Genomic DNA, 57,671 nt, shown 5'->3' with positions numbered 1-57,671 from the left:
CACGTGGGGCCCGGAGGTCCGCTCGCCGTCGCGCCCGCCGTCGTCGTCGGCCACGGTCGGGCCCGGCCTCTCGGCCGCCGCCCGCCCCGGCTCCAGCGGCGTCACCTCGACGGGCGGTGCCTCGACCGGCAACGTGGTCCAGCCGGGCAGGGCCGGCAACTCCGGAAGCTCCGGCACCCCGGGCAGCGACGGCAGCCCGCTCACCGGCGGGAGCTGGGAGGTCACCCCACCGAGTCCCTCGGTGACGGACTCCACCAGCTCCCCCACCGGCACCACGACCTGCTCGGTGACCGGCCGCACCACGTCCTCCACGACCGGCCGTACGACCTGCTCGGTGACGGGTCGTACGACGTGCTCCACGACCGGCTCACCGACCGGCCGCACGGCTTGCTCGACCACCGGACGCGCGACCTGCTCCGCGGCCGGACCGGTGGCTTCGGTGACGGCCGCGGTGACCGTGGACGACAGCGGTGACGGGGCCGAGGTGCTCTCCGTCGCGCTCGCACGCCCCCCGCAGAGGACGCCCAGCGCGAACAGCCCGCCGACCAACAGCGCGACCCGCACCGCGCGGCGCCGGGCGGCCTCGCGCACCACGCGCTGGAGGGCACCGGCACCGGGAAGCGCGGCTGCTGACGTCAGGACGGGCAAGACGGGGAGGACCCTCCCGTGCGGCGGAACGGCGAAATACGGGGCGAGAATGCGGAAGATGCGCGAGATACGAACACCCGTGTGAAGGGTGTGAGGCGTTGCCGATCCTCGCACGGGACTCCCGCTCTCGCGCAAGCCCGTGGTCACCGCCGCGCTGTCATGTCCTCTTTTCAACCTCCCCTGTCCGGTAACCGACTGCCGTCACACCCGGTCGGGTATCGGCAACGGCCGCTTCTCGATCGCCGCGGCCATCACCTCCGGGAACAGGTCGGGCGTGCAGGCGAACGCCGGTGCGCCGAGCGCCGCGAGGGCCGCCGCGTGCTCGCGGTCGTACGCCGGCGCCCCTTCGTCGGAGAGCGCCAGCAGGGTCACGAACTGCGTCCCCGAGGCCTTCATCGCCGCCACCCGCTTCAGCATCTCGTCCCGTATCCCGCCCTCGTAGAGGTCGCTGATCAGCACGACCACCGTGTCCGCGGGCCGGGTGATGCGCGACTGGCAGTACGCGAGCGCCCGGTTGATGTCGGTGCCGCCGCCGAGCTGGGTGCCGAAGAGGACGTCGACCGGGTCGTCGAGCTGATCGGTGAGGTCGACGACGGCCGTGTCGAAGACGACGAGCCGGGTGCTGATGGACCGCATGGACGCCAGCACCGCCCCGAACACGGACGCGTAGACGACGGACGCCGCCATCGACCCCGACTGGTCGACACAGAGGACGACCTCCTTCTTCACCGACTGCGAGGCCCGCCCGTATCCGATGAGCCGCTCGGGTACGACCGTCCGGTACTCCGGCAGATAGTTCTTGAGGTTGGCCGCGATCGTGCGGTTCCAGTCGATGTCGTGGTGGCGCGGCCTGCTGACGCGGGCGCTGCGGTCGAGGGCGCCGGTGAGGGTGGCCCGGGTACGGGTCGCGAGCCGCTTCTCCAGATCCTCGACGACCTTGCGCACGACGGCCCGCGCGGTCTCCTTCGTCGTCTCCGGCATGGCCTTGTTGAGGGAGAGGAGCGTGCCGACGAGATGGACGTCGGCCTCCACCGCCTCCAGCATCTCCGGTTCGAGGAGCAGCGCGGACAGTCCCAGCCGGTCGATGGCGTCCCGCTGCATGACCTGGACGACGGAGGACGGGAAGTACGTCCGGATGTCACCCAGCCACCGGGCCACCGACGGTGCCGACGCCCCCAGCCCCGCCGAACGGCCCTGCCCCGCCCGCGGCTTGTCCCCCTTCCCCTTGCCGTCCCCGTACAGCGCGCCCAGCGCCTGGTCCATCGCCGCGTCCCGCCCGCCCAGCGCGCACCCCGTGCCGTCGGCCGCGTCCCCGCCCAGCACGAGCCGCCAGCGCCGCAACCGCTCGTCGGCCGCGTCCTTGCCCGCGCCCGCGTCCGCGTCCGCGTCCGCTCCCGTCGTCATCCGCGCACCCCCGCGCGAGGCCGGGCCCAGAGGGGCATCACCGTCACGGTCGTGGGGCGGTCGCCCGGCCGCGCCACGCGGCCACGCACCGGCCCGTCCCCGGTGTCGATCGTCTCGGTGGTCCGCCTCGGCTCACGCGCGCGCAGTCCGTCGGTCGTCATCCCGCCACCCCCACAAGGTCGTTGTCGTCGGCCACGAGGCCGCTCGCGTCGGCGGTCGCCCGCCCCTCGTCGTCCAGGCCCAGCAGCAGCCGCACCACCGGCAGCACCGCGTCCGCGCGGTCGCCGTCGAGGTCGTCGGCGTAGCCCGGTATGCCGCCGGATCCGGTGGCCGCCGCCCCGCTCCGCCGCGCCGGCCCGCGCCGCACCAGCTCGCCGAGCGTCCGCCGCACCCCCGGCTCGTACGCCGCGAACGTCCGCCGCAGCAACGGCAGTACGTCCGTGAACGCGTCCCCGGGCACCCCGGTCAGCCAGGCGTCCACCAGGCCGAGGAGGCGCTCGTCGTGCACGAGCAGCATGCCGCCGCCGGAGCCGCCGCCGACGAACCCCTCGATCCACGCCGCCGCGTCCGCCGGTGCCGTGCCCGGCGACAGCACGAGCCCCATGAGCCGCGCCGCCTCGTCCTGCGCCAACTCCCCGTCGTCCAGCAGGAGTCGTACGGCCCGGCCCCGGATCACCCCGGGCACCGTGTCCCGCCCGGAGAGGATGTGGAGCACCGAGTGCCAGCGGCCCCGTGTCCCGCTCCTGGCGCCCGTCCCTGCCGCCGCGCCGGCCCCGCTTCCGCCGGACGGTGCCGTGGGGGCCTCCGGGGCGGTCTCGCCGAGCAGGCCCACCGCCCCGTGCACGGCGTCCACATGGCGGCGCATCTCCTGGGCCGCCTCGGTGTCGAGCGCGGCGCACGCGGGCGGCAGGCCGACGAAGACACGCTCGGCGAGCCCGGCGGCGACCTCGGCGAGCGCCCGGGTGTCGGTGGCGCGGACGTCGCCGTAGCGGAGGGAGCGGACCAGGGCCGGGAGCGCCTGGGCGAGGTGGCCCACGTCGGCGTCGAGGGCGGCGCGGTCGGCGAGCACGCGCATCACCACGGGCAGGGCGTTGGGGAGTCCGGCCAGGAGGCAGTGTTCGGCGAGGCCGGTGATGTCGGCGAGCGACCGGGCCGTGACGGCGTCCGCCTCGGCCTTGGCGGTCGTCGCGGAGAGCACCGTGGTCCCCCAGATCCCGGCCTCGGCGATCCGCACCGACAGCTCCGGCTCCCAGCGCAGCCGCCAGGTCTCCCGGAACGTGCCCGTGCTGCCGCGCGAGGCCGTCGGCTCGCCCCAGCCGACGCCGAGCAGCCGGAGCCGGTGCAGCAGCCGGCTGCGCTCCGCGTCGTTCTCCTTCCGCAGGTCCAGCTCCACCTCCCGCTCCAGCGCCTCCGGCTTGAGCCGCAGCCGCCGCTGGAGCCGGGTGAGGTCCCGCTGCAGCGGCACCGCCGGCGCCGACTCGGGCACCTCCCCCAGAACGTCGCCGACGATCAGCCGGTCCCGCACCAGCGACAGCGGTACGTCCGAGCCGTCGCACATCACCGCCCGTACGGCGTCGGTGGTCTCGGTCAGGCCCGGCAGCGGGCGCCCGCGCATCGCGGCGAGTGTCCCGGCCAGCCGCACCGCCTCGATGACATGGGCGGAGGAGACGATCCGGTCCTCCTCGCGCAGCAGCCCCGCGACCTTGGTCAGCCAGCGCTCCACGGGACGGTCGGGCGCGCCGAACAGGTGTCCGTACCAGCCGGGTGAGTCGATGCCCGCGCCGTAGCCACCGGCCCGGGCGAGCCTCCGGTTGGTCCAGGGCACCCAGGTCATGTCGGTCCTGACCTTGGGCAGCCCCTTCAGCAGCGCCCGGTCGGCGGCCACGGTCCGCTTCTCGCGCAGGGCGGGCACATGCCAGGCCCCGCACACCACGGCCACGCCGTCGTCCCCGAACTCCTTCTGCGCGGCGCGCAGTTGCAACCGCATGTACGCCTCGCGCGCCGGATCCCGGTCGCGGCCCCCGGTCCCGTACACCTCACGGAGCGCGCCCATGGCCTCCTCCAGCACGGTGAACGGCGCGAAGGCGTCCCCGCCCGTCCCCCGGTGCTCGACCACGTCCTCCCACCACCGCTCGGCATCGTCATATCCGGCGGCCTCGGCGAGCGCGCCGAGCGGATCACCCCGGACCACCTCGCTCTCCGCTTCCCCGCTCTCCGGCTCCCCGCTCTCCGGCTCCTCGGTCTCCGGCTCCTCGGTCTCCGCCCGGGCCAGTGTGTGGGTCGCCGGAAGGTCGATGAAGCGGGCCGGAACGCCCTGGGCGAGGGCCCACTTGAGCGCCACCCACTCCGGGGAGAACTCCGCGAACGGCCAGAAGGAGCACCGGCCCGGTTCGTCGACCGCGTGGGCGAGCAGCGCGACCGGCGGCCGCATCTCCTCGTCGGCGGCCAGCGCGATCAGCCCGTCCGCCTCCGGCGGCCCCTCGATGAGCACGACCCGGGGCCGGGCCGCCTCCAGCGCGGCCCGCACGGCCCGCGCGGACCCGGGCCCGTGATGCCGCACACCCAGCAGCAACGGCCCGCCGGCGGCGCGAGCCCCTGTCCCGCCGAGCGCCCCCGCGCCTTCGGGGCTCTCTGCCCCGGCGCGCGTCGTCACCCCGGACTCCGCCATCCCCTCGGCGCGCGCGTCCACCCCGTTCCCTCCGCCCGGCCCTGCCGCCTGCCCCGGTCCGTCGGCCGGGGCGCCCTCCCGCCGCCCCGTCACGCGCTCGCCTCTCGGCAGGCGCGGTAGAAGTCGGTCCAGCCGTCGCGCTCGCGCACCACCGCTTCCAGGTACTCCTGCCAGACGACACGGTCGGCGGCCGGGTCGCGGACGACGGCGCCGAGGATGCCGGCGGCGACGTCGGAGGCGCGCAGGACGCCGTCGCCGAAGTGGGCGGCGAGGGCGAGTCCGCCCGTGACGACGGAGATCGCCTCGGCGGTGGACAGCGTGCCGCTGGGGGACTTCAGCTTCGTACGGCCGTCCGTCGTGACGCCGTCGCGCAGTTCGCGGAAGACCGTGACGACGCGGCGGATCTCGTCGACGCCGTCGGGTACGGCCGGCAGGTCGAGGGAGCGGCCGATCTGGTCGACGCGGCGCGAGACGATGTCGACCTCGGCGTCGGCGCTCTCCGGCAGCGGCAGCACCACCGTGTTGAAGCGGCGGCGCAGCGCGCTCGACAGGTCGTTCACCCCGCGGTCGCGGTCGTTGGCCGTGGCGATGAGGTTGAAGCCGCGGACCGCCTGGGTCTCCTGCCCCAACTCCGGTATCGGCAGCGTCTTCTCGGACAGGATCGTGATCAGTGTGTCCTGGACGTCGGCCGGGATGCGGGTCAGCTCCTCGACGCGGGCCGTCATGCCCTCCGCCATGGCCCGCATGACGGGGCTGGGCACGAGCGCGTCACGGCTGGGACCGTGGGCGAGCAGCCGCGCGTAGTTCCACCCGTAGCGGATCGCCTCCTCCGGGGTGCCCGCCGTGCCCTGCACGAGCAGCGTGGAGTCGCCGCTGACGGCCGCCGCGAGGTGCTCGGACACCCAGGTCTTGGCGGTGCCCGGCACACCGAGCAGCAGCAGGGCACGGTCGGTGGCGAGGGTGGTGACGGCGACCTCGACGATGCGGCGCGGCCCGACGTACTTCGGGGTGATCACCGTGCCGTCGGGGAGCGTCCCGCCGAGCAGATAGGTGGCGACGGCCCACGGCGAGAGCTTCCAGCGGGCCGGCCGGGGCCGGTCGTCCTGGGCGGCGAGCGCGGACAGTTCCTCGGCGAAGGCGTGCTCGGCGTGCGCCCGCAGCACTTCACCGCCCGTGCGCGCGCTCTCACTGCCCGCATACCCGTTCGCGGGCGCGGACTGGTTGTGGCTCGGGTCGACAGTGGTCGTTCCAGCAGACGCAGGCATGGCTGAGTCCCCCTCCAGCTCGGCCGGTTCGGATCTGGTGACCACCCTGCACCACGCCACTGACAATCCAGTCTGACCTGGGGAAATTGGATCGCGCAAGCCAATTGTCAGTGGTGGGATCTACCTTCAGAACATGACTCAGCAGGGGGTGCGCTGGACGGCTGAGCAGGTGCTGGCATTGGCACCTGACGCAGCGTCGCGCAAAGCCGGAAGCAAACTCGCCGTGGCAAGGCCGTGGTCGAGTGCTGGCAGTTCGGACGAGGGGACGGTGTGGGGACTGTGCAAAGGAAGTGGCAGCAAGCCGTATCAGACGATCATCGACGTGGCGGACTCCTCCAGGCCCGCCTACAACTGCAGTTGTCCGAGCAGGAAGTTCCCGTGCAAGCATGCGCTGGGGCTGCTCCTGCTCTGGTCGGGCGACGACACCGCGGTGCCTTCAGGACCGGTGCCGGACTGGGCGGAGCAGTGGCTGTCAGGCCGCCGCACGCGCGCAGCGGCGAGGACGACGAGGACGGACGCGGCATCTGGGGCCACGTCCGCTGATCCCGAGGCGGCGCGCCGGCGAGCGGAGCGGCGCGCCGACCGGATCACCGCGGGCGCGGCGGAGCTCGAACAGCGTCTGACCGACCTGTTCCGCGGCGGCCTGGCCGCCGCGGAACAGGCGGGGTACGGGCTGTGGGAGGAGACGGCGGCCCGGATGGTCGACGCCCAGGCCCCCGGACTGGCGGCGCGGGTGCGGGAGTTGGGCGCGATACCCGGCTCCGGCCCGGGCTGGCCGGTCCGTCTCCTGGAGGAGTGCGCGCTGCTCCATCTCCTAGACCAGGGCTGGCTGCGCCGCGATCTGCTCCCGGACGGCCTCGCGGCCACGGTCCGTTCCCGGATCGGTCTGTCCGGCTCCCCGGACGGCCCGCCGGTCCGCGACCGCTGGCTCACGCTGGCCCAGTACGACACGTCCGACTCCCACCTCACCACCCGCCGCGTCTGGCTGTACGGCACCGGATCGGGCCGTACGGCGCTGCTCCTCTCCTATGGAGCCGCCGGCCGCGCCCCCGAGCTGTCGCTGCCGGTCGGGCTGGCGTTCGAGGCCGAGGTGTCGGCCTACCCGGGCGCGGGACAGCCGCGCGCGGCCCTCGGCGAGCGCTTCACCGCGCCCGAGCCCACCGCCGCGAGACCGCCGGGGATCACTCCGGCCGAGGCCGCCGCCCGCTACGGCACGGCCCTGCGGGACGACCCCTGGCTGGACTCCTTCCCGGTCACCCTCACCCGCGTCGTCCCCACCCCGGACGGCGACTCCTGGCAACTGGCCGACGCCGACGGCGACCTGGCCCTCCCCCTCACCCCCTCCGCCCGCTCCCGCCCCGGCCTGTGGCGCCTCCTGGCCCTCTCCGGCGGCACACCGGTCACGGTCTTCGGCGAGTGCGGCCACCGCGGCTTCACACCGCTGACGGCGTGGGCGGAGGCGCCGGCGGGGGCCGGCGGACAGGCGGTGACGCTGTGCTGAGGGGGAGCCGGAGCGGCGGAAGCGGAGGCGACGGTCGCGAAAGCAGAGGCAGAGGCAAAGGCAGCGGCAGCGGCAGCGCCGAGAGCAATCGTTCGCGGCATACGGAGGGAACCTCATGACCGGCACCTCAGAAGCTTCGGCGGGGCTCTCCTGGGAGGAACTGGTCACGACCGCGCTGCTCGGGACGGACCGGCGTACGCCGCCGGGGGCCGGTTCGGGCCGGGAGGCGCCCGTGGCCTTGCTGGACGCGGCGGCCGTGGAGACCGTGCGGCGCCGGGCGGGGATACGGCCGGTGCGGGCGGCGGCACGGCCGGAACCGGTGGCACCGGACCGCCGTCCCCCGCTGCCGCCCGCCGCGGCACGACGGCTGACGACGTTGCTCACCGACCGGCCCGGCACGGGCGGCGGACGGCGGGGCACGGCGCCCGATCTGATGGAACTCCTGCCCCAGTGGCTGGCATTGGCCAACGCACACGGTTACGCGGCGCCCCCGGAAGCTCTCCCCGCGTTGCTGGACGCGGCGCGCGGCCGTACGGATCTGCGTCCCGCCGTCCTGGCCTTCGCAGGCGCGCGGGCGCTGTGGCTGGCCCGGCTGAACCAGGACTGGCGCTTCGCGCTGCGGGCCGCCCCCGGCGGGGGCGCGGCGCTGCCGGGTCCGGACGAACCCGAGCGGGTACGGCGGCTGTGGCAGGAGGGCCTGTTCGCCGAGCGCGTCGCCCTGCTCACGGCGGTACGGGCCCGGGACGCCGCCTCGGCACGTGAGGTGCTGTCGGCCACCTGGCCGACGGAGCGGGCCGAGGACCGGCTGATGTTCCTCGACACCCTGCGTACGGGACTGGAGGCGGCGGACGAACCCTTCCTGGAGGCCGCGTTGGGCGACCGCAGCCGGAATGTGCGGGCCACGGCGGCGGAGTTGCTCTCCGCGCTGCCCGAATCGGCGCTCGCGCGGCGGATGGCGCGGCGGGCGGCGGCGTGTGTCGCCGTCGATCACGCGGGCGCCACCCCGTCGGTCGCCGGGACCCCCACACTCGTCGTCGAGGCCCCGCACGAGTGCGACCCGGGCATGGAACGCGACGGCGTGCTGCCCAAGGCCCCGGCCGGACGGGGCGAACGCTCCTGGTGGCTGGGCCAGTTGCTGGAGGCGGCACCGCTCGGGACCTGGCCGGGGCGGTTCGGCGGGCGTACACCGGAGGAGATCGTGGCGCTGCCGGTCGCGGACGACTGGCGGAGCGAGCTGCACGGGGCGTGGTGCCGGGCGGCGGTGCGGCAGCGCGATCCCGGGTGGTCACGGGCGCTGCTGGGGGCGCCCGCCACTCCGGAGGCCGGCGGGCCGGGGGCGGTGTCCCTGGCCGAACGGGCGAAGCTGCTGGCGACCTTGGACGGCGGCGAACGGGCCGAGTGGGTGGCGGGGTTCATCGCCACCCACGGCTTGTCCGAGGCGTTTCAGCTGCTCGGGGTGTGCGCGGTGCCGTGGGCTCCACCGCTGGGGCGGGCCGTGGTGGACGCGCTCAACATCGCCCGGGACGCCGGCAGTTATCCCTGGAGCTTCAGCGGGGTGATGGGCCTGGCGGAGCGCTGCCTGGACCCCGCGGAGGCGGAGCGGCTCCAGTCGCTGACGGCCACGCCCGAGGACGCGGAGGATGCGGCACCGGGGGCGGGCGGCTACTGGGCCGAGGCGTTCCAGCGGCTCGCGACGACGCTGCGGCTGCGGGCGACGATACGGGCCGAGTTGGAACCGGGGAGCGTGCCGTAGCCGGGGGCGCCTAGTAGCTCGGGGGGTGGGGTTCGTCGGCGGGTGCGGGTCCGGTGGGGCTTCTCGCGCAGTTCCCCGCGCCCCTGAAAAGCAGGGGCTGCGCCCCATGCTTTTCGGCCCGAAAGGCCCGCAGCCCGTGAGGGCCTGCGGGCCTTTCAGGGGCGCGGGGAACTGCGCGAGCAACCACGACGCACCCGCACCCGCCGACGAACCCCACCCCCCGAGCTACTAGGCGCCCCCCGAAGACGGCCGCGCATGCCCCCGCACCCACTCCACGATCGACGCCATCGTCGCCCCGGGCGTGAAGATCTCGGCGACCCCCTTCTCCTTGAGCGGAGCGACGTCCGCCTCGGGGATGATGCCGCCGCCGAAGACGAGGATGTCCTCGGCGTCGCGCTCCCGGAGGAGTCCGATGACGGCGGCGAAGAGCGTGTTGTGGGCGCCGGAGAGGATGGAGAGGCCGATCGCGTCGGCGTCCTCCTGGATCGCGGTGTCGACGATCTGCTCGGGAGTCTGGTGGAGACCGGTGTAGATGACCTCCATACCGGCGTCGCGCAGCGCCCGCGCGATCACCTTGGCCCCGCGATCGTGGCCGTCGAGTCCCGGTTTGGCGACCACCACACGGATCGGACCGGCTGCCGCACCCATCACTGCCTCCACGAAACGACTACATCAAGCCATAGCGAACACTGGCGCACACACCGCCCGAATCACGCACACCACGCACACCACGCACATCCCACGCAACCCGCGCACCCCGCACATCCCGGCTCCGGGGCCATGGAACACCCCTCCACACCGCACCCGGCGCAAGTAAACGAACGTTCTCTCCAGCATCGTGCAAGCGGCCGTTTCGCGGCGCCGGGCGAGGGGGAAATCACACGGTGGGACACGTTCGCCGCGCACTGCTCCCGGTTTCCGCGGCTCACGCGTCGCGGGGACCGAGGTGATCACGGAGGTGATCGCGGCATCCGGACCGTTTCCGGGCCGCCGGCCAGAGGCTCCCGTGGCGTGCGCGCCACGGGGAAGCGTGCGCACAAGGAGAGCCGTCGGAAGGATGCCGCACCGACCCACCGCCCGAGGGAGGCCAGGGCGAGGGAGCGGATCGGCACCGGCAGACGGCGGAGGGCAGGGCAGCGGGGATTCAGGAGCACCGAACCCCCGCCGCGTGATCGACGCCTGACACGTCGCGCACGCACCGCACGTCACGCACGCCACACGCGCCGCGTCACGTCGCATCGCCCCACCGTCCGCCGCCCGCACCGCGGCTCTTCACTAGGGCACACGGGGGACAGAGGCGTCCGCCCGTCTGCCGACGGGAGGTCGGGCATGCAGGTCACCAGGGCGGTCGCGCCCCTTCTCCCGCTCTGCGAGCGATTTCTGCCCACCCGGCTGCCGGGCCTTTCCATGGCCCTTCTCAAGGCGACCGCACTGGAGTTGGCGATCCTCGCGGGGCATCTGCTGCTGTACCCCTCGGGAATGACACAGGAGCGCCGCGTCACGCCCACGCTCCCGCCGGCCGACGCGCCCCGGCTGCCGACCGAGGAGAAGCCCCCGGTCGTCCTGCTGCACGGCTTCATCGACAACCGCTCGGTCTTCGTCCTGCTGCGCCGCTCCCTCGCGCAGGCCGGCGGCCGGCACCTGGAGTCGCTCAACTACTCGCCCCTGACCTGCGACATCCGCGCCGCGGCCGAGCTGCTCGGCCGGCACATCGAGGACATCTGCGAGCGCACGGGCCAGGAGCGGGTGGATGTCGTCGGGCACAGCCTCGGCGGCCTGATAGCCCGGTACTACGTGCAGCGGCTCGGCGGCGACCACCGTGTCCGCACTCTCGTCACCCTCGGCACCCCGCACGGCGGCACCCGTGCCGTGCCGCTGGCGGACGCGCACCCGATCGTCCGCCAGATGCGGCCGGGTTCGCAGGTGCTGGAGGAGTTGAAGGAGCCGGCGCCGGGCTGCCGTACGCATTTCGTGGCGTTCTGGAGCGACCTCGACCATGTGATGGCTCCGCTGGAGACGGCCTGCGTCGACCACCCGGACCTGATGGCACAGAACATCCAGGTCACCGGTATCGGCCATCTCGCCCTGCCCGTGCACCCCGCCGTCGCCGCAGGCATCCGGGAAGCCCTCGACACCCCGCGGACGCACGCCCGCGCCACCGCCCGCCCCGGCGGCCTGACCGTGGCCTGAGCATCCGGCGGCCCGAGCACCCGGCCACCCCGACAGCACGGCGGCGGCCCCACCAGCTCGGTGACGTACGACACAGGGCGGCGAAACAGGGACGTACGGCGTCAAACATGACGCACGCCCACACGCCCCCGTCACGCACCCGACGCGCGACACCCCACCCGACGACATCAACGCGCCCCCGTCCGACGCACCACCACCCGGCGAAACGTCTCGCCCCCGGCGGCACGGGCGTCTCACACCCCTCACACAGCAAGCCAGTTTCGAACAACCTTCGAACGCAAGGCCAAAGTCGTGCCCACAGACCGCCGAAAGACGCTCGAATGCCCGTTTCCTGCGCGCGTGAAACCCGTTGAAGATTGTCGCGCCCGCATACCGCCGGGTACAGTCACCGCACTGCTCTGCCAGCCCCTGTCGTCGAGGCGAAAGAGAAGTTGGTGAACGATCGTCACCCGTCGGGGACCGCAACACCCCCGGCTCCGGCTTCCGAAGCCGACCCGGCGCACTACGCGTCGTACGGCCACCAGGAAGCCACGTACGGCGACTTCACCACGTACGGCGACTACCCCGCCACCGGTTTCGACTCCGGCAACGGCGCCCAGGCGACCGTCACCGGGACCTTCGCGACCGACCCGCTCTTCGGTGACCTGCCGGGCAATGACACCGGCACCGGCACCGGCACCTACGACGCCTCCCAGTGGGCGACGGGCAGCCACCAGACGCTGAACTACGACCCGTACGCCGCGCAGCACCAGGCCGCGTACGACACGGGCAGCTACGACACGACGTCCTGGTCCGCCGGTTACGAGCACCTCTCCCAGGTCCCGACGCAGTCCACCGGACCCGACGCGAGCGGGCAGTGGGACGCGAGCGGCTGGCTGCAGGCCGAACAGTCCGACGAGTCCGGCCAGTTGGGGCAGTCGGACCAGACCCAGCAGTGGATCGGCACCCAGCACTTTGACACGGGCGCGTTCGACGCCACACAGTGGAACAGCGACGGCACCCCGGCGGGTGACGAGCACGGCGGTTCCGCGTCCGAGTCGTACGAACACGCGGGCAGCGGCGCCGAGTCGTACGACGCGCACGAGCACCCGCAGACCGTCATGGTGGATCTGTCGGGCGTGGACCTCTCGGCCGAGGCCGCCGACTTCCACCAGCAGGCGACCGCCACCTTCGAGCAGATCGCCCCGTACGACCAGGACGAACACCACCTCGCGGACGGCGAGTTCGAGACCGACGACGCGGACCGCGGCGCCGTTCTCCTCGACGGCGAGGAGGAGGTCGTCCCGGCCGCAGCCGCAGGCGCGAGCCCCGGCCGGGCGGCCGGCCGCGCGGCCTCCCGGTCCCGCCGGAAGCCTCCGGCCAAACGTTCCGCCCTGCTGACCGTGGCCGTTCCGTCGGCCTGTGTCATGGGGGTCGCGGGCATCGCGGCGGCCTCGGTCGGCGCCACGTCGGACGACACGGAGACGACGGCGTCGGTCAAGTCGGACGACGCCACGGCCGTGAAGCCGTCCACCGCCAACAACCAGCTCGACACCCAGCTGGAGAGCCTCTCCGCCGAGGCCGACGACTTCGCCGACCGGGCCAGCCGGACGCAGGAGCGCATCGACCTCAAGGCCCAGCAGGAGCTGGAGCAGAAGAAGGCGGCGGCCGAGGCGGCCCGCAAGGAGCGACTGCGGCCGAAGTTCGCGCTGCCGGTCGCCCGCCACGGGCTCAGCGCGTACTACGGACAGTCCGGCGTCAACTGGATGTCCCTGCACACCGGCATAGACTTCCCCGTCACGTACGGCACCCCCGTGATGGCCGCGACCGACGGCACCGTGCGCACCCAGTGGAACAGCGCCTACGGCAACATGGTCATCGTGACCGCCAAGGACGGCACCGAGACCTGGTACTGCCACCTCTCCACGTACAAGGTCGCCTCCGGTACGACGGTCAAGGCCGGCGACACCATCGCCTACTCCGGCAACTCTGGCAATTCGACCGGCCCGCACCTGCACTTCGAGGTGCACCCGGCGGGCGGCTCCGCGATCGACCCGCTGCCGTGGCTGCGCAGCCACGGACTGGACCCGACGTAACCGCGACCGGCACGCGGGACAGCAACGAGGAACAAGGAACATGACTCGGGCCCCTGCTGAGCAGGGGCCCGAGTCATGTCACCTGGCCGAAGGCCTCACCGAAGGACCGCCGGCTACAGCTTCTCCACCGGCGCGTAGCGCAGCAGCAGCCGCTTGGGCTTTGCGTCGCCGAAGTCGATCGTCGCCTCCGCGTTGGCGCCCGCGCCCCCGACACCGACGACCGTGCCGAGGCCGAACTGGTCATGGGTGACGCGGTCGCCCACCGCGAGCGAGACCACCGGCTTCTCGTCGCCCCGGCGGGTCGCGAAGCCGGACGCGCCGGAGGCCGAGGAACGGGAGCGGGAGGACGACAGCGAGGACACGATCCCGGAGGCCGGTCCCGAGGACACCGGCGCGGTCGCCCCGGTGCGCTTCCACTCCAGGTGCGTGGCCGGGATCTCCTCCAGGAAGCGGGACGGCGGGTTGTACGAGGGCTGGCCCCAGGCGCTGCGGAGCGCGGACCGGGTGAGGTAGAGCCGCTCCCGGGCGCGGGTGATGCCGACGTACGCGAGCCGGCGCTCCTCCTCCAGCTCCTTGGTCTGGCCGAGGGCGCGCATGTGCGGGAAGACGCCGTCCTCCATGCCGGTCAGGAAGACGACCGGGAACTCCAGGCCCTTGGCGGTGTGGAGGGTCATGAGCGTGATGACGCCGGAGCCGTCCTCCTCGTCGTCCGGGATCTGGTCGGAGTCGGCGACCAGCGCCACCCGCTCCAGGAAGGCGGGAAGTCCGGCGGGCGTGACGGCCGCCGCCTCGCCCTCGGTCTCGCCCTCCGCCGCACCGGACTCCTGCTCGAACTCCAGGGCGACGGCGGCGAGTTCCTGGAGGTTCTCGATACGGGTCTCGTCCTGCGGGTCGGTGGAGGCCTGCAACTCGGCGAGATAGCCGGTGCGTTCGAGCACCGCCTCCAGGATGGTCGCCGGTCCGGCGCCGGACTCGACGACGGTCCGCAGGTCCTCCATCAGCGTGTTGAACCGCTTGACCGCGTTCGTCGACCGGGCCGCCATGCCGTACGCCTCGTCGACCCGCTTCAGGGCCTGCGGGAAGCTGATCTTCTCGCGCTGGGAGAGGGCGTCGATCATCGCCTCGGCGCGGTCGCCGATACCGCGCTTGGGCACGTTGAGGATGCGGCGCAGCGGGACGGAGTCCTCCGGGTTGGCGAGGACCCGCAGATACGCGAGGACGTCCCGGACCTCCTTGCGCTCGTAGAAGCGGACGCCGCCGACGACCTTGTACGGCAGGCCGACGCGGATGAACACCTCTTCGAAGACACGGGACTGGGCGTTCGTCCGGTAGAAGACGGCGACGTCACCGGCCTTCGCGTCGCCCGCGTCCGTCAGTCGGTCTATCTCGTCGGCGACGAACTGGGCCTCGTCGTGCTCGGTGTCGGCGACATAGCCGGTGATCCGGGCGCCCGCGCCCGCGTTGGTCCACAGGTTCTTGGGGCGGCGGGACTCGTTGCGCTCGATCACCGCGTTGGCGGCGGAGAGGATCGTCTGGGTGGAGCGGTAGTTCTGCTCCAGCAGGATCGTCGTCGCGTCCGGGTAGTCCTCCTCGAACTGGAGGATGTTGCGGATGGTCGCGCCGCGGAAGGCGTAGATCGACTGGTCGGCGTCACCGACGACGCACAGCTCGGCCGGGGGGACGTCCCACTCGTTGGGCGGGACGTCCACCGGGTGCTCGGAGGTACCGACCAGCTCTCTGACCAGGGCGTACTGGGCGTGGTTGGTGTCCTGGTACTCATCGACGAGGACATGCCGGAAGCGGCGGCGGTAGTGCTCGGCGACGTCCGGGAAGGCGCGCAGCAGATTGACCGTCGTCATGATCAGGTCGTCGAAGTCCAGCGCGTTCGCCTCGCGGAGGCGGGACTGGTACATCGCGTAGGCCTGGGCGAGGGTCTTCTCGAAGCCTCCCCCACTCTCGGCTCCGCTCGACCGGGAGGTGCCCCCAGCGGCCTGGGCGGCGAAGTCCTCCTCGTCGATCAGCTCGTTCTTCAGATTGCTGATCTTGGCGCTGAAGGACTTGGGCGGGAAGCGCTTCGGATCGAGGTCCAGATCACGGCAGACGAGCGCCATCAGCCGCTTGCTGTCGGCGGCGTCGTAGATCGAGAAGGAGGAGGTGAAGCCGAGCTTCTTGCTCTCGCGGCGCAGGATGCGTACGCACGCGCTGTGGAAGGTCATGACCCACATCGCGTGGGCGCGCGGGCCGACGAGCTGCTCGACGCGCTCCTTCATCTCGCCGGCGGCCTTGTTGGTGAAGGTGATCGCGAGGATCTGGCCGGGATGGACCCGCCGCTCGCCGAGCAGATGGGCGATGCGGTGGGTGAGCACCCGGGTCTTGCCGGAGCCGGCGCCCGCGACGATGAGCAGGGGTGATCCGGCATGCACCACGGCCGCACGCTGGTTCTCGTTCAGCCCGTCCAGGAGGGCCGCCGCGTCGATCGCGGGGCGGGGAGCGCCGTCGCGGTAGTACGCGTCACGGTCCGGTGGCGCGTCGAACTTCCCGCCGAACAGATCGTCCGGAAGCGGCTCCGGTACGTGATCGTCCTCGGGCGGCGGCGGGGGTTCCTCCGCGTGGCCGCGGGGGGCCTGGAGGTCCGCCAGGAAGCTGTCGTCAAAGAGGCTGCTCATCGCTCTCCGAGTCTAGGCGCCCCCACTGACAGCGAGAGGCCGCCCCGGGAAGTCCGCACTCGTCCACATCCGCCACACACCGCGACCGCCGTACGACGGTGAGCGAGCGAGCCTACCGCCTCTCGCGTCGAAGAGGCTAAGGTCACGAAAACGTATCGGGCATATCGAACATCAACCTTCACACGGGCCACACGAGTTGGCTAGCTTTTTCCCCAGGACCGTACGACCCAACCGGCGAACGTCGCCGGGCCGCACGGCCTCCGCCGAGTCCGGTACGCCTTACGTGGGCGCCGGAGCCGGGGACCCACCGATCCTCCGGGGTGAATCGGCCCGACCGCCGCACGCGGCAAGGGCCGTAGGGCAAACCTTCCGAAGCTTGCGCCCGAACCCGACAGCTAACTCGGTAGGCGGACAACGGAAGGAGACGCCGAACCATGGCGCCGCACCGCAAGCCGCGTCCGGCCGGCCGGACGCGCGCGGGCATCCGCACCCCCGCCCTCGCCACCGCCGCCCTCACCTCCGTGGCCCTGCTCTCGCAGACCGCCACGGCCGCGCCCTCGACCGACGACAAGCCGAGCCTGGAGGAAGTCGAGAAGAAGGTCGACGACCTCTACCGCGGGGCCGGGGCGGCGACCGAGGGCTACAACGCGGCCAAGGAGAGGACGACCAAGCAGAAGAAGCAGGTCGAGACCCTCCTCGAAGCCGTGGCCAAGCGCCAGGAGAAGCTCAACGACGCGCGGGAGGAGCTGGGTTCGTTCGCAGCGGCCCAGTATCGCGACGGCGCGGCGGCCCCGGACCAGGCCTCGCTGCTGCTCGCGGACAACCCGCAGGACTACTTCGACCAGAACCAGCTGATGGACCGTTTGACGGACCGCCGGCAGGACGCCGTCGACGCGTACGTCACCGAGCAGGCCGAGGCGACGGAGCAGCGCCAGGAGGCGAGCGACGGCCTCGAACAGCTCACCGAGACGCAGAAGACCCTCAAGGCCCGCAAGGCCACGGTCCAGGCGAAGCTGGCCGAGGCCCGCGAACTGCTCTCCACCCTCACCGTCGAGGAGAAGACCCGGCTCGCCGCGATCGAACAGCGCGAGCAGGAGGAGGCCGACCGCAAGGCCGAGGAACTCGCGCGGCAGCAGGCGGCGGCACAGCCGGCCCAGGAGACCCGGGACGACCAGGGAACTCAGGGGAGCCAGGGAACTCAGGGGACGGTCCAGGAGGAGACCTCCACCGGTACGGAGACCTCCACCGGCACCACCACCGAGACCGCCGCCCCGGCCGAGGACTCCACCTACGCCTCGAAGGCCGCCAAGGCCCTCGCCTTCGCCCGCGCGCAGATCGGCAAGCCGTACGTCTGGGGCGCCACCGGCCCCGGCTCCTACGACTGCTCAGGCCTCACCCAGGCCGCCTGGAAGGCCGCCGGCGTCGACCTCCCCCGCACCACCTACGACCAGGCCGGCACCGGGACCACCGTCTCCCTGGCGAACGCCAGGCCCGGCGACCTGATCTTCTTCTACGACAACATCGGCCACGTCGGCCTCTACATCGGCAACGGCATGATGATCCACGCCCCGAAGCCCGGCACGTACGTCCGCGAGGAGTCGGTCTTCTACGACGGCGAGTCGTCGATCCACAGCGTGGTGCGGCCGGCGTAGACCGTCAGGTCCAGAGCACCGCGATGAAGACGTTCACGACGGTCAGGGCGCCCACGAGTCCGAACAGCGGCTTCTCCACCGTCTCGTCGTCCCGCTTCACATAGACCAGTCCGAGGATCACGATCAGCAGGGCGAGCTTCACGCCGATCTTGATGTTGTCGACGGGCTGGTCGTCGGCCTGGTTGAGGCCGACGAGGAGGGCGCCGGTGACCAGCATGGTGAGGGCGCCGTGGAGCATGGCCGGGACGAAGCGGGCGGCGCCCTGCCCCATGGCCTTCAGCTGGGTGAGGAAACCGCCCAGGAGCGAGGCGATGCCGATGATGTGGAGGGCGACGAGGATGTGGATGAGGACGTCCATGCGCGGAGCCTAGTGAGAGGCCCGCGCCCCGTCGGGCACGGGGGCGGGCGAGACGCTTCACCGATCGTGCATATATGCGCCGCATAGCACCGTCCCACCTCCGATAGGTCCGAAATCGCCGCATCGGTCATCGCGCAGCGTGAAGTCGGCGGCGCCCCGGCGGGATCACGGTCACATACGGTCACCTCACGGTCGGTGCGCGCCACTTCCGTACAACGCGTTACCGGCCCCTCACAGCCAGGTTTAGCGTCCTCCCTCAGGTGACCGGCTCCCCACCGCCGCCCGGGCCAGGGGCGGCAGTCGGCCACCCCCGCCGAGAAGGTCCGGCGGCGTCCCGCTCCCCCTGTGCGGGCCGCCGCCGGACGTGTCACCGCTCCCCCCAGGCGGTCCGTACGGACAGACCCTGTCCGTACCGCGGACGGCGGTCGTACGGAGAGGACACGCACCCCACGTGGCAGCGCACCGCAAGCCCAGACAGCGCTCACTCGGCGGCCACACGGTCCGCACGGCCGCGACGTTCGCCCTCGCGGGCGCGGCGACCGCGACCGGCTTCGACGGCACCGGGCACGCCGATCCACAGCTCACGCCCGACCAGGTCAGGGCGAAGGTGGACAAGCTCTACCAAGAGGCCGAGGTCGCCACCGAGAAGTACAACGGCGCGAAGGAGAAGGCCGACAAGGCGCAGGAGAACCTCGAAGAGCTGCGCGACCAGGCCGCCCGCCGCACCGACCGGCTCAACTCGGCCCGCGACGAACTCGGTTCGGTCGCGGCGGCGCAGTACCGGGGCGGGGGCATGGACCCGTCCTGGCAGCTCGCCCTCTCCGCCGACCCGGACCAGTACCTGGACGGCGCCGCCCTCGCCGAGCGCGTCGGCAGCCGGCACTCGGCCGATGTGGCGAGCGTACGGAAGCAACTGCTGGAGATCGAACGGCTGCGCGGCGCCGCCCGCGTCGAACTCGGCACGCTCAAGACCCGCCAGTCGGAGCTGAAGCGGCACAAGAAGACCGTCACCTCGAAACTGACCGACGCCCGGCAGTTGCTCGACCGGCTCGGCACCGAGGACCCGGCCCGGCTCGACGCCCCGGGCGGCACCGCCGGGCACGCCTCCCGCTCCTCCGCCTCGGCCCGCCGCGACCTCACCGGCCCCGCCTCCCCCGTCTCCGCGTCCACCGGGGCCCCCAACTCGCGCGCCGCCGCGGCCGTCTCCTACGCCTACTCCAAGCTCGGCAGCCCGTACGTCTGGGGCGCCACCGGCCCCAACGCCTTCGACTGCTCCGGCCTCACCCTCGCCGCCTACCGCGCCGCCGGTGTCTCCCTCCCCCGCACCACCTACTCCCAGATCGCCGCCGGCCGCCGCGTCGCCCGCTCCGAACTCCGCCCCGGCGACCTCGTCTTCTTCTACTCCGGCATCAGCCATGTGGGCATCTACGTCGGCAACGGCCAGATGATCCACGCCCCGAACCCATCGGCCCCGGTCCGCGTGGCCCCTCTCGACGAGATGCCGTACGCGGGGGCCACGCGGGTGGTCTGAGCCGGGGCTCAGCCAGGCGGCCTCGGCCCGGGGAACGGGCCGGGCCGGGCCGGGAGCGGACGGATACCGGTCCGTGAGTGTGCGGGCGGGCGCCCGATCGGCCGCCCGCCCGGCTCTCAGACCAGGCGTCGCGCCGTCGCCCATCTCGTCAGCTCATGCCGGTTGGAGAGCTGCAACTTCCGCAGTACGGCGGAGACATGGGACTCCACCGTCTTCACCGAGATGTAGAGCTGCTTGGCGATCTCCTTGTAGGCGTAGCCGCGGGCGATGAGACGCAGGACCTCGCGCTCGCGCTGGGTGAGCCGGTCGAGATCCTCGTCGACGGGCGGGGCGTCCGTGGAGGCGAAGGCGTCCAGGACGAAGCCGGCCAGACGCGGGGAGAAGACCGCGTCTCCCTCCTGGACCCGGAAGATGGAGTCCACCAGATCGGTGCCGGTGATCGTCTTGGTGACATAGCCACGCGCACCTCCCCGGATCACTCCGATCACATCCTCCGCCGCGTCCGACACGGACAGGGCGAGGAACCGGACGGGCTGCTCGGCGTCCGCCATCAACGCCGAGCAGCGGCGCAGCACTTCGACCCCGCCGCCGCCGGGCAGATGCACGTCGAGGAGCACCACCTCGGGCCGGGTACTCGTGATCACCGAGACCGCCTGGTCCACGTCGGGCGCCTCCCCGACGACCTCCACGCCCGTGCGGTCCGTCTGCCCGATCTCGGCCTGGACTCCCGTCCGGAACATCCGGTGATCGTCCACCAGCACGACCCGGACATGCCGCCCGGGCCCGGAGACCCCGGCCCCGGGTCCGGCGCCGGCCCCGGCAGCGGGCTGAGCGGCGCCGGCCTCGGTTCCGGCTCCTTCCGCAGCCGTGGCGGTCGGCCCGGCCGTGGCGGATTCGCCGGGCACGCCCTCGGCCGCGTTCGTGCCCCTCGCGGCCGGGCCTCCCTGGTCCCCTGCCGGGCCGGTGCCCGAACCGCTCTGTGCGGCAGTGTCGTTCGCCCCGTTCGCGTCACTCATGACGTCGTCTCCGCCCTCTCCATCTCCAGCTCGACCTCCGTGCCGCCGTCCGGTACGGCGCGGAGCCGTGCCGTACCCCCGTTGCGCTCCATACGGCCGATGATCGATTCTCTGACGCCCATGCGGTCGGCGGGTATCGCGTCGAGGTCGAAGCCGGGACCGCGGTCCCGGACGGACACGAAGACCGTCCTTCCCTCGACCTCGGCGAAGACCTGCACGGCGCCGCCCTCGCCACCGTACTTGGCGGCGTTCACCATCGCCTCGCGCGCGGCCTGCATCTGCGCGGTCAGTCCTTCGTCGAGGGGGCAGTCGCCGACGACGACCACCTCTATGGGGACGCCGTGCTTGTCCTCGACCTCCGCCGCGTTCCGTCGCACGGCCTCGGCGAGCGTGTCCGGCTCCTCGTCCTCGTCCTTTCCGGTGCCCTCGGGTTTGTACAGCCAGTTCCGCAGGTCGCGCTCCTGGGCGCGGGCGAGGCGGCGGACCTCGTTCGGGCTGTCCGCGTTGCGCTGTATCAGTGTCAGCGTGTGCAGCACCGAGTCGTGGACGTGTGCCGCGACCTCCGCGCGCTCCTGGGCGCGGATACGCATCAGGCGCTCCTCGGAGAGGTCCTGGGTCATACGGACGAGGTACGGCCCGGCCAGCAGCGCTATGCCCACGAGGACCGCGAGCGCGGCCTGCAGCACCGAGCCGAGGTGGGCGGCCGAGCCCTGCAGGACGAATATCCCGGAGACACCCGCGGTGACCAGCAGGACGCCGGCCACGGAACGGAGCAGCGTGATCGTGCGCCGCCGTCGGCCGACCTCCGCCCAGCGGGCCCGGCGCGCGTTGTCCGCCTGGCGCCAGACCAGGGCGACACCGGCCGCGACGAGCACGGTCGGCCAGAGATACGCCCTGGCCCCCTCCCCCAGGTTCACATTGCCGACGAAGACCATGGCCACGACGACCATGAGGAGGAGGGCGACTATCTGGCCGCGGTCGGGCTTGCGGGCCACGAGTCTGCGGCGGCCGTCGGGAGAGGTCTCGGTGGCGAGGGCCGGGGGCCGCTGGCTGTCGACGCCTCCGACACCGAGCGGGACGAAGAACCAGAACGCCGCGTAGACGAGGGCGCCCAGGCCGTCCGACATGAAGAGGCCGACGAACACGAGCCGCACCCAGGTCACAGGCAGACCGAGATGCCCGGCGAGCCCTCGCGCCACGCCTCCGAGCCAGCGTCCGTCGCTGCTGCGGTAGAGCTTGCGCGGGGGCCGCGGAGTGTCGACTGGCAGTGCTGCGGCTTCCGGCATGCCATCGATGTTCACACGCACGGCCGATCGGGGCATCAGGGTCGACCCCCGAGACGCCCCTGATCTTCGGTCCACCGTGATCGAACGCATCCCCGGGGCGGATATCAGGGTTCGACCAGGGTCATCCCGACTGCCATCGGACCGGCTCGGCGGTCACGATGGACGCATGACGGATCACCAGCACGCGGCAGCGGAGCCGGGCCCCGGCTCGGGTCCGGACGCCCTGCGGCCCCCCACCGAGCCGCAGGACGCCGTGCCCCCACCGGGCACGGAGGAAAAAGCGCCGCGCGCAGACGGGGACGCGGGCGCGGGCGCGCCCGCGGATCAAGCGGCCACCGCCGGTCCGGCCGGAGGCACCGGACATACGGGAGCCGCCCGGCCTACCGGGGCCGCCGGGGGTGCCGGCCATCCCCCTCCCGGTGCGCCCGAGGCGCCAGGAGCGCCCGGCCCGTCCATCCCCGGTTCGGCGGGCCGTCCAGATCCGGACGACCCTGATGCCCCTGTCGGCGGTCCCGCCGCCCCGCACAAGTTCCGCCGCGACCGGCGGTTCAAGGTGCTGGGCGGTGTCTGTTCCGGGCTCGGGCGGCAGTGCGACATGGACCCGGTGATCTTCCGGGTGGTGCTCGCGGTCCTCGCCGCGACCGGCGGCCTCGGTCTGATCTTCTACGGCTTCGCCTGGCTGTTCGTTCCCTACGACGACGAGGAGGAGAACGAGGTACGCAAGCTGCTGACCGGCCGGGTGGGCGGCCACGCCCTCACGGCCGTGCTCTTCGCCCTGGTCGGCTGCGGTGTCTTCCTCACCTTGCTGAGCAACACCAGCGTTCTGACGTTCTCCGTGGTCCTCTCCCTGCTCCTGGCCGGCGCGGGGTACTGGTCGCAGCACCGCGGCGCCCTCGACCCCGATCCGCTCGCCGCGCAGGCCGTGGCCGACGCGCCCCCGGAGGCCCAGGCGCCGCCCGTGGCCTCCGCCTACCCCTCCTGGTGGCGCGACCCGATAGTCAAGGACGGGACGCATGTGGGCGGCACGGGCTATCTGTGGGGGCCATGGGGGAGCCGCGACCGGGACATGGCGGCGGCGTTCAACATCGCCCACGGCGGGCCGCGCCCCCACCAGGGCATACGCGTCCCGCGCCCGCCGAAGCCACGCGGTCCGCGCTGGACAGGGGGCTGGATCTTCCTGCTCGCGCTGCTCGCCGGTGGTGTCGGCACCGGCGCGACCTGGGAGGACCGTGCCCTCGCCGCCAGTCTGCAGACCGGCCTGGCGTGCGCGCTGACCGTGTTCGGCCTGGGCATAGCCCTGAGCGCCTTCCTCGGCCGTACGGGAGCGGGGTCGATCCTCCTGGCCCTCGTCACGGCGGGGCTCCTGGCGTGCACGGCGGCGCTCCCGGCCGACATCACCACCGACTGGGTCCGCAGGGAGTGGACCCCACGGAACGCGGAGAGCGTGGCGGCCCGCTACGAGCTGGGGACCGGTGTGGGCACGCTGGACCTCTCCGGGGTGGACCTGCGGAAGGGGGACTCGCTGACCACGAGCGTGGAGGTCGGCGCGGGCAAGGTGAAGGTGGTGGTGCCGCCGGACGTCACCGTACGTCTCGACATCGAAGTGGGCCTCGGTGACATCCAGTTGCCGGGTGACGACAAGGAGGACGTGGACGTGGCACCCGACAAGAGCGATCGGCTGACGCTGGCCCCCGAGAAGGGCTCGGCCGACGGCGGCACACTCACCATCGACCTCGAAGTCGGTCTGGGGCAGGCGGAGGTGGCCCGTGCTGCGTCATGAGTTCCGACCGGGCAAGCTCGTCGCCGGCCTGGTGCTGACCGCCGCCGGTGTCGTGTACCTCGGCGACGCCGGAGACGCCTGGCAGACCCCGTGGTTCGTCGTCATCCCGCTCGTCGTCGGGGGGCTGTGTCTGGCGGGGGCGGTGGGTTTCCTCGATCACGCGATACGGGGGCGGCGGGGCGCCGGGCGCAAGGGGCCGACGGGCCCGGCCAACAGGGGCACGGCGGCCGGGGCCGGGCCGCCTGGGACCACCGGAGAGACGGGGCGATAGGCGCGCGGCGGGGAGGAGAAGCGAAGCGGGCCGGTGAGTGTGAGGGGGTGCGTGGACCTGCGCGTGGGCCTGGGGCAGGTCGTCGGGGAACCGTGCTGGAACTCGTCGTGGACGCCGTCCGGTGTCGGCTCGTGGGTCAGCGGTAGGAGTTCGCGCGGTGCCTGCTGCCGCCGCCGTGGCGGCGGGAGCGGATGGCCGCGTCCACGGAGAGGACCGGGGCGCCGGCGAGGATCAGGGGGAGCCAGGCCATGAGGTAGGGGAGGTCGTTGCCGTAGTAGTACGGGGAAGCCGACCAGCTGACCGTCAGCCAGAGGCTCAGGGAGATCAGGGCGCCGCCGACCGCGGCGAGGCGGGTGAGGAGGCCGAGGAGGGTGCCGATGCCGACGGCCAGTTCACCCAGGGCGATGGCGTAGCCGAAGCCGACAGGGTTGTTGAGGGCCATGTCGATCATGGCTGGGATGGCGGAGGAGTCTCGGGCGGCCCTCATCATGTCGCCGATGGAGCCTGAGCCGGAGTCCGCCATGAAGGCGCTGTCGGTGAGTTTGTCCAGGCCGGCGTAGATGAAGGTGACGGCGAGGAAGATACGCAGGGGCAGCAGGGCGTAGCGGGTGGCTGAGTCCCGCCAGTCCGGGCCGCCGTCGAAGTGGGGGGTGTGGGAGTCCGAGCGAATGTCGTGAGTCATGGTCTGCGCCGCCTCTTGTCCGCCGTGCCGTTGACCCCTCAACAGACGATACGTTCGGAGGGGTGGGGGTGCTCAATGGTTCGGGCGTGTTTTTCCGAGTCGGGTGTCTTGTCGGGGAGGGCGCGGGCTGTGGTCTGGGAGCCTGTTTCCTCGCCCCCGCCGCCCCTACCCGTCCCATCCCAGGGGCTGCGCCCCTTCGACACCGCCCCGCGTATGCGCCGCCTTTTGGTACCGCAGGGATGGGTGCGGACGGGGACGGGAGCGGGCTTGGATGGGCACGGGCTCAGGTTGGAAGCAGGCGCGGCGCGAGGGCTGGACGGACGCGACGCATTGCGTGCGGCGGTGCGGCGGTGCGGCGCGTGCGGCGGGACGCGGGACAGGGCGTCCGGCGAGACGCGACGCGCGGTGGGGCGCGGGACGGGCCGTCCGGCGACGCGGAGGATGCGACGCGACGCGACGCGGGGCGCGGGACAGGGCGTCCCGCGAAACACGGGCAGGACGCGCCCCCGCACTCCGCCACACCCCGCCGCACCCGCTGCGACGCGCGCGCCGCGCCTCAGCCCGCTGCGCTCCCACGCTCTCCAGAAACGGCCCGGCCCCCGCTCACCAGCGCCTCCGGCACCTGTGCCCCCAGGGCCCGGCTTCCGAGACCCCAGCGCCCCTCACCAGCTGCACCTCTGCCCCCGGGCCCGAGCCCCCAGCCCTCAGCCCGAGCCCGAGCCGAAACCCAAGCCCTTGCCCGACCTCGGCCTCACCCCCAGCCCCAGCCCCAGCTCCAGCTCCCAGCTCCCAGCTCCCAGCTCCCAGCTCCCAGCTCCCAGCTCCCAGCTCCCAGCCAGGGTCGCGGGCGGCAGACAGCGGACGTCAGGCGGCCCGACGGGGCTGCCCGACAGCGGCGGCTGGCCGGCGGCGGCTGGCCAACGACGGCGGCTGGCCGGCGGCCGGTCAGTCCGCTGAGACCTCGATCGTGTAGCGGGCGGTTTCGACGCCGGCGGCTGTGACGACCTGGACCTCGACCTTGCCGGGTTCGACGTCGGCGGGGACGGGGGCGGTGAGGACGGCGTCGGTGGGGTTGCTGAAGCCGCCGGCGACGGGGACGAGGGGGACGTGGACATGGACGGGGCCGATGCGGACGACCATGCGGGAGAGGTGGTCGGCGGTCTGGGCGCCGGGCGGGACGAAGCCGGAGCCGCGGATCTCGATGTCGTCGCCGTTGCGGATGGGGGCGTCGAGGTCGCCGGCCTCGCGGGCGCGGACCACCGAGAGGATGACGGGGCGGCCGCCCTCGGCGTACTTGCCGGCGACGTAGGTGGCCGCGGAGACCAGGACGAGGAGGGCGAGGCCCCAGGGAAGGTCGGGGAGCTGGTCGGGGCGGCGGGCGAGGCGGACCGCCGCGAACGCGAGGGCGACGGCGCAGACGATCACGTACTGGATGTCCGTGAAGCTGCCCCGGCCCGAGTCGTCGGTGAGGAGGTCGGCGGCGCGCGGGCGGTGGGCGCGGACCTTCTGCAGGCGCTGGGACAGGACACGGAGGCCGACCACACGCCGGACCAGGACCGCGATACCGCAGACCACCGCCAGGACGGTCACGATGCCCGCGCCTCGGGCGAGGTCGAGACCGGCGATGAGGGCGTCACGTTCACGGTGGTCGGAGGCCGCGGCGAGGCGGCCGACGAGGACGAGGACCGCGAAGACGACGAAGAGCACCCAGCCGGCCGCGATGGCACGGGAGGTGGAGAGACGGTTGTCCTCTCCGATGACCGGGGCGAGGGCGCCGCCGCGGGCCCGGTGCAGATAGCCGGCGCCCGTCAGGGCCGCGCCCACCAGCAGTGCGGCCAGGAGGCCGGCGGTGCGGGCGACCGTCCAGCCCGCGCCGATCGCGGTGAGGGACTGGACGAGGAGGAGGGTGATGACGGCGGCCCAGACGACGATCGCCGTGCGCAGCCACAGACGGGCGAGCCAGGCCTCGCCCTCGACCCGGCCGCGTTCCGCGACGAGGGCCGCGGACTGGGTGAGTTCGTCGGAGACCCACTGCCGGGAGGCGGACGCGGAGTGCGCGACGGCCGCCGGCAGCCCGTGCCCCGACGCGAACTCCTCCCGCTTCAGCAGGAACTCGGCGACCGCGCGCCGGTGTCCCGCACGCGCCCCGTGCGGGCAGTCCCCGCAGGTGCACCCGCCCTCATGGGCACCCACGCCCATGCCCATGCCCCCTCTCGCCTCCTGTACCGCCACGCCCGAGCCCGCCTTCCCGCGTCGCGTCCGCCTCCGCGTCCGCGTCCCTCGGCATCCGCCGAAATCGTCATTGCTGTCGAAATTGCTGTCGAACATCACTGCTGTCGAAAGTCGCCGCTTTCGAGCCGAACCGAGAACCCCCACGGAGCCGAGCCAAGCCGAATCAAATCGAGCCGAGCCGAATCGAGCCGAACCGAATCGAGTGGTCGACACCGGAACCGCCGTCGAAACCGCCGTCGGAACCGCCCCCGGCACCGCCGCAGGCACCGCCACCGGACGTCGTACACACGTCCGCTCACTACCACAGCCGTACCGCCGTACAACTGCCCCGCGATGACAGCGAATTGTGCCGTACGGAACACGGCCCGCGTCCGGCAGGTCCACTCCGCGCAAGAGAAGCGCGGGGTGAAGTCCCGGCGCCCGTGTTGACCCGGCTGGGAGAATCCTCCTATGGCCGAGATCATCCAGCGGGACGGGGCCTGGGCCTTCGACGGCAGCACGGTCCGGATCACGCCGGGCCTGCACCGTTCCGTGGCGCTGTTCCGGCAGACGTACGGGGAGATCGCGGTCCCCCTGGAGGCGGTGGCCGGTGTCGTGTACGAGCCCGAACGCAAGCGCGGGCGGCTCCGGTTGCGGCTTCGCGAGGGCAGTGATCCGCTGCTCCAGGCCACCGGGGGGCGGCTCCCGGACGCGGCCGACCCGTACCGGCTGACGGTCGATCTCGACCGGTCCGGGATCGCCGAGTACGTGGCGGAGGAGATACGGCAGTCGATGCTGCTGGAGCGGACACCGAAGGAGCCCGCCGAGGTCTATCTCCTGCCCGGGCCGCCCGTGCCGGTGTCGGTGCGCTCCAGCGACGGCACGGTCTCGTTCGACGGCACGCGGGTCCGGATCGACTGGAACGACACCTCCGACCGGGTCAAGCGCGCGACCGGCCCGCGGATCATCGACGTCGGCGAACTGGCACGGGTCGAGTGGCTGCCCAACTCCGGTTACGAGGACGGGTTCCTGCGGTTCGTGACGCGCGAGACGATCTTCTCGAAGCTGCCGCCGGAGCGGGACCCGTACGCGCTCGACCTGTGGGGCAGTACGCGCCGGGACCTGCTGACGGCGCTCGTCGCCACCGCGGTCACGGCGCGGCTGCCCCATCCGTCCGCCCACGGTGCCGACGATCACCCGGCCCACCCCCGGATCATGGAACCCTCCGCCCGATCACGTCCCACCCCGGCCACTCCCGCCACCCCCGCCGCCCCGGACCTTCACGACGTGCTTCTCCGCCGTCTCCGTGAACTCGGTGAGCTGCACCGCGACGGCGTCCTCACGGACGAGGAGTTCGCCGTCACCAAGGCCGCCGTGCTGCGCGGCTTCTGACCGGCGTCCGCCCTCGACGCGCGACGAGGAGCGGGCCCCCCGGTCAGCTCAGCAGATCCGGCTCGCTCCGGCTGATGTCCTGCCACAGCGGCTGGTAGTTGATCCACGCCACCAGGTCGCCGCCGGCCTGCTCCCGTGTCGCCACCGCCTGCCGGTGCTCGATGAGGAGCGGGCGGCCCGCCGCCTTCGCGGTGAGCTGTACCTGGGCCGAGCGTTCCATGGACAGGAACCACCAGGCCGCCGCGTCGACCGAGTCGCCGACCGTCAGCAGACCGTGGTTGCGCAGCACGAGCGCCTTGCGGCTGCCGAGCACCCCGGCGATACGCCGGCCCTCGTCGGCGTCCACGGCGACGCCCGTGTAGTGGTCGTAGAGCGCCTGGTCCTCGTAGAACGCGCAGGACTCCTGGGTGATCGGGTCGAGCAGATCGCCGAGCGCGGCCAGCGCGCGGCCGTGCACGGAGTGGCAGTGGGCGACCGCGACGACGTCGGGGCGGGCGGCGTGCACCTGGGCGTGGACGGTGAAGGCGGCCTGGTTGACGTGGTAGCGGCCCTCGATCACCTGGCCGTCCTGGTTGGCGAGGACGAGGTCGCTCACCGTGACGTGCTTGAACGGCATCCCGAACGGATTGACCCAGAAGCAGTCGCTGAACTCCGGGTCGCGCGCGGTGATGTGCCCCGAGACGCCCTCCTCGAACCCCAGTCGCCCGAAGATCCGCAGGGCCCCGGCCAGCCGTTCCTTGCGGTGCCGCCGCTCGTCCTCCGCCGACTCGTGCATCGGCGGCATGGCGAACCGGAGCTGGTCGGTGGGTAGGGGCAGGGGCGGTGTGGGCCCGTGCATGTGTCCTCCAGAATGACTTCCTTTACGAAGCGGAAGTTACCGTCGGTGCCCCTGGCAGAACAGGCCCGTCCCGTGAAGAGAGTGCGCAACCGTTACGCAAGTCACGGAAGCGCGCCACACCGCACACCGTTCGCTCGGGTCGAACCGCCTCCGTACGTCGCTCGGGGTAACCGGACAGTGGATGTCGGGTATCCGCGCGAGACTCGACGTGTGCCGGAGAATCTTTCGCAGGTGAATCCCTCGCAGGTGAACTGGGGCGCGTTCGTCGCCGCCGAACCCGATCTCGCGCGGACGGCCGAGGCCCGCTTCGGGGCCTTCACCCACCACGTCCTCGCCACCCTCCGCAGGGACGGCTCCCCGCGTACGACCGGGCTGGAGGTCCGGTTCGTGAACGGGGAACTGTGGCTGGGGATGATGCCCGACTCACTCAAGGCGCTCGATCTGCGCCGGGACCCGCGTTTCTCGCTGCAGGCCAATCCGGGCCCGGGCACGGAGATGGGCGGCGGTGACGTACGCGTGAGCGGGCGGGCGGTCGAGGTCGACGATCCCGCGGTCAAGGCGGCGTACGGCGAAGAGGTGGAACCGCCGGAGCAGTTCCACCTCTTCCGCACCGAGCTGACGGAGGTCGTACGGACCTCTGTCGAGGACGACAAGTATCTGGTCGTCCAGATCTGGAAGCCCGGAGAGCCGGTGCGGACTCTCAAGCGGACCTGAGGGTCACAGGGGACCCAAGGGGCTTACTCCCACTCGATGGTGCCCGGGGGCTTGCTCGTCACGTCGAGGACGACGCGGTTGACGTCGGCGACCTCGTTGGTGATCCGCGTGGAGATCTTCGCGAGGACCTCGTAGGGCAGCCGCGACCAGTCGGCGGTCATGGCGTCCTCGCTCGACACCGGGCGCAGGACGATCGGGTGGCCGTACGTCCGGCCGTCGCCCTGGACGCCGACGCTGCGGACGTCCGCGAGCAGGACCACCGGGCACTGCCAGATGTCGCGGTCGAGGCCGGCGGCCGTCAGCTCCTCGCGGGCGATGGCGTCGGCCTCGCGGAGCAGGTCGAGCCGGTCCTTGGTGACCTCGCCGACGATCCGGATGCCGAGGCCGGGGCCCGGGAAGGGCTGGCGCTGGACGATCTCCTCCGGGAGCCCCAGCTCCTGGCCGACCATCCGGACCTCGTCCTTGAACAGCTTGCGCAGCGGCTCGATCAGCTTGAATTCGAGGTCTTCCGGCAGACCGCCCACGTTGTGGTGGGACTTGATGTTGGCCGTGCCGGTGCCGCCGCCGGACTCGACGACGTCCGGGTAGAGGGTGCCCTGGACCAGGAACGCGACCTCGGGGCCCTCGTCGGCGATGATCTCCGCCTGGGCCTGCTCGAAGACGCGGATGAACTCGCGGCCGATGATCTTCCGCTTCTGCTCGGGGTCGGACACCCCGGCGAGCGCCTTGAGGAACCGCTCCTCCGCGTCCACGACCTTGAGCTGGACGCCGGTCGCCGCGACGAAGTCCTTCTCGACCTGCTCGGTCTCGTTCTTGCGCATCAGACCGTGGTCGACGTACACGCAGGTCAGCTGGGAGCCGATGGCCTTCTGGACGAGGGCCGCGGCGACCGCGGAGTCCACACCGCCGGACAGGCCGCAGATCGCGCGCTTGTCGCCGACCAGCTCGCGGATGGCCTCGACCTGCTCCTCGATGACGTTGCCGGTGGTCCAGGAGGGGGTCAGTCCCGCGCCCCGGTAGAGGAAGTGTTCGAGCACCTGCTGGCCGTGCGTGGAGTGCAGGACCTCCGGGTGGTACTGGACGCCGTAGAGCTTCTTCTCGTCGTTCTCGAAGGCGGCGACCGGTACGACATCGGTGGAGGCCGTGACGGTGAAGCCCTCGGGGGCGGCGGAGCAGGCGTCACCGTGGGACATCCAGACGGGCTGCTCGGCGGGGGTGCCCTCGAAGAGGGTGCTGCCGGTCTTGGAGACGTGCAGGGGCGTACGGCCGTACTCCCGCGCGCCGGTGTTGTCGACCGTGCCGCCGAGGGTGGTGGCCATCAGCTGGAAGCCGTAGCACATGCCGAAGACGGGGACGCCGGCCTCGAAGAGCGCGCGGTCGAGGCGGGGGGCGCCCTCGGCGTAGACCGAGGAGGGGCCGCCGGAGAGGATGATCGCCGCCGGGTTCCTGGCGAGCATCTCCGCGACCGGCATGGTGCTCGGCACGATCTCGCTGTAGACCCGGGCCTCGCGGACCCGACGGGCGATGAGCTGGGCGTACTGGGCGCCGAAGTCGACGACCAGGACGGTGTCGGGGGCGGCGGCAGCGGGGTTCGCTGATGACACGGGGTGCCTTCCGGCGGTTGGGCGGGGGTCTTGTGCGGCCGAGTCTACCGGGGTGCGCTCTCCCGGAGTGGTCCCACCAGAGGCTCCGCCCCGGACCCCGGGCGCTCGCGGGCCGTGGCATACTGGCCCGCATGTTCACACAGGCGACCTTCCTCTTTACCTATGGCAACCGGCCCACCGGCTGCCATGGTCGTGTTGCTTGAGCTACTGACTAGCGACTTCCCCAGGCGCCCCGGGCCGACAAGGTCCGGGGCGCCTGGCGTTTTCCGGGTCTTGCCGCTCCGGGGAGCCTCTTCCGATTCCGATTCCGATACCGAATCTGATGTCCGACTTCCGGCGAGGAGAGCCCCTTATGACCGCCATCGAGACGACCGTCATCGACACGACCGCCATCAGCACGACCGCCATCGACGTGACCGGCGCCCGTACGTCCGAGGCCGCCGACGTGATCAGCGGTGCGCGGGAGCGCATCGACGCGCTGGACGACCGGATCATCGGCCTGATCCAGGAACGCGTGGCTGTCTCCGCCGTGATCCAGGACGCCCGCATCGAGTCCGGCGGCAGGCGCGTGAACCTGTCCCGCGAGATGGAGATCCTGGCCCACTACAGGGACGCTCTCGGCAAGCCCGGCACGGCGCTCGCGATGACCCTGCTGGAGCTGTGCCGGGGCCGTATCTGATCCGGCGCACGACGGCAGCGCACCCGCGGCGCACGTACGTACGCGTGCCGACTCACCCGTACGGCGCGTGACCGCCGTCCGACACGCTTCGTTGGTGTCGGTGTCCGTGCCAGCCAGGCCCGGGCCCGAAAGAACCACGCGTGGCTCCGCTGGGGCGATGAGGCGTACGGATCGTGCCGTGCGCCGTGGGACCTCGCTCCAGGGTCGTGACCGGACGGCAGGGGACAGCAGCCCGGTCACCCAAGAGAACGGTCGGCTCCGGGGACGCCCGGGGCCGGCCGGCGGAACTGTTCCAGGGCGGGCGGGTCGGTTGCGGAGGCCGGTCTCCCCCTTCACGATGCGGAACGATCCGCCGACACACCCAGGCGAAGAGAAGACGGAAGGGCCCTGCGGCCGGCTTGTTCCAGCCGTCCCCCGGGGCCCTTCGTCGCACCTGCTCCGGTCAGCCGGCGACCTTCTCCACCTTCGTGACCTGCTTCTCCAGAACCTCGGCCGGCACCTCGGCCTTGTCCGCGTCGAGCATGTTCATCGAGGAGAACATGATGAGCGTCGAGCCGCTGCGCACCACCGTGAAGGACATCGGGATCTTCGCGCCCTCGATGTCACCCTTCAGCTTGTACGCGACGGCCTCGTCACCCTGCTCGGGAGCGGTGAGCGCCTCGATGTCGGTGTACTTGTTGCCGACCTGCTCCCACCCGTCGCAGCTCTCCGTCGCCTCGCGCAGATCGGCCATCACCTTCTCGGCGTCGCTCTGCTCGTGCGCGGCGAGGGCGAGGGCGATGACGGTCGCGGAGATCTCGTTCACCGCGGTGACCCTGCGTCCGGCACGGTCCTTCGCCTGCGGGTCGGAGGTGAAGTAGAACATGTTCGCGAGAGCCTGGCAGGTGGCCGGCTTCGCGGGAACAGGCACGGCGGGCATGTCGTCCGCCGGCATCTCGGAGATCGTGTAGCCCTTCACGTCCCCCTTCGCGAGGGCCGCCTCCTTCAGCTGGGCCTTGGTCAGCGCGGGCTTCCCGGCTCCGCTCTTCCCGTCCCCGGCGGCCGAGGCACTGCCGGCGACCGACGGCTTCGCGTCCGCGCCCTTGTCCTCGTCGCCGCCCCCACCGCACGCCGCGGTGAATCCCAGCGCGACCGCGACCGAAGCGGCCACCGCCGCCCGCGACATCGTCGACTTCATGTCCCCCACCTTCATGTCCCCCGCCCTTACGGCGTTTCTCGCATGCCTCACAGAGGCCTCACGGGCCACATCAGATCATGTGTGCGACATCGCGCCACAACAGGTTTCCGGTATCACTTCGGCCTCAGTGATCTGTGACTCACGTCACACAGGAAAACTGTTATCGCAAGGGCAACCCTTTGCCCCACTCGCCGGTCACACCTGGCACACGAGAGAAGGACCCGCGCTCGGAGGGGGGTGCGGGTCCTTCTCCGCTGTTCCCCGACGGCCGTTCCCCGACAGCCTGTTCCGCGACAGCACCTGCTTCCGCCGCGACGGCGCCTACTTCTTCGGCGGCACCACCGGCACCGGCACCAGCGGCAGCCGCAAGGCCCCGAAGGCGTCCGACGGGACCGCCGGGTGCAGGGGGGCCACCGGGGCGAGGCGTTCGTAGCCGGCGCCGGAGGCCGGGCGGTGGTCGGGCTCGCCGTTGTTGGGCCAGTACGACATCGCGCGCTCGGCCTGGGCCGTGATGGTCAGGGACGGGTTCACGCCCAGGTTCGCGGAGACGGCCGAGCCGTCGACGACGGAGATGCCGGGGTGGCCGTACAGCCGGTGGTAGGGGTCGATGACCCCGTCGGCCGCCGTGGCGCCGATGGGGCAGCCGCCGAGGAAGTGCGCGGTGAGCGGGGTGCCCATCAGCTCGCCCACATTGCTGCCCGCGAAGCCGTTGATCTCCGCGGCGATCGTCGACGCGGCGGTCGAGGCGGCCTCGATCTGCTTGGGGTTGGGCGCGCCATGACCCTGGCGTGCCGTCAACAGGCCCTTGCCCGGCCCCTTCGGCTTCAGCCCCGTCGACAGCGAGTTGTCCAGCGACTGCATCACCAGACCGATGATGGTCCGCTCCGACCAGCGGCGGTTGGAGAGCGAACGGGCCACCAGCAAGGGGTGCTTGGCCGCGTACGCCAGCCAGCCGAGGACACGCGTGGCGCCCGACGCGGTGCCCCCCGCGTACGGGACCTGGAGGATCGACAGACCGCCCATCGCGTTGGAGCCCTTGCCGTAGCGGACCGGCTCGATATGGGTGTTCTCGTCGGGGTGGATGGAGGAGGTGATCGCCACGCCCCGGGTGAAGTCGACCTCGGGCACGCCGTGCGCCTTGCGGTAGCGGCGGTTGTCGGTCTGGGCGCCGACCAGGGCCTCGGAGTTGGTGCGGGTCAGCATGCCCAGGCGGTCGGAGAGGTGCGGGAGCTGGCCGCCCGCCTTCATCCGGTGCAGGAGGGTCTGGGTGCCGTAGGTGCCGGCCGCGAGGACGACACGGCGGGCTGTGAGCACCCGGCCCCGGCCCTTCCTTCGGTTGTCGGTCGGGAGGGTCGTCACGGCGTAGCCGCCCCGCGAGTCCTCCGTCAAGGAGACGACCGTCGTCATGGGGTGGACCACCGCGCCCGCCTTCTCGGCGAGGTGGAGGTAGTTCTCGTTGAGGGTGTTCTTCGCGCCGTGGCGGCAGCCGGTCATGCACTCGCCGCATTCGGTGCAGGCGTTGCGGGCGGGGCCCGCGCCGCCGAAGTAGGGGTCCGCGACCTGGTCGCCGGGGGCGGCCTTCGCCTTGCCGTCGGCGTCCTCGCCGTCGCCGAAGAAGACGCCGACCGGGGCGAGATGGAAGCTGTCGCCGACGCCCATCCGCTCGGCGGCGGCCTTCAGGTGCACGTCGGAGGGGGTCATCGTCGGGTTGAGCCGTACGCCGAGCATGCGGCGGGCCTGGTCGTAGTACGGCTTCAGCTCCTCCTGCCAGTCGGTGATGTCCTTCCACTGCGGGTCCTCGAAGAACGGTTTCGGCGGTACGTAGAGGGTGTTGGCGTAGTTGAGGGAGCCGCCGCCCACGCCGGCCCCGGCCAGCACCATGACGTTGCCGAGCAGGTGGATGCGCTGGATGCCGTAGAGGCCGAGCGCGGGTGCCCACAGGTAGTTCTTGAGGTCCCAGGAGTTCTTGGGGAGGGTCTCGCGGGTGAAGCGACGGCCCGCCTCCAGGACGCCGACCCGGTAGCCCTTCTCGGTCAGGCGCAGGGCGGTGACCGAACCGCCGAAGCCGGATCCGACGACGATGACGTCGTAGTCGTACGACACGTGCTCTCCTCGTTGCGAAGGGTGGGCGGGCCCGAAGACCTGGCGGAGCCCACGGTGGGCGGCCCGAAGACCTAGGGCGTGTCCGCAAAGTCCCGTCGTCCGCCCGGAGGGCGGGTCCCGCGGCGTCGTGGGGGTACCTCCCGGTCGAGCGAAGCCGAGACTGGGGGAGCGTGCGCTCGGCGTGCCGGGCGGAAGCCCTCGTACTGGATCTACTTGGGTTTTCGCCCGGTGCGGCGGTGGGGGCCCCTCCCGCTCGGGCGCAGCCGGGAGTGGGGGAGCGTGCCAGGCGCCGCGGGGCGGGCGGGACTTTGCGGACACGACCTAGCGGAGCCTCAGCGCCTTCATCACCCGCAGGCTGCGGCTCATGAACTGGGCGTACTTCTCGTCGTCCATGCCCAGCGAGGGGGCCATGGGCAGCAGGCGCTGCTGGGCGACCGTCTGGGCCTCGGTGTACTTGAGGATGCCCTCGGAGCCGTGGCGGCGGCCGAGGCCGGAGTCCTTCATGCCGCCCATCGGGGACTGCACGGAGCCGTAGGCGGAGGCGTAGCCCTCGTTGACGTTGACCGTGCCGGCGCGGACGCGGGAGGCGACCTCGCGGCCACGGCGGCCGTCCTTGGTCCAGACGGAGGCGTTGAGGCCGTACGCGGTGGAGTTGGCCTCCTCGATGGCGGCGTCCTCGTCCTTGAAGCGGTAGACGGAGACGACCGGGCCGAAGGTCTCCTCCGTGCACACGGACATGGGTTCCGTGACGCCGTCGAGGATGGTCGGCTCGTAGAAGTAGGGGCCGATGTCGGGGCGGGCCACACCGCCCGCGACGACCTTGGCGCCCTTCTCCACGGCCTCGTCGACATGGCGGGTGACCGTCTCCAGCTGGCGTTCGCCGACGAGGGAGCCCATGTCGGCGCCGTACGCGAGGGACGTGCCGAGGCGCATGGCCTTGGTGCGGGCGGCGAAGCGCTCCAGGAAGGCGTCGGCGACGGCCTCGTGGACGTACAGGCGCTCGATGGAGATGCAGAGTTGACCGGCCGAGCTGAAGCAGGCGCGGACGGCGCCCGCCGCCGCCTTCTCCATGTCGGCGTCCTGAAGGACCAGCATCGCGTTCTTGCCGCCGAGTTCGAGGGAGACGCCGACGAGCCGGGCGGCGGCCCCCTGTGCGACCTCGCGGCCGGTGCGGGTGGAGCCGGTGAAGGAGACGTAGTCGGCGTGCTTGACGACCTCCGGGCCGATGACCGGGCCCTCGCCGAGGACGACCTGGAAGACGTCGGCGGGCAGACCGGCCTCGATGAGCAGGTCGCGGGCCCACAGGGCGGTCAGGCAGGTCTCGGTGTCCGGCTTCATGACCACCGCGTTGCCGGCCACGAAGGCGGGGATCGCGTCGCCGACGGAGAGTTCGAGCGGGTAGTTCCAGGGGGCGATCTGGCCGATCACGCCGCGCGGGTGGCGGAGTTCGGTGACCTTGGTGAGGGTCGGTACGGCGCCGGTGTGCCGCTTCGGCTTGAGGTAGAAGGGGGCCTTGCGGCCGTAGTGGCGGGCGGCGACCGCGACGGCCTGGACCTCCTCGTGGGCGTGCAGACGGGCCTTGCCGGTCTCCAGCTGGATGAGGTCGAGGACCTCGGCCTGGCGTTCGAGGACCAGGTCGTGGAAGCGGAGCAGGACGGCGGCGCGCTCGCGCACGGGTCGCTGGGCCCAGACGGCCTGGGCGGCGCGGGCCCGCTCGTAGGCCTTCTCCACGTCCTCGGGCGTGGACTCCGGCAGATCGGCCAGCTTCTCGCCGGTGAACGGCGTGTGGTTGGCGGTACGGCCGGTGCCGACCACGCCCTTGGTGAGCTGGGCGACCAGTTCGGGGGTGACCACGTCGGCGGCGGTACGGGCGCCCTGCGGGGCCGCCGCGAGGGGGTTGGTGCCGGTCGTCCGTGCCGTGCCGGTCGTGCCCGTGGTGGTCGTGCCGGTCTTTTCGGGGGCCTGCGAGTCCGTCATGACGCGCAGGGTATTCCGGACCGGACGACTTTGGGTACCCGGCGGTAACAGGGTTTCACCGGGCGTACACACCACGCCAGTGATCGCTGGCAATGAAGTCGCTGATCAGCGGGTCGGGGGCGCGGTGCGGACGCGAATGCGGCGTGGGTCACCTCGCCGGAATCGCCGGCGCCCACCGGCTCACCGGCCTTCGGGCGGGCCCCGGGCACACGGGGCCCGGCCGGGTCAGCAGCACTCGGACGGTCTCCTCGCCCGCGCGGCCGCCGGTACGCGGCCGGCCGCCGGTGGGACCCGCGGTTCCGCCGGCCCCGGTACGGGCCGGCCCTCGGCCACCGGCCGCAGCGCGGCCGTCACCTCGTCGGCGCCGGGCCGGGAGGCCGGGTTCCCCGCGAGGAGGCGGCGGAGCAGTGGGGCGAGGGGGCCGGCGCGTCCGGGGGGCGGTGGGTCGGCGGCGAGGATCGCGGCGCGGGTGGCCTCCGGGGTCGGACGGCGGAAGGGGGACACGCCTTCGACGGCGGCGTGGAGGAGCGCGCCGAGGGACCACAGGTCGGAGGGCGGGCCCGCGATACGGCCGGACACGCGCTCGGGGGCGGCGAATTCGAGCGAGTCGACGGAGCCGATGGAACCGGCGGAGGTGACGGAACCGGCGGAGGTGACCGAGGTGAGGACCACGGAGGTGAGGACGACGCGCCCGTGCGGGCCGAGGAGGACGCTGCCCGGTTCGACGCCGCGGTGGACGATGCCGACGCGGTGCGCGGCGTGCAGCGCGCCGACGACGGCGAGGCCGATCCGCGCGGCCTCGGCGGGGGTGAGGGGGCCGCGCCGCAGCGCCTCGTGGAGGGACTCGCCGCGGACCCACTCCATGACGATCCAGGGGTGGCCGTCCTCGATCACGACGTCGTGGACGGTGACGGCGGACGGGTGGTCGACTCGGGCGGCGGCCCGTGCCTCGCGGTAGAGGCGGTGGGCGGCCCGTCGCCGCTCCTCGACCTCGGGGTCGTCCGGGCCGTCCGGCCCGTCCGGGAACGGCCCGGAACCCGCCGGGACCCCCCGGTGCTCCGAACCACCCGGTAACCGGGGCCGCTTGACGGCGACCTCACGCTCGACGAGTTGGTCGACGGCCTTCCACAGCGTGCCCGTGCCGCCGGACCCGACGCGCTCGGTGAGCCGGTAGCGCCCATCGACCAACCGGCCGCCCCCCGCGTTCCGGCGGGCGCCCCTCTCCGTACCCCGGCCCGCACCCCAACTGCCGTACGGGCGTGCGTCGTGCGGATGTTCGCCCTCGTCGCTCATGCCCCATCACTACCACCCGAGGGGCGGACGGCTAACGCCACCTGTCCCACAACTGCTCGGCCCAGCCGTACCGTTCGCGGTGTTTGGGCAGGGCCGTGCGGCCGACCGCGGCGGCGAGCTTGCGGAGCCGGCGCCAGTCCAGGGGCGGCTTGGGCTCGGGGACGCCGGGGCGGTCACGGGGCACGCGGACGCGCAGGGCCTTCGGCGAGACCCGGCAGTGGACCGGCGTCGGCAGGACGAGTGCCTCGCCGTCGACGCCGACCTCGATCTCCGGCTGGTCGGCCTCGACCACGATCTCGTCGGCGACGAGGAGGCTGAGGCCGGGCGCGTTCGGACCGAGGACCATGCCCGCGGCCTCGGCGGCACTGTCGACACGGACCCCGACGACCCCCAGCACCCCGGCGTCCAGCCGCTCGCGGCGGCCGAGGCCGACGAGGTCGTCGCTGCGGTAGACGTTGTTGCTGACGAGAACGGCCTGGGGCGCGTCGATGACGGCGTCCCCGATCCGGGCGGTCAGCCGCGGCCCCCGCTGGTGGGTGAGCAGTTCGGGCAGCAGCTCCAGCGTGGTGCGGACCTTGTCGTCGCGGTAGGCGGGGCTCTGCACGACGGCCGCGTACGCGCCGAACGAGGCGTTGTTGACGAACGGGTGGCCGCTGGCGTACCCGAGGTCGACATGGAGCTCGACACCCTTGTCGGTGAGGGCGTCGAGGCAGGCGGCGGGGTTGTCGCGGTCGAGGCCGAGGTCCATGGCGAAGTGGTTGCGGGTGCCCGCGGAGATGACGAGCAGCGGGACGTCGTACGCCGCCGCGATGGCCGCGACCTGGGCCTGGGTCCCGTCGCCGCCGGCCACACCGAGCAGGTCGGCGCCGTTCCTGACGGCGTCCCGGGCCAGTACGGCGACGTCCTCGTGGTGCGCGGGGTCGAGCAGATGGACGGTGGCGCCGAGGCGTTCGGCGCGCTCCTTCAGCCGGAAGCGCTCGACCTTCCCGCCCCCGGACCTGGGGTTCATGATGAGGAAGGGGCGCGTGGGGGCGGGCACGCGGTGCTCCGGCACCTGCACCACATGGGACTTGGTGCTGCTCAGGGCGAACTTGCCGGACCAGACGGCGACGCCCCACAGCGCCGCCGAGACGATCACGACCCAGAGCAGGTTGACGACGGCGAACCACCAGATCACGCCGACCGGCGCGGCCACGGCCAATACGCCCGCCGCGACGCGCACGGCGCCGCGGTGGACCAGCACCCACCACAGCGAGGCCACGGTGAGGCCGGCGCCCAGCACGACCCCGGCGACGAGCAGCAGGCTCGCGCCGCGCGCGTAGCCCAGCGGCAGCAGGACCGCGAGGACGGCACAGCCGAGTGCGGCCCTGGCCGCCCAGCGTTGTCTCGCGTGAGCCCGCACGTCCAGGTGTTCGATGCCCACGCTCGCTCGCCCTTCGCGCCGATCATGCACTTGACACGGCATGTTAGGGGCAAGGACCCCGGCAAGGCGATGGCGCCCGGGCTCCGGCCGCGTCGCCCCGCGCCCCTCTTCGCCCTCCCCCGCTTGGCGGGTGCGTGTACGCGCCGCCTATAGTCCGATGACTCACGTAAGCGGGCTGTAGGGGCGATCGTCAGGTCGTCCGAAGGGCAGGTAGCCGTGCGTCGGCTCTGGGGTTGTCTCGTTCTCTGCACCGCTGCCGTGGCGACGCTCCTCGTCTGGGACATGCGCGACAGCGCGGCGGCCGCCCGTCACGAGGCCACGTACTCCTACGGTTCGCACACCCGGCAGACCCTCGACGCCTACTGGAACCCCGCCGGTGACGAGCGCGAGGGGAAGCAGCCCGGCATCCTGATCCTGCACGGCGGCGAGTGGTCCAGGGACACCGGCTGGACCGGCTGGTCGCGGACCTTCGCGGACGCCGGGTACGCCGTCTTCGACATCGACTACCGGCTGAACGCCGACGCCCCCTGGCCGGCCCAGCGCACCGACGCCTTCTCGGCGCTCGACTGGATCCGCGACCACGCCGCCGACTTCGACCTCGACACGAACCGGCTGGTGCTCCTCGGCTCCTCCACCGGCGGCCAGGTGGCGACGAACATCGCCACCTACCGCTCCGGCGCCTACCGCTTCGACGGTGTGGTCGCGCTGTCCCCGGTGACCTCCCCGTACCGCGCCTGGCAGGACGGCAACGCCTCCACCGCGACCGACTGGCAGCGCGAACTCCGCGACAACGCCGTCCTCCTGGCCCGCTGCTCCCCGGCGGACGCGTACGCCTCCGCCCCCACCCCCGCTCCCGCCGCACAGCCCGGCTGCCGTGACGTCTGGGACGACATGGCCGCCGGGAGCCGGGCCTCCGGCGCCGACGACGCGCCGATGTTCCTGCTGCACTCCAAGGGCGACCCGGTCCCCGTCCGGCACTCGCGGGACCTCGAAGCGGCCGAGGAGTCCGATCACAACATGCCCGCCAATGGGGTCACGGTGAAGACGGTGGCCGGTTCCTCGCACGGCGGAGCGCTGTTGGACGCACCGAGGGTGTCGGACCGGGTCCTGGCCTGGATCGCGGAAAGGACCCACTGAGAGGACGAACCGATCGCATGAAGATCAGCTTCCTGCTGCACAACGCGTACGCCATCGGCGGCACCATCCGCTCCACCCTCAACCTGGCCGGTGCCCTGGCGGCCCGCCACGAGGTCGAGATCGTCTCGGTCTTACGCACCGCCGACCGCCCCCAGCTCGGCCTGAGCGCCAAGGTCCGGCTGGTCCCGCTCGTCGACGAACGCCCCGACGCACGCACGTACGACGGTGGCCACGAGCTGATGTCCCGGCCCTCCGCCCTCGTCCCGCCCGACGAGGTCCTGGCCCACCGCTACACCGCGCTCACCGACGAACGGCTGCGCGCCTTCCTCGACTCCACCGACGCGGACGTCCTCGTCGCGACCCGCCCGGCACTCGTCGTCCTCCTCGCCGAGCACGGACCGCGCCACGCCGTGCGCATCGGGCAGGAGCATCTGACGTACGACAACCACGTACCCGGCGTGCGCGAGGCGCAGAACGCGGCGATCGCGCGCCTGGACGCGTTCGTCACCGTCTCCGAGCGGGACGCCGCCGACCACCGCCGCCGGCTGCCGGGACCGCGCACCCGGATCACGAACATCGCCAACGCCGCGCCCCGCTCGACGGCCGAACCCTCCGATCTGCGGGCCCCGTTGGTGATCGCCGCCGGGCGTCTGTACCCGGTCAAGCGCTACGACCTGCTCATCGAGGCCTTCGCCAAGGTCGTCGCCGAACGCCCCGAGTGGCGGTTACGGATCTACGGCAAGGGCCCGGAGCGCGCGAACCTGCGCACCGCGATCGACACCTCGGGTCTCAACGACCACGTCTTCCTGATGGGTCCGTACGCCTCCCTGGACGCCGAGTGGGCCAAGGCCTCCGTCGCCGTGGTCAGTTCGGAATGGGAGTCGTTCGGCATGACCATCCTGGAGGCCATGCACGCCGGGGTCCCCGTGGTCGCCACCGACTGCCCGCACGGCCCCGGCGAGATCATCACCGACGGCACCGACGGCCTCCTCGTCCCCCCGTCCGACCCGAACGCCCTCGCCACGGGCCTGCTCCGCCTCATCGACGACCCCGGTCTGCGCGAGCGCCTCGGCACCGCGGGCCGCACCACCGTCCAGCGGTACGCGCCGCGCACCGTCGCCGCCGAGTACGAGCGGCTGATCGCCGAACTCCGGGAGGCGCGCACACCGGCGACGGTGCGCCTGCGCCGCCGGTTACGAGGGGCACTGGGCACCCTGCTCCCCGGCACCGGGCGGACCCCGGCGAAAGCCGCGGTCACAGCCGGGGCCGCGACCCCCGTGCCCGCGAACTCCACCGCCGGACACGCCGAGCCGAGCCCCCTGCGCCCGAAGGCCGGCTGCCGGATCGACCCGCGGGACGGCGGCGTACGGATCTCGGTCACCGGGCCCGGGGTGTCCGACACGCCCGACGCCCCCACCTCCGGCCCCGGCCCCGCCCCCACCCCCGCCCTCACCCTCGTCCTGCGCCGGCGCCACGCCGACGCCTCCGGCGACAAGGTCCGCGTCCCCCTGGAGCGTGCGGCCCCGGACCAGGCGAAGAGCCCCTGGACGGCCACGCTGAACCGGGACGCCCTGCCCCTGGCGGAGGGCCGCTGGGATCTGCACGTCGAGCGGGCCGGGGACGGGGTACGGCGCCGGGTGCGGGCCGGACTGGTCGAGCAGCGGGGCCTGTTGACCGCCCGGGTCCCGGACGGGGCCCCGGTCGCCTGGTGGATCCCGTACACGACCAAGGACGGCTACCTCGCCCTGCGCGCCTTCCGCCGCCCCGCGCACGCGGAGGTCACCGCGCTGCCCGTCGGCGACGGCTCGATCGCGGTGGAGGGCGTCCTGCACGGGGCCGCACTCGGCGCGGACGCGACGCTGGTGGGCGTGGCCCGGGGCGAGGACATGGCCGGCCTCACGGCACCGGTGACGGCCACCGGCGGACACGGCTTCCACACACAACTGACGTCCCTGCCCGACCCCGTGGGCCCGGACAAGGTGATCTGGGACCTGTTCCTGCGCCCCGCCCCCGACGCCGACCCCATCCGTCTCGGCCGGCTGTTCGACGACATCGTGGACCGCAAGGACACCGACAAGTACCCGGCGGTGACCATGACCACCCCGGGCGGCGCCTCCCCCCAGGCCCGCTTCTTCTTCACGGTCACCAACGACCTGGCCGTCGCCCTGTCCTGAGAGAGCCGTCCGGGGGCGGCGGTGCCTACATGTGGTCGAGCTTCAGGTTCGTGATGGCCGTACGGGCGATCTCACGGCCCTGCTCGGTGAAGTGCCCCTTGCCCGGATAGTCGATCCAGATCCGGTACATGTCTCCGTTGTCCGCCCTGTAGTACAGGACCCGCGCCTCCCGCAGGCGCGGGGCCAGGCTGTCCGTGGTCGTGTACCTGATCGTGTTCTCGGCGGCCTCGTGGTCCTGGAACCTCGCCTCCTGCGGCCGCCCCTTCGGCGCGGGATCGTCGGCGACGTCCAGCGAGTACTCGCCGTCCTTGACCAACTCCCAGTCGGCGTACGCCCTGTCCAGCGCGACCCCCGGGATCTCGTTCTCCTTGTCGTCCCTCTTGACGTCCCGGTCGACGTTGATCCGGATCAGCCCACTGGGGTCGCTGTACTGCGCGAACGTGCCGTCGGTCTCGTCCGGTGCGAACCTGTCCTTCACGAAGTCCCCGGGCACGCCGACGCTCGCGGCGACCTTCGTACCGAGGTCCCGCTGCTTCCAGCCGTCCGGGAGCGGTCCCGCGAAGGGGTCGGCGATCACCACATAGGCCGTCACCGCCGCCGCCACGCCCAGCACACCGAGCCCGGCGACCGCCACCGCGACGACCGCCGCGCCGACCCCGGCGAGGGTCCTGGCCCCGATCCTGATGCCCTTGGGGTTCTCCGCCCGGGGCCCGGCGATGGTCTGGGCCGGTTGGACGGGCGCGGGCGCCGGCGGGTTGGCGGCCGTCTCCAGCAACTCGCGGACCCGGGCGGCGCTCGGCCGGCGCGCCGGGTCCTTCTGCAGCAGGCCGTTGATGGCCTCGGCGAGCGGGCCGGTGGCCGAGGCGGGGGCCGCGGGCGTGGCGTTGAGCACGGACTGCAGGGTCGCGGGCGTGTTGCTGCGCCGGAAGGGCGACACGCCCTCGGTGGCGGCGTAGAGGACGACGCCGAGCGACCAGAGGTCCGACGCGGGGCCCGGCCGCTGGCCCAACACCCGCTCGGGGGCGATGTACTCGGGCGAGCCGACGAAGCCGCCGGTGTCCGTCAGATTGGTCTCGCCCTCGATCTGGGCGATGCCGAAGTCGGTGAGGACGACCCGGTCGTGGCGGCCGAGGAGGACGTTGTCCGGCTTGACGTCCCGGTGCAGGATGCCCGCCGCGTGCGCGGCCTCCAGCGCGCCGAGCACGTCGAGGCCGATTCTCGCCGCGTCACGCACCCCGAGGGTGCCCTCCTGGAGCGCGTCGCCCAGCGAGCGCCCCCGCACCAGCTCCATCACGATCCACGGCTGGCCGTCCACGACCGCCACGTCATGCACGTTCACGACCGACGGATGATCGAGCCGGGCCGCCGCACGGGCCTCGCGACGCATCCGCTCGAAGGCGTTGGCCCGTTCGCGGTCGGGAAGATGGTCCGGTACGCGGGGCTCCTTGACGGCGACCTCGCGGTCCACCGTCTCGTCCTGCGCCCGCCACACCGTGCCCATACCGCCATGACCGAGCTTGGCGAGCAGCCGGTAACGCCCCGCGATCAGCCGCCCGACACGGGGGTCCGGCGAGGGCTCCACGGCCTGCGGGTCCGGCGGGGGCGGCGCGGCCTCCGGGTGCGGCGAGGGCGGTGCGGCCTGCGGGGACGGTGAGGGGTGGGCGGCCTGCGGCTGCGTCGCCGCGGCCGGGGCCGGGGCCGGGCGCGCCGCTTCCGAGGCCGGTCGCGCGTACGGGTTCCCCGGGTACGGTGCGGTCGGCCGCGGCGGTTGCAGTCCGAAACTCGTCGGCTCGTCGGGTCCGTAGCCGGGCCCCTGCCCGGATCCGTAAGGGGCGCCCCCGTTGCTGCTCATACGCTCATCTGTATCGCGGCAAGCGCTTCGGCAGCCACCCCCGCCGCTTTCCGGTCACAGACCCGTGACGCGGAGCGCCACTTATCTCCGCATATATCCGCCTGGCCGCGCTTGGCTCCGCTTGTCTCCGCCTCAGCCGCGGACGAACGTGTCCACCGCCACGTCGAAGTACTCCTTCGCCTCGCTCACCCTCCCGACCGGCGCCGACACCCACACGTCGTACAGCCGTCCGTCCTGCTCCCAGCACAGGTCGTAGGTGTGCCGGGGCCCCTCCGCCGCGCTGAAGCCGTCCCAGGTGAACTCCCAGAACGCCGCGGGCCGTCCGTCGTGCGTGGTCGCGCCGACCCGGCCGTCGCGGTACCCGGGGTTCGTGGAGGGCCCCTTCTCGTGGGCGCGCCGCATCACCCCGACGGGGCCGCCCGCCTCCGGGTCGTCGAGCTTGACGCCGATACGGATCGCCTGCCCCGGGGACATGTAGAAGACCCGCTCCCCCTGCGGCTCCCGGGTGAAGTCGTCCGGCACCGCGAGACTGAAGCCCTGGGCGTCCTGGGCCAGCCGGTACCCCGAGGGCACGGTCGGCGCGGTGGCCGCCCGCGAACGCGTGACGGTGGGCGTGGCGTCGGAGGTCCCGGACCCGCCCGAAGGGCTCGGCGAACCCGGGGTACCTGACGTACCCGAGGCACTCGGCGAGGCCGGCGCACCGGACTGTCCCGGCTCACCCGACTCGCCGGGCCGGCCCGGCCGGTCCGCCGTACTCGACGCGCCCGGTGTCTCCGGTGCCGAACTGCCGGGCGTACCGCCGCCCGCGCCCCCTCCCCGCATGAGCAGCGCCGCCGCCGACACGCCGGCCCCGGCCATCGCCGCCACCAGCGCGGCGGCGACCAGCACGCTCCGGGCGGAGTGCTGCCGCTGCCGCACGGGCTGCTCCGGCAGGGACACCACGGGTCCGGAGGCGGGCGGCCCCGGCGGGGCCTGCCCGGTCGGCACCGCGTCCTCCGCCCCGGCCCCGGGGGCAGCCGCAGCCGCAGCGGCCGTACGTTGCGCGTCCCACCCGGGGCGCGGCACGTCACGCCGGGTCGGTGTGTACCCGGCCGAGGCCCGCGGGCCCTTCGTGGTCCGCGGTGTCCGGCCGGTCTCCCGGAAGGCCCGCAGCAGCCGCTCCGCCTCCACCGCGTCGAGCCGCAGGTCCGGGTCGCGCTCCAACAGCCCCCGGACGACGGGGAGCAGCGGCGCGGCCTGCGGGGGCGGCCGGATCTCGTCGAAGACGACGGCGTGCAGGATGCCGCCCAACGAGTCGCGCCGGAACGGCGATTCGCCGCTGAGCACGGCGCACAGCAGCGCGCCCAGCGACCACAGGTCGGACTCCGGCCCGGTGCGGACACCGGACATCCGCTCGGGGGCGGTGTACTCGGGCGAGCCGACGAAGGAACCGCTCTCGGTCAGCGTGGTCGCGCCGGCGACCTGGGCGATCCCGAAGTCGGTGAGGACGACCCGGTCGGTACCGGCCTCCATCAGGACGTTGGCCGGTTTGAGGTCGCGGTGCAGGACGCCGGAGTCGTGCGCCCGCCGCAGCGCGCCCAGCAGGGCGATCCCGATCCGCGCGGCCTCCCGGGCGTCGACGGGCCCGTGCTCCTCGATCCGCTCCGCGAGCGAGCCGCCGTCGATCAACTCCATGACGATGTAGGGGCGTTCGTCCTGCTCGACGACGTCGTGCACCACGATGATGTGCGGGTGGCCGAGCCGGGCGACCGCCCGTGCCTCCCGCAGGGTGCGCTCGCGCCGCTGCCGGGACCGCTCCTCCGGGAGCGAGTCGTCGAGGGAGAGTTCCTTGACCGCCACCTGCCGACCGAGGAGCTGGTCGGTGGCGCGCCACACGATCCCCATACCGCCGCGGCCGATCCTGGCCTCCAGCCGGTAACGCCCGGCTATGACACGGACGTTCTCCCCCTCGGTCCCCATGAGCCCCATCATGCCGCACCGGACCGAAACCCTCCGGTGCCGCGCGACCGCCTGGCCGACAAGCGACGCCCACGCGCCGCGCGAGAGCCGCGCGGCGCCCCGCCCCGACTACCCCGGCGCGCGCCTCACGTCTGCGGGGCCCGCCAGCTGCGGAGGACCGCGTAGAACTGTGTCTCCGCCGTCTTCCAGTCCGCCACGGGCGAGGAGATGTAGATCGTGTACTCGACACCGTCCCGCGAGAGATACATCTGCTCGATCGCCCGGCGCGGACCGGGGAAGTCCGAGTCCTGCTCCCGCGCGGTCCAGGTGAAGTCCCACAGCGCGCCCGGCCGGTCGCGGTAGACGTTCTCCTTCAGGCTCACCTTCCGGTAGTCCGCCCGCGTCCTGACCTGCTCCTCCAGATCGAGCTGGTGGTGGTAGGGGCTGTCGAAGTCCGGCGAGTCGTCCACGGCGATCCGCAGGAAGTGCTCTCCGCCGTCCGGTGTGTAGTCGATCTGCGACCCCTTCACCTGCCGCTTCCACCCCTTGGGCAGAGCAAGGCTGAAACCCTCCGGGTCCTCGACCCGTTCCCACCCCTCGGGCACGCCGTCGGCCGCCTGATCCCCGCCGCCCGCGCCGTCCTCTCCGCCCGAGGAGCCGCTCCCCGTACTCCACCCGTCCGCGTAGTGCAGCGCGACGGCACCACCACCGCCGACCAGTGCGGCCAGCAGCAGGACGACCGCGGCCCTACGACCCCACCCGCGCCGCTTCCCGCCCCGCGCCACAGGACCGCCGACCGGACCGGCGGCAGCGGCCGGACCGGCGGCAGGCTGCTGCCAACCGCCCGGCACCGGCGCGACCGGGGTGCCGGAACCGCCGTCGAAGACGCCGCCCGCATGCCCCCCGCCGCCCGAAGCCGCCCCCACGGTGGAACGCCCGGACCCCCACGCCCCGGACCCGCCCGCCGTACCCGGGGCCGCTCCGTGAGCACCCCCACCTGAACCGTCCGAAGCACCCGCACCAGCGGAAGCACCTGAACCACCAGGACCAACCGGACCACCAGGACCACCAGCGACACCGACACCGCCGACCCCACCATCAACACCAGCGACACCAGCACCACCCGAGCCCTCCGGCCCTTCCCCGCCCCCCGCCCGCCGCTGAGTAGCCACGAACGCCTGTGCCTCCCGCGGCCGTCGCCCCTCCGCCGCCTCCGCGAGCATCTGCTCGGCCTCGTCGGGGCCGGGCCGTACGGCCGGGTCCTTGCACAGCAGCGCGGTGATGACGGGCCCCAACGGGCCGGCCGCCACGGGCTCCGCGGCCTCCTCGCTCACCACGGCCTGCATGGTGGTGAGCGGAGTGGTGCGCCGGAACGGCGACTTCCCCTCCACCGCCGTGTACAGCGTGGCCCCCAGCGACCACAGATCGGAGGCGGGCCCGGGCTCCTGCCCGCGCACCCGCTCGGGGGCGATGTAGTCGACGGAGCCGACGATCTCGCCGGTCCGGGTGATCGTCGTGTCGCCCTCGACCTGCGCGATGCCGAAGTCGGTCAGCATGACGCGCCCGTCCTCGGCGATCAGCACGTTCCCCGGCTTCACATCGCGGTGCAGTACACCGGCCCGGTGGGCGGCCCGCAGCGCGCGCAGCACCCACATCCCGATCCGCGCCGCCTCACGCGCCTCGACGCGCCCCCGGTCCCTGACCGCGTCGGCCAGGGAGACGCCCTCGACCAACTCCATGACGATCCACGGCCGGTTGTCGTGCTCCAGCACGTCGTGCACGGTGACGACGGCCGAGTGGTTGATCCGCGCCGCCGCCCGCGCCTCCGCCCGGGTCCGCCGCAACAGGATGGCCTGCTCGTTCTCCGAGACATAGAGAGCGGCCGTCAACTCCTTGATGGCGACGGCCCGGTGCAGCACCTCATCGTGCGCACGCCAGACGCGGCCCATACCGCCGCTGCCGATGGTGTCGACGAGCCGGTAGCGCTCCGCGAGGAGCCGGCCCTGCATCTGATTCACGTTGCCCCGCAATATTCTTGACAGGGTCACATTAGGGAGCGGCCCGCGGCCCGCGAAACCGGCCCGGCCGTACGGAGACAGCACTGTGACGGTTCTCGCTTCCGCGACCGGAGCACAACCTTCCGCCGCCGGCCCGAACAGCCGCCGACTAGGGCGTGTTTCGGAAGTCCCTTCGTCGCCCGGAGGGCGGCTCTGCGTCGCAGAGCAGAAGGGACTTCCGAAACACGCCCTAGTCGGTCACCCGGTATGTGGCCGCCGCCTGCTCGTACAGCCGCGTGACCTCGTCCCGCTCGGCCTCCGGCCCGCGCAACTGCACCACGTGGTACCGCCCGTCGAGGAGTATCGCGAGATTCCGTACGAAGACGCCGCGCCCCTCGGAGTCCTGCCAGGTGAACTGCCCCTCCGCCGAGGTCACCCCGCCCACCTCGACCAGCCGCATGCCGGTGGACGTGGCCCAGGACGAGTCCCGGAACGGCTGCAGTTCGCGCTCGTCCTCCCGCTGGTACTTCAGCGGATCGCCGCCGTACGTCTTGGCGCTGTCCCGCCCGGGGACGAGGATCAGCTCGAACTCGCCCTGGGAGTAGACGACCTGGCCGCGTCCGTTCGCGGCGCTGCGGTCCCAGCCGCTGGCGACGGCGACCTGGAAGCCCTCGGTGTCCTTGCGCAGGGTGAACCCCTGGGCGACCTCGGGGTCCCCGGTCTGCGTCTGCGTCGAGCCGGACGACTCCGACGGCGACGGGCTCGCCCCGCTCTGCCCCTGCTCACCGCCGTCGGGCGAGTTCGCGTTCTGGTCGGGCCGGGATTCGCTGCTCGCCTCCGGCTCCGTACTCGGCTGCCCGGCGCTCTCCGTACGGCTGCCGGTGTCACCGCCCTGACTGCTCGGCGTGGCCTTCGGCATGAACACCATGGCGTACGTGATCGCCGCGACCAGTGCGAGCAGGATCAGCAGAAGCAGGTTCCGGCCGAGCTTGCGGGGCTGTGGGGGCTTCTCACGGGTGCGCTTGTGGCGGGCGTGCGCGCTGGTCGCGGGGAGCCCGGCCCGGCGCCTGCGGACGAGTTCGCCCCGGCGCCGGACGATCGGCAGCCGCCTGGCGTCCACGGGCGGCGCGGGCACCACATGCGTACCGGCCTCGGGTTCGGGCGCGGAGCGCACCAGGGAGCGCAGCCAGCCGCGCAGCTCCTCGAAGTCCAGCCGCTCGGTGGGGTCCTGCCGCAGCAGCGACTCCACGACCGGCCGCAGCGGCCCGCACTCCTCGGCGAACGCGGGCGGCTCCGCGCACACCATCTGCACCAGCTCGGCGGTGTTCTCCTCCGGGTAGGGGGCGTGCCCCTGCACGGCACGGAACAGCAGTGCCCCGAGCGCCCACAGGTCCGTCGCCGGACCGATCGGTGCCGCCAACTGCCAGTTCTCGTGCACCGGCCCGGCCTGCTCCGGCGCCCAGCGCTCGGTGACCGGCCCGACCACCGCCATCCTCGCCTGCCGCGCCCGCTCGGCGGCGAGCGCGGTGGCCGGTCCGCGCCGGGGAACGTCCCTGACACCCGTGCCGTCCCAGGGCACGGCGTCCGCCGCACCATCCGGGGCCGCCGCGCCACCGGGCCCGAGGGCACCGGCCCCGGCCCCCCGCGCGGTCTCGGCACGTGTGCCGACGCCCGTCATGGGGTCCCGGTGGACACCGCTCCCGTGCGCCCGGCCGCCGTCGCCGTCCACGGGGAAGCCGTCGTCACGACGGTCGAGCGTGGACGAGGCGCCGTCGAGCGGTCCACCGCCGTCGCCCGCCTCGCCGACGGTGCTGCCGCCGGGCGTGGCCGTCCCGCCGCGCGGCAGCGCGCCGTGCCAGGCGCTGGTGGCACCGCCGTTCGCGAGGACGCCGTAGGGGTCGGCGATGTGGTGCAGCGGCACCGGGCGGGTCGCCCCGCCGTCCCGCCCCACGCCCGCCGCCGTGCTCGCGCCGTCCTGGGGCGCCGGCCGCTGCGCGGGCAACGCCGTGCCCGGCCCGCCCCGCTGGTCGTCCTGCACCCGGGCCGCGGCCCGCGCACCCGCGCGATACGCCGCGATCGCACCCGCCCGCGCCGCACGGGCGTCCCCGCCGGACTCCAGCGCGCGCTGCCCCCCGGAGGGGTTCGCGCCCGGAGCCGCCGAGCTGCCCGCCCGCGCCTCTATCGCGGCCCGCCGGGCGGCCTCGGGATCCCCGACCACGCCGGCCGACCCCCCGGGCCCACCCGACGCACCGGGCCCGACAGCCGCACCGGGCCCACCGCCACGGGACCCGCCGAACGTACCGCCGCTCCCGCCGGGCGGCACCGGCTCCCGCCGTGCGATCGCGTCGGCCCGACTCCCGCCGGGCCCCGGGGCAGGCGCTCCGGCGGACCCTGCGGGCGGCGTGTCCTCGAACTCCCGCGCGGGCACCGGGTCGTAGCCGCACAAGGCCTCTTCCGCCGCCCCGACCGCCAGCCCGGTCAGCATCACCCGGCCGTCGTCGCAGACCAGCACCGTACGAGCGGTGATGTTGCGGTGGACCCAGCCATGGGCGTGCAGCGCCCGCAGCGCGGTGAGCACGTCGGAGGCGACCTCGGCCGCGCGGTACGGGGTCAGCACCTGCTCGGCGAGGAGCGCCTCCAGCGTCCGTGCGGACACCAGTTCGCTCACTATCCACAACGAGCCGCCCTCGGCGAACACGTCGAAGACCTGGTCGAGCCGCGGATGGTCGGGGATCTGCGCGGCGGCCTGCGCCGCCTCGATGGCCCGCCGTACGGCCGGGTCCGTGGACCGGCGGGTGGTCCGCGCCGTGCCCCGTCGGCCGCCGCCGTCCCGGGCCACGTACCCCTCGGGCAGTCCGTCGGCGTCGAGCACCTCCGCCTCGACGACCTCGGGCAACGGCACCTGCCGTACCAGGACTTCCTGTCCGCTGTAGGTGTCGAAGGCCCGCAGCTCGGAGGCGATCTCGTACTCGTCGGAGGGCGGCAGCGGCAGGCGATAGCGGTCGGCGAGCACTCGCCCCGCGTATTCGTCCACAATGCCCTCCCCCGGCCGCCAGATCGGTCAATTCCGCTCGCCCCGCGACCCGTTCCGTTCTGGATGCGTACGGTCCGCAGCCCTTCACGATACGTGCCGGAGGCAACTCACATTGACTCGATGCGATATCTCGTTCGTCTCGAATGCGCTCGAACGCATCCGATCTTCCCCGGAAGACCGGTCCCCGAACTCACCCGGCGGGCACAACTCCCGAAGCCGAGCTCATATCGAGCGCGCTCACCCCGACCCGCGCCCCCGCACGCCCCCGACCGGCACCCCGAGCTGAGGCACGAAACCGCACACGGCCGAAGCCTCGAACACCCCGGCGCACAACACCCGTCCGGACGCGCCCCCGCGCGCGCACCGCCTCACGACTCGCCTCACGACTTCGGCTCGAACGTCCCCGTGAACGTCTTCCAGGTGTCCTTGCGCAGCTCACCGCTCCACTTGGCCGCCTTCGCCGTGTACATCAGCGCGTATCCCTGCTGGGAATCGACGACGAATCCACGGTCGATCGACCGGTTCTTCGTGCCGCTCTCCATATAGGTGAACTCCCAGTCGGCCGCGTTCCAGCCCCGGTAGTCCACCGCCTCTATTCGGATCCGCTTGTACTGCGAGCGCGTCATGTACCGCTCTTGGTTCTTCCAGTCCGCGACCGGGTCGCTCTTCGGGGTGGTCGTCCACCCGACGAGCAGCCGCTGTCCGTCGGGGCCGGAGAAGCGGGCCCCCGCCGCGTCGGTGGATTGGTACTTCCACCCCTCGGGCAGCCCGATCGAGAACCCCTGACCGCTCTTGTACGTCTCGGTCGCGATGCTGCCCGAGCCGCCGGAACCGTCGCCGTCCACCGGTCCGCCGGCCCCACCCGAGGGGCTCGGCGAACTGCCGCCGGAGCCGCCCGAGCCGTCGGCCTCGTCCGTGACGTCCCCGTCCGGACTGGGGTCGGACCCCTTGCCCTTGTCCTTGTCCGCGCTCGTGTCGCCGCCCGCGTCCTTGCCGTCGGCGTCGCTCCCCGACGCCGACCCGCTGGACGCGGCCGCCTTGGTGTCGGCGCCCTTGCTGTCGTTCGAACTGCCGTCGTCACCGCCGAGGGTGAGGGCCAGGACGGTCCCGAGGACGACCAGCACCACGGCGACCGCGATGACGGCCAGCGTCCGCCGTGACACCACGTCGGTGATCGGCGCCCTGGGCACCGGACGCGGCGGCAGATCCGGCGGCGTCATCTCGGGCCATCCGGAAGTCCGTCCCGCCGAACCCGAGTTCCCCGCGCCGACGCCCGCGCCCCCACCAGCGCCGCGCGGGCCGGGCACCCCGGCCGCCGGCCTGCCCGTGCTCCGCGCGGAGCCGGCGCCGGCCTTCGCGGCATCGGCACCCGACGCCACCCCGACGGAAGCGGACCTGGTCGTCACGACCGCCGGAGACCCGGCCGCGGACTGCGCACCACCCCCGGCTCCACCGGAGGTCCCACCGAGCACCCCGCCGGCGGCACCGCCCGCCCCGGACCCGGAAGAGCCGGAACCGGCACCGACGGCCGCGGCCCCGGCGCCGGCTCCCGCCGCGGCCCCGGCCGCGTTCTTGCGCATGGACCACCGGGGCGCCCGCGGCCGCTCGCCGCCACCGCCCTTGCTCCCGGAACCGGCCCCGGAGCCGCCCTTCTTCGGACGCTCCTCCGGCACCGGCGGCAACGGCACGACCCGCGTCGCGTCGACCGGGTCGACGTCCTTCGGGTCGGGCGCGTGCATCACGGTGTTGAGCATCGCCCGCGCACCGGCGTCGTCGAGCCGCCGCTCGGGATCCTTGGTCAGCAGCCCGAAGATGACGTCCTTGAGGGCCCCGGCGCGCTTCGGCTCGGGCACCGGCTCGGTCATCACCGCGGTCAGTGTCGCTATGGCCGACCCCTTGTCGTAGGGCGGCACCCCCTCGACCGCCGCGTAGAGCAGACCGCCGAGCGACCACAGGTCCGCCGCGGGACCGGGCTTGTGCCCGCGCGCCCGCTCCGGCGAGATGTACGAGGGCGCGCCCACGAGCATGCCGGTCGAGGTGATGGAGGGGTCGCCCTCGACCTGGGCGATACCGAAGTCGGTGAGGACGACCCGGCCGTCGTGCTTGTCGATGAGGACGTTCGACGGCTTCACGTCCCGGTGCAGGATGCCCTCGCGGTGCGCGGCGCGCAGCACGTCGAGGATGGCGAGGCCCACCTCGGCGGCCCGCCTCGGTTCGAGCACCCCGTCCTCGCGGATGACCTCGGCGAGGGACTTGCCCTCGACGAGCTCCATCACGATCCACGGCCGGTCGTCCTCGTGCACGACGTCGAACACCGTCACCGCGGCGTTGTTACGGATCCGCGCGATCGCCTTGGCCTCGCGCAGCGTGCGCGTGATGAGCCGCCGTTTCTCGTCCGCGTCGATGCTCGACGGGAACCTCAGCTCCTTGACGGCGACCGTACGGCCCAACGTCTCGTCCTCGGCACGCCACACCGTGCCCATACCGCCGCGACCGAGGACCCCTCCCAGCCGGTACCGCCCGGCGAGGAGACGTGCGTCCTTGTCCTGACGGGAATCCCCAGCCCGCTCCGCCTCCGACATGCGTCCCCTCATACAACCCGCCCTGACAGAGCCTCCATTGTCACCCACCCGCCAACCGCCCCACGCCCAGGGCCCCCTCAACCAGCCACGGGCCACCACATTCCGGCCCGAGTCCACTCCATTCCGGCCCGGCCCAGGGCTCTTCGGCCCGTCCGGTGCCGGGGGACGGGCCGAAAGGGCGACAGCGGGTGCGCGTCGGGGTGCGCGTCGACGCGGTCTACAACGGCACGATGTCCGGCGCCCCCAACCGGGCCGCGTCCGCCGTCAGATCGTCCGGCTGCCGCTGCGACTCCCGCTCCGCCTCCACCCTCTTCTCATAGTGCTGAACCTCCCGCTCGACCTGATCCGCGTCCCACCCGAGCACCGGAGCCATCAACTCCGCCGCCTCCCGCGCACTCCGCGTCCCCCGGTCGAACGTCTCGATCGAGATCCGCGTCCGCCGCGTCAGCACGTCGTCGAGATGCCGCGCCCCCTCGTGCGAGGCCGCGTACACCACCTCGGCCCGCAGATAGTCGTCGGCCGCCTGCAACGGCTCCCCCATCGACGGATCGGCCGCGATCAGATCGAGCACCTCCTCGGTCGCCGACCCGTACCGGTTCAACAGATGCTCCACGCGCACCACATGAAGCCCCGTGCTCGCCGCGATCCGCGCCCGCGCGTTCCACAGCGCCCGGTACCCCTCCGCCCCCAGCAGCGGCACATCCTCGGTGACGCACTCCGCGACCCGCTGGTCCAGCCCGTGCACGGCGGCGTCCACCGCGTCCTTGGCCATGACCCGGTACGTCGTGTACTTGCCGCCGGCCACCACCACCAGCCCGGGCACCGGATGCGCCACGATGTGCTCGCGCGAGAGCTTGCTCGTGGCGTCCGACTCGCCCGCGAGCAACGGCCGCAGCCCCGCGTACACCCCCTGCACGTCGTCCCGCGTCAGGGGCACCGCCAGCACGGAGTTCACATGCTCCAGCAGATAGTCGATGTCCGCGCTGGACGCCGCCGGATGCGCCTTGTCGAGATCCCAGTCGGTGTCGGTCGTCCCCACGATCCAGTGCCGCCCCCAGGGGATCACGAACAGCACGGACTTCTCGGTGCGCAGGATCAGCCCGGACGTGGAGTGGATCCGGTCCTTCGGTACGACCAGATGGATGCCCTTGGAGGCCCGGACGTGGAACTGCCCGCGCTCGCCGACCATCGCCTGGGTGTCGTCGGTCCACACCCCGGTCGCGTTCACCACCTGCCGGGCGCGGATCTCGTACTCCCCGCCGCCCTCGACGTCCTGCACCCGCGCCCCGACGACCCGCTCGCCCTCCCGCAGGAACCCGGTCACCCGCGCCCGGTTGGCGACCTTCGCCCCGTACGAGGCGGCCGTGCGCACCATGGTGGCCACATACCGCGCGTCGTCCATCTGGGCGTCGTAGTACTGCAACGCCCCGGTCAGCGCGTCCTTCTTCAGACAGGGCGCGATCCGCAGCGCGTGGTGGCGCGTCAGATGGCGGTGCACCGGCAGCCCGCGCCCGTGCCCGCGTGCCATCGACATCGCGTCGTACATCGCGACGCCCGAGCCCGCGTACCACCGCTCCCAGCCCTTGTGCTGCAAGGGATAGAGGAACGGGACGGGCTTCACCAGATGTGGCGCCAGGCGCTCCAGCAGCAGCCCGCGCTCCTTCAACGCCTCGCGGACGAGGGCGAAGTCGAGCATCTCCAGATAGCGCAGCCCGCCGTGGATCAGTTTGCTGGACCGGCTGGAGGTGCCCGACGCCCAGTCACGCGCCTCGACCAGGCCCGTGGACAGACCCCGGGTCACGGCGTCCAGCGCCGTGCCCGCGCCGACCACGCCGCCGCCCACGACCAGCACGTCCAGCTCGCGCTCGGCCATACCCGCCAGTGACTCGGCCCGCTGCGCCGGTCCCAGTGCCGCTGTCCTCACCGCTGCCTCCCGCTCTCCGTCGCGCTGACCCCGTCCGTCTCCCCTGCCCAGAATTCTGACCGTGTCGCCCGACTTCGGCCACCACCCGCCCTCAGCCTGTGGATAACTCCGCAGGACGCGCACAGAGAAAGAATGACGCAATCCCGCATATCGGTCATATTTACTCCTAGTGTGACATTGCGCTCGCTCATCCAGTCCACCGGGCTTGCGCGCCTGTCCCGCTTCGGTTATTGGGAAGGACGGCCACACGCCATGCCCGCAGATCTCGCCGTCATCGGACTCGGCCAATTGGGGCTGCCGCTGGCCCAGGCCGCCGTCGCCGCCGGCATCGCCACGCTCGGTTACCGCACCGGCCCCGACTCCGGCTCCCTCACCTCCGGCGAACTGCGCCGCATGCTGGCCCGCGGCTTCAAGCCCACCACCAGCCCCGCCGAACTCGGCCGCGTCCGTACGGCGGTGATCTGCGCGCCCACCGCCCCGGGCGCCGACGGCTCGCTCGACCTCACCCGCGTCGAGGAGGCCGCCCGCACCCTGGCCGCCCGGCTGCGCCCGCACACCACGGTCATCCTGGAGTCCCCGGTCCCCCCGGGCACCACCGAGGAACTCCTGCGCCCCCTCCTCGAAGAGGGCTCAGGGCTGCGCGCGGGCCGCGACTTCCACCTCGCCTACTCCCCGCCCCGCGTCGACCCGGGCAGCCGCGCCTTCGGCCCCGCCAACACCCCGAAGGTGATCGGCGGCCTCACCCCCGCCTGCACGGAATCGGCGGCGGCCTTCTACGGCCGCCTCACCGACAAGGTGGTACGCGCGCGTGGCCTGCGCGAGGCCGAGACGGTCCACCTCCTGGAGACCAACTACCGCCACGTCAACATCGCCCTG

General features: G+C 72.8%; 39 protein-coding genes and 1 riboswitch (2 of these 40 only partly in view). Of the genes, 14 read left to right on the top strand and 25 right to left on the bottom strand.

The genetic code is table 11. The features are described from left to right. The 5 genes from J8M51_RS38765 to J8M51_RS38745 all read right to left on the bottom strand — a co-directional run. Positions 1 to 648, bottom strand: partial view of a hypothetical protein gene (locus J8M51_RS38765; RefSeq protein ID WP_267299877.1) — the 5' portion only. It extends 180 nt beyond the left edge of the window; the window shows 648 of its 828 coding nt (coding positions 1-648); its start codon is at positions 646 to 648; its stop codon lies off the left edge, out of view. Positions 649 to 849: 201 nt separating this feature from the next. Next, positions 850 to 2,052, bottom strand: coding sequence for a VWA domain-containing protein (locus tag J8M51_RS38760; RefSeq protein ID WP_267299876.1), 1,203 nt, complete (start codon positions 2,050 to 2,052; stop codon positions 850 to 852). After that, entirely contained in the window at positions 2,049 to 2,213 is a 165-nt protein-coding gene (locus J8M51_RS38755) for a hypothetical protein (protein WP_179203401.1), read from the bottom strand. The genes J8M51_RS38760 and J8M51_RS38755 overlap by 4 nt, the downstream gene beginning before the upstream one ends. Beyond that, a complete protein-coding gene (locus tag J8M51_RS38750) occupies positions 2,210 to 4,720 on the bottom strand; it encodes a DUF5682 family protein (RefSeq protein ID WP_256966116.1) in 2,511 nt (836 codons plus the stop codon). The genes J8M51_RS38755 and J8M51_RS38750 overlap by 4 nt, the downstream gene beginning before the upstream one ends. A gap of 89 nt (positions 4,721 to 4,809) precedes the next feature. Then, positions 4,810 to 5,985 carry an ATP-binding protein gene (locus J8M51_RS38745; protein ID WP_267299875.1) on the bottom strand — a complete coding sequence of 392 codons (1,176 nt, stop codon included), beginning with the start codon at positions 5,983 to 5,985 and terminating at the stop codon, positions 4,810 to 4,812. A gap of 133 nt (positions 5,986 to 6,118) precedes the next feature. Between J8M51_RS38745 and J8M51_RS38740 the strand changes: the two genes are divergently transcribed. Beyond that, complete coding sequence (locus J8M51_RS38740; protein WP_267299874.1) at positions 6,119 to 7,486, top strand: SWIM zinc finger family protein; 1,368 nt, start codon at positions 6,119 to 6,121, stop codon at positions 7,484 to 7,486. A gap of 115 nt (positions 7,487 to 7,601) precedes the next feature. Then, entirely contained in the window at positions 7,602 to 9,239 is a 1,638-nt protein-coding gene (locus tag J8M51_RS38735) for a DUF5691 domain-containing protein (RefSeq protein WP_267299873.1), read from the top strand. Positions 9,240 to 9,467: 228 nt separating this feature from the next. On the opposite strand, the gene J8M51_RS38730 is transcribed toward J8M51_RS38735, so the two are convergent. After that, positions 9,468 to 9,887 carry a cobalamin B12-binding domain-containing protein gene (locus J8M51_RS38730; RefSeq protein WP_267299872.1) on the bottom strand — a complete coding sequence of 140 codons (420 nt, stop codon included), beginning with the start codon at positions 9,885 to 9,887 and terminating at the stop codon, positions 9,468 to 9,470. Between the two features lie 681 nt (positions 9,888 to 10,568). On the opposite strand from J8M51_RS38730, the gene J8M51_RS38725 reads away from it, so the two are divergent. Continuing rightward, positions 10,569 to 11,429 carry a lipase family alpha/beta hydrolase gene (locus tag J8M51_RS38725; RefSeq protein ID WP_267299871.1) on the top strand — a complete coding sequence of 287 codons (861 nt, stop codon included), beginning with the start codon at positions 10,569 to 10,571 and terminating at the stop codon, positions 11,427 to 11,429. Between the two features lie 434 nt (positions 11,430 to 11,863). Then, the gene (locus J8M51_RS38720) at positions 11,864 to 13,504 is read left to right on the top strand and encodes a M23 family metallopeptidase (RefSeq protein WP_086762140.1); all 1,641 of its coding nucleotides are present in this window, start codon (positions 11,864 to 11,866) and stop codon (positions 13,502 to 13,504) included. Positions 13,505 to 13,617: 113 nt separating this feature from the next. Here the strand turns inward: J8M51_RS38720 and pcrA are convergent, their stop codons facing one another. Further along, positions 13,618 to 16,170: a DNA helicase PcrA gene (pcrA, locus tag J8M51_RS38715; RefSeq protein WP_086762138.1), complete on the bottom strand. Its 2,553-nt coding sequence runs from the start codon at positions 16,168 to 16,170 to the stop codon at positions 13,618 to 13,620. A 251-nt stretch (positions 16,171 to 16,421) separates the two neighbouring features. Continuing rightward, positions 16,422 to 16,595: riboswitch (cyclic di-AMP (ydaO/yuaA leader) on the top strand. A 9-nt stretch (positions 16,596 to 16,604) separates the two neighbouring features. Here pcrA and J8M51_RS38710 point away from each other — a divergent pair. Further along, positions 16,605 to 17,822, top strand: coding sequence for a C40 family peptidase (locus J8M51_RS38710; RefSeq protein ID WP_267299870.1), 1,218 nt, complete (start codon positions 16,605 to 16,607; stop codon positions 17,820 to 17,822). Between the two features lie 4 nt (positions 17,823 to 17,826). Here J8M51_RS38710 and J8M51_RS38705 read toward each other — a convergent pair whose 3' ends face one another. Continuing rightward, on the bottom strand, positions 17,827 to 18,180 hold the full coding sequence (locus J8M51_RS38705) for a hypothetical protein (RefSeq protein WP_086762176.1): 354 nt from the start codon (positions 18,178 to 18,180) through the stop codon (positions 17,827 to 17,829). Positions 18,181 to 18,631: 451 nt separating this feature from the next. Here J8M51_RS38705 and J8M51_RS38700 point away from each other — a divergent pair, with 451 nt between their 5' ends. Next, positions 18,632 to 19,711, top strand: a complete 1,080-nt coding sequence (locus J8M51_RS38700) for a C40 family peptidase (protein WP_086762174.1) — start codon at positions 18,632 to 18,634, stop codon at positions 19,709 to 19,711. Positions 19,712 to 19,827: 116 nt separating this feature from the next. Here the strand turns inward: J8M51_RS38700 and J8M51_RS38695 are convergent, their stop codons facing one another. Then, positions 19,828 to 20,727 (bottom strand): response regulator transcription factor, encoded by a 900-nt coding sequence (locus J8M51_RS38695; RefSeq protein ID WP_317853004.1) that lies wholly within the window; start codon positions 20,725 to 20,727, stop codon positions 19,828 to 19,830. Then, positions 20,724 to 22,013: an ATP-binding protein gene (locus J8M51_RS38690; protein WP_086762180.1), complete on the bottom strand. Its 1,290-nt coding sequence runs from the start codon at positions 22,011 to 22,013 to the stop codon at positions 20,724 to 20,726. The genes J8M51_RS38695 and J8M51_RS38690 overlap by 4 nt, the downstream gene beginning before the upstream one ends. 166 nt (positions 22,014 to 22,179) lie before the next feature. On the opposite strand from J8M51_RS38690, the gene J8M51_RS38685 reads away from it, so the two are divergent. Both J8M51_RS38685 and J8M51_RS38680 read left to right on the top strand, forming a co-directional pair. After that, positions 22,180 to 23,793, top strand: coding sequence for a PspC domain-containing protein (locus tag J8M51_RS38685; protein ID WP_267299869.1), 1,614 nt, complete (start codon positions 22,180 to 22,182; stop codon positions 23,791 to 23,793). Next, on the top strand, positions 23,780 to 24,064 hold the full coding sequence (locus J8M51_RS38680) for a hypothetical protein (RefSeq protein ID WP_216590956.1): 285 nt from the start codon (positions 23,780 to 23,782) through the stop codon (positions 24,062 to 24,064). The genes J8M51_RS38685 and J8M51_RS38680 overlap by 14 nt, the downstream gene beginning before the upstream one ends. Positions 24,065 to 24,200: 136 nt before the next feature. Here the strand turns inward: J8M51_RS38680 and J8M51_RS38675 are convergent, their stop codons facing one another. Then, positions 24,201 to 24,746 carry a DoxX family protein gene (locus J8M51_RS38675; protein ID WP_086764423.1) on the bottom strand — a complete coding sequence of 182 codons (546 nt, stop codon included), beginning with the start codon at positions 24,744 to 24,746 and terminating at the stop codon, positions 24,201 to 24,203. Positions 24,747 to 25,691: 945 nt separating this feature from the next. Beyond that, complete coding sequence (locus tag J8M51_RS38670) at positions 25,692 to 26,978, bottom strand: hypothetical protein (RefSeq protein ID WP_179203273.1); 1,287 nt, start codon at positions 26,976 to 26,978, stop codon at positions 25,692 to 25,694. 450 nt (positions 26,979 to 27,428) lie between these two features. On the opposite strand from J8M51_RS38670, the gene J8M51_RS38665 reads away from it, so the two are divergent. After that, the gene (locus J8M51_RS38665; RefSeq protein WP_267299868.1) at positions 27,429 to 28,349 is read left to right on the top strand and encodes a DUF4429 domain-containing protein; all 921 of its coding nucleotides are present in this window, start codon (positions 27,429 to 27,431) and stop codon (positions 28,347 to 28,349) included. Positions 28,350 to 28,392: 43 nt separating this feature from the next. On the opposite strand, the gene J8M51_RS38660 is transcribed toward J8M51_RS38665, so the two are convergent. Continuing rightward, positions 28,393 to 29,187 carry a class II aldolase/adducin family protein gene (locus tag J8M51_RS38660; RefSeq protein ID WP_216590730.1) on the bottom strand — a complete coding sequence of 265 codons (795 nt, stop codon included), beginning with the start codon at positions 29,185 to 29,187 and terminating at the stop codon, positions 28,393 to 28,395. Between the two features lie 246 nt (positions 29,188 to 29,433). Here J8M51_RS38660 and J8M51_RS38655 point away from each other — a divergent pair, with 246 nt between their 5' ends. Continuing rightward, complete coding sequence (locus tag J8M51_RS38655; protein ID WP_179203043.1) at positions 29,434 to 29,901, top strand: pyridoxamine 5'-phosphate oxidase family protein; 468 nt, start codon at positions 29,434 to 29,436, stop codon at positions 29,899 to 29,901. Positions 29,902 to 29,924: 23 nt separating this feature from the next. Here the strand turns inward: J8M51_RS38655 and guaA are convergent, their stop codons facing one another. Then, positions 29,925 to 31,505 carry a glutamine-hydrolyzing GMP synthase gene (gene guaA, locus J8M51_RS38650; RefSeq protein WP_086755151.1) on the bottom strand — a complete coding sequence of 527 codons (1,581 nt, stop codon included), beginning with the start codon at positions 31,503 to 31,505 and terminating at the stop codon, positions 29,925 to 29,927. A gap of 352 nt (positions 31,506 to 31,857) precedes the next feature. Between guaA and J8M51_RS38645 the strand changes: the two genes are divergently transcribed. Further along, the gene (locus tag J8M51_RS38645; protein WP_086755152.1) at positions 31,858 to 32,184 is read left to right on the top strand and encodes a chorismate mutase; all 327 of its coding nucleotides are present in this window, start codon (positions 31,858 to 31,860) and stop codon (positions 32,182 to 32,184) included. A 442-nt stretch (positions 32,185 to 32,626) separates the two neighbouring features. On the opposite strand, the gene J8M51_RS38640 is transcribed toward J8M51_RS38645, so the two are convergent. The 5 genes from J8M51_RS38640 to J8M51_RS38620 form a co-directional block, all read right to left on the bottom strand. Continuing rightward, entirely contained in the window at positions 32,627 to 33,361 is a 735-nt protein-coding gene (locus tag J8M51_RS38640) for a hypothetical protein (protein ID WP_236067910.1), read from the bottom strand. Positions 33,362 to 33,682: 321 nt separating this feature from the next. Further along, the gene (locus J8M51_RS38635) at positions 33,683 to 35,464 is read right to left on the bottom strand and encodes a GMC oxidoreductase (RefSeq protein WP_086755154.1); all 1,782 of its coding nucleotides are present in this window, start codon (positions 35,462 to 35,464) and stop codon (positions 33,683 to 33,685) included. 321 nt (positions 35,465 to 35,785) lie between these two features. Then, positions 35,786 to 37,441, bottom strand: a complete 1,656-nt coding sequence (locus J8M51_RS38630) for a succinic semialdehyde dehydrogenase (RefSeq protein ID WP_086764014.1) — start codon at positions 37,439 to 37,441, stop codon at positions 35,786 to 35,788. A gap of 225 nt (positions 37,442 to 37,666) precedes the next feature. Further along, positions 37,667 to 38,734: a serine/threonine-protein kinase gene (locus J8M51_RS38625; RefSeq protein WP_317853003.1), complete on the bottom strand. Its 1,068-nt coding sequence runs from the start codon at positions 38,732 to 38,734 to the stop codon at positions 37,667 to 37,669. A gap of 31 nt (positions 38,735 to 38,765) precedes the next feature. Continuing rightward, the gene (locus tag J8M51_RS38620) at positions 38,766 to 40,157 is read right to left on the bottom strand and encodes a diacylglycerol/lipid kinase family protein (RefSeq protein WP_086759497.1); all 1,392 of its coding nucleotides are present in this window, start codon (positions 40,155 to 40,157) and stop codon (positions 38,766 to 38,768) included. Positions 40,158 to 40,415: 258 nt separating this feature from the next. Here J8M51_RS38620 and J8M51_RS38615 point away from each other — a divergent pair, with 258 nt between their 5' ends. Further along, entirely contained in the window at positions 40,416 to 41,294 is an 879-nt protein-coding gene (locus tag J8M51_RS38615; protein ID WP_256965638.1) for an alpha/beta hydrolase family protein, read from the top strand. Positions 41,295 to 41,311: 17 nt separating this feature from the next. After that, a complete protein-coding gene (locus tag J8M51_RS38610) occupies positions 41,312 to 43,468 on the top strand; it encodes a glycosyltransferase family 4 protein (protein WP_267299867.1) in 2,157 nt (718 codons plus the stop codon). Between the two features lie 25 nt (positions 43,469 to 43,493). Here the strand turns inward: J8M51_RS38610 and J8M51_RS38605 are convergent, their stop codons facing one another. From J8M51_RS38605 to J8M51_RS38580, 6 genes are all read right to left on the bottom strand, one after another. Then, positions 43,494 to 45,320 carry a serine/threonine-protein kinase gene (locus tag J8M51_RS38605; protein ID WP_267299866.1) on the bottom strand — a complete coding sequence of 609 codons (1,827 nt, stop codon included), beginning with the start codon at positions 45,318 to 45,320 and terminating at the stop codon, positions 43,494 to 43,496. A gap of 132 nt (positions 45,321 to 45,452) precedes the next feature. After that, positions 45,453 to 47,279: a serine/threonine-protein kinase gene (locus tag J8M51_RS38600; RefSeq protein WP_267299865.1), complete on the bottom strand. Its 1,827-nt coding sequence runs from the start codon at positions 47,277 to 47,279 to the stop codon at positions 45,453 to 45,455. 125 nt (positions 47,280 to 47,404) lie between these two features. Further along, positions 47,405 to 49,267 (bottom strand): serine/threonine-protein kinase, encoded by a 1,863-nt coding sequence (locus tag J8M51_RS38595; protein ID WP_267299912.1) that lies wholly within the window; start codon positions 49,265 to 49,267, stop codon positions 47,405 to 47,407. A 238-nt stretch (positions 49,268 to 49,505) separates the two neighbouring features. Continuing rightward, a complete protein-coding gene (locus J8M51_RS38590) occupies positions 49,506 to 52,289 on the bottom strand; it encodes a protein kinase domain-containing protein (RefSeq protein ID WP_267299864.1) in 2,784 nt (927 codons plus the stop codon). A 380-nt stretch (positions 52,290 to 52,669) separates the two neighbouring features. After that, positions 52,670 to 54,871 (bottom strand): serine/threonine-protein kinase, encoded by a 2,202-nt coding sequence (locus J8M51_RS38585; protein ID WP_086762919.1) that lies wholly within the window; start codon positions 54,869 to 54,871, stop codon positions 52,670 to 52,672. 217 nt (positions 54,872 to 55,088) lie between these two features. Then, positions 55,089 to 56,795, bottom strand: a complete 1,707-nt coding sequence (locus J8M51_RS38580) for a glycerol-3-phosphate dehydrogenase/oxidase (protein WP_086762921.1) — start codon at positions 56,793 to 56,795, stop codon at positions 55,089 to 55,091. A 252-nt stretch (positions 56,796 to 57,047) separates the two neighbouring features. Here J8M51_RS38580 and J8M51_RS38575 point away from each other — a divergent pair, with 252 nt between their 5' ends. Further along, positions 57,048 to 57,671: the 5' portion of a nucleotide sugar dehydrogenase gene (locus tag J8M51_RS38575; RefSeq protein ID WP_216590535.1), read on the top strand. It continues 585 nt past the right edge of the window; 624 of the gene's 1,209 nt are visible here — the first part of the coding sequence; it begins with the start codon at positions 57,048 to 57,050; its stop codon lies beyond the right edge, outside the window.

The organism is Streptomyces griseiscabiei, from assembly GCF_020010925.1.
Lineage (GTDB): Bacteria > Actinomycetota > Actinomycetes > Streptomycetales > Streptomycetaceae > Streptomyces > Streptomyces griseiscabiei.
This window is presented reverse-complemented; position numbering and strand designations above follow the sequence as displayed.

Excerpts from the sequence above, each read along its gene's own strand:
- J8M51_RS38760 (WP_267299876.1), bottom strand. The coding sequence starts at position 2,052 with ATGACGACGGGAGCGGACGCGGACGCGGACGCGGGCGCGGGCAAGGAC.
- J8M51_RS38755 (WP_179203401.1), bottom strand. The coding sequence starts at position 2,213 with ATGACGACCGACGGACTGCGCGCGCGTGAGCCGAGGCGGACCACCGAG.
- J8M51_RS38750 (WP_256966116.1), bottom strand. The coding sequence starts at position 4,720 with ATGGCGGAGTCCGGGGTGACGACGCGCGCCGGGGCAGAGAGCCCCGAA.
- J8M51_RS38745 (WP_267299875.1), bottom strand. The coding sequence starts at position 5,985 with ATGCCTGCGTCTGCTGGAACGACCACTGTCGACCCGAGCCACAACCAG.
- J8M51_RS38740 (WP_267299874.1), top strand. The coding sequence starts at position 6,119 with ATGACTCAGCAGGGGGTGCGCTGGACGGCTGAGCAGGTGCTGGCATTG.
- J8M51_RS38735 (WP_267299873.1), top strand. The coding sequence starts at position 7,602 with ATGACCGGCACCTCAGAAGCTTCGGCGGGGCTCTCCTGGGAGGAACTG.
- J8M51_RS38730 (WP_267299872.1), bottom strand. The coding sequence starts at position 9,887 with ATGGGTGCGGCAGCCGGTCCGATCCGTGTGGTGGTCGCCAAACCGGGA.
- J8M51_RS38725 (WP_267299871.1), top strand. The coding sequence starts at position 10,569 with ATGCAGGTCACCAGGGCGGTCGCGCCCCTTCTCCCGCTCTGCGAGCGA.
- pcrA (WP_086762138.1), bottom strand. The coding sequence starts at position 16,170 with ATGAGCAGCCTCTTTGACGACAGCTTCCTGGCGGACCTCCAGGCCCCC.
- J8M51_RS38710 (WP_267299870.1), top strand. The coding sequence starts at position 16,605 with ATGGCGCCGCACCGCAAGCCGCGTCCGGCCGGCCGGACGCGCGCGGGC.
- J8M51_RS38705 (WP_086762176.1), bottom strand. The coding sequence starts at position 18,180 with ATGGACGTCCTCATCCACATCCTCGTCGCCCTCCACATCATCGGCATC.
- J8M51_RS38695 (WP_317853004.1), bottom strand. The coding sequence starts at position 20,727 with ATGAGTGACGCGAACGGGGCGAACGACACTGCCGCACAGAGCGGTTCG.
- J8M51_RS38690 (WP_086762180.1), bottom strand. The coding sequence starts at position 22,013 with ATGCCGGAAGCCGCAGCACTGCCAGTCGACACTCCGCGGCCCCCGCGC.
- J8M51_RS38685 (WP_267299869.1), top strand. The coding sequence starts at position 22,180 with ATGACGGATCACCAGCACGCGGCAGCGGAGCCGGGCCCCGGCTCGGGT.
- J8M51_RS38675 (WP_086764423.1), bottom strand. The coding sequence starts at position 24,746 with ATGACTCACGACATTCGCTCGGACTCCCACACCCCCCACTTCGACGGC.
- J8M51_RS38665 (WP_267299868.1), top strand. The coding sequence starts at position 27,429 with ATGGCCGAGATCATCCAGCGGGACGGGGCCTGGGCCTTCGACGGCAGC.
- J8M51_RS38660 (WP_216590730.1), bottom strand. The coding sequence starts at position 29,187 with ATGCACGGGCCCACACCGCCCCTGCCCCTACCCACCGACCAGCTCCGG.
- J8M51_RS38645 (WP_086755152.1), top strand. The coding sequence starts at position 31,858 with ATGACCGCCATCGAGACGACCGTCATCGACACGACCGCCATCAGCACG.
- J8M51_RS38640 (WP_236067910.1), bottom strand. The coding sequence starts at position 33,361 with ATGAAGTCGACGATGTCGCGGGCGGCGGTGGCCGCTTCGGTCGCGGTC.
- J8M51_RS38630 (WP_086764014.1), bottom strand. The coding sequence starts at position 37,441 with ATGACGGACTCGCAGGCCCCCGAAAAGACCGGCACGACCACCACGGGC.
- J8M51_RS38625 (WP_317853003.1), bottom strand. The coding sequence starts at position 38,734 with ATGAGCGACGAGGGCGAACATCCGCACGACGCACGCCCGTACGGCAGT.
- J8M51_RS38610 (WP_267299867.1), top strand. The coding sequence starts at position 41,312 with ATGAAGATCAGCTTCCTGCTGCACAACGCGTACGCCATCGGCGGCACC.
- J8M51_RS38605 (WP_267299866.1), bottom strand. The coding sequence starts at position 45,320 with ATGAGCAGCAACGGGGGCGCCCCTTACGGATCCGGGCAGGGGCCCGGC.
- J8M51_RS38600 (WP_267299865.1), bottom strand. The coding sequence starts at position 47,279 with ATGGGGACCGAGGGGGAGAACGTCCGTGTCATAGCCGGGCGTTACCGG.
- J8M51_RS38595 (WP_267299912.1), bottom strand. The coding sequence starts at position 49,267 with ATGCAGGGCCGGCTCCTCGCGGAGCGCTACCGGCTCGTCGACACCATC.
- J8M51_RS38585 (WP_086762919.1), bottom strand. The coding sequence starts at position 54,871 with ATGTCGGAGGCGGAGCGGGCTGGGGATTCCCGTCAGGACAAGGACGCA.